Below are 57,671 nucleotides of genomic sequence, written 5' to 3' on the forward strand. Positions count from 1 at the left end.
GGATATCGGAGTGGTTGTCATACTGCGTGAAATGCAGTTTGAACATCGTGCCTTTCGCGCGGCCATCCTGCAGGGTGTAGATCGCATCCAGGCTGTAAGAAGACTCTTTCAGACGATAGTTTGGATCGTAGTACGCGTCCGGTGTCGCCATATCCGCAGGTTTTGCGTCCCAGGCGTAAGCGTAAGATGCACCCACCGCCCAGCCAGGCAGGTTCCAGTTTTTCAGGTCATACATTGCGCCGAAGAACAGCGCTTTTTCACCATCGGCGTTGAAGTCAGAGCGGTTATCCCACCAGATATCAAGACGACCGTTAGAGGACGCGTAGGTTGGCGTCATACGCTGCAGGAAATAGCCCTGCTGCCCTTCTGCCTTCACCCATGTTCCCTCCAGACGTAAATCGACCTGGCCCACTTTGTAGCCGAAGGTCAGTGCCTGCAGCCATGCAGTGCCGTCATAGATATCGTTAACGGTGCCATTGCTGGCTTTATCGCGCGTGCCGTAGAACTGGTAGCTGGTGCTCAGCGGGCTGCCCACAACATCAAATTTGTAGCTGGCTTTAGCAAAATACTGATCGATATACCCTTCCGCCTGACCAAATGCAGCTTCCAGGACCAGGTCGTTTTTAAAGTCGTATTTTGCGCCCAGCGAGTGGAGGTAATCGACTTTGGTTTTCTTATCGTTCTGGTAGAACTTGTCCATCTCAATGTGCCACGGTGCTTTGTACTCGTTGGTCCACATATAGGAGAAGCTCAACGCGCCCGCATCGCCGTAGTCAAAGTTAGCCCCGGCTTCCGCGCCCTGGTAGGTACCCGGCATAAAACTCCAGTGCGGCGCTAACAGCGTTTGACCGGTTGGCTGAATATAGCCCCCACGCGCCCACACCGGGCCGTATTTGAATTTCGCTGCTGCCTTGTACAGGCTGACACCGCTTTTATCGCCAGACCAGTCTTCTTTATACGCTTTGTTACTGGAGGAGAAGGCGATTTCATTCGGGTGTCCGCTGTCGCCGTTTTCAGCCATTTCAATGGCGGTGAAGGCAGCAATATCCAGACCGAACATATCCGCGGCATAGCCTGACTGGAAGTCCAGGTTGGCGTTCCAGGTAGAGTGCGAAAGGTTGGTTTTGTATTTGTCTTCAGTGACGTCTTTACGGTCACGCTCACGCTGCCAGTAATAAATACCGCCCGTGAGGGTAGAATCATCGATGAAACCTTCTGCCTTAGCTTCTGGGGTGATCGCCAGGCTCGACATTGCTGTCACACCGGCGATAGCCAGCGCCAGCGCACTACGTTTGCCACTGAACGTACGCATAGATTATTCCTCTTTGACGAATTAAAACGCCTCAACGGCGAAAATATAAAAGACCAAAAGGTCAGGGGTAGTTAGAAATACCCTCGAATTAACTACCGCCTTTAGGTTATTTTTCGCGACGCGAATTATCAATGCTTTTCCGTGGGCAAAAGTCAGGATTATGACGAAGTGCACATAATTCGTAGTGCTTTGTAACATTTACAGGAGAGCGAGAATTGGCGGGGAAATATCAGAAATTTCAGCGGGTAGCGCAGGTATTCGCTGTTTATTTTTCATCCTTTTTGTATTTCGTAAAAATACAAACTTTTTTTAGAAAAATAAGTAGCACCTCATTGACCTGATATTTTAGTGGCTTATCTTTAAGCCCTGGCTTAATACCATGATCATTAAATAAAAAAAACGCCGCAATAAGCGGCGTTTGTTTCTCCTTGACCAGAGCAGCAATATTATTCGCCGATCTTAGCCCAGGTGTCACGCAGGCCGACGGTACGGTTAAATACCGGTTTTTCTGCGGTGCTGTAACGGCTGTCCAGGCAGAAGTAACCTTCACGCTCGAACTGGAACGCTTTACCCGCTTCAGCCGCTTTCAGGGACGGCTCAGCGTAACCCTGCCTGATAACGAGTGATTCCGGGTTAATGGTCGCCAGGAAATCGTCAGCCGCACCTGGGTTAGGCACGCTGAACAGACGGTCATACAGACGGATCTCAACCGGCAGCGCGTGGGAAGCGCTCACCCAGTGAATAACGCCCTTCACCTTACGGCCATCAGCAGGATCTTTACTCAGCGTTTCTGCATCGTAAGAACAGAAAATAGTGGTGATGTTACCTTCTGCATCCTTCTCAACGCGCTCAGCTTTAATCACGTATGCATTACGCAGACGGACTTCTTTGCCCAGCACCAGACGCTTGTACTGCTTGTTCGCTTCTTCGCGGAAGTCAGCACGATCGATCCAGATTTCGCCGCTGAACGGCACGTCGCGGGTACCCATCTCCGGCTTGCTCGGATGGTTAGGCATAGACACCAGCTCGCTCTCTCCCTGCGGGTAGTTTTCGATAACCAGTTTAACCGGGTCGATCACCGCCATCGCGCGCGGGGCGTTTTCGTTCAGGTCTTCACGGATGCAGGATTCCAGAGAAGCGATTTCAATGGTGTTGTCCTGTTTGGTGACACCGATACGTTTGCAGAACTCGCGAATTGACGCAGAGGTGTAGCCACGACGGCGCAGACCGGAGATGGTCGGCATACGCGGATCATCCCAGCCTTCAACGTGCTTGTCGGTGACCAGCAGGTTCAGCTTACGCTTGGACATCACGGTGTATTCCAGGTTCAGACGAGAAAACTCGTACTGACGCGGATGCACAGGAATGGTGATGTTATCCAGCACCCAGTCGTACAGACGGCGGTTGTCCTGGAACTCCAGCGTACACAGAGAGTGCGTAATGCCTTCCAGCGCATCGCTGATGCAGTGGGTGAAGTCGTACATCGGGTAGATGCACCACTTGTTACCGGTCTGGTGGTGTTCCGCAAACTTAATGCGGTACAACACCGGATCGCGCATCACGATGAACGGAGAGGCCATGTCGATTTTGGCACGCAGACACGCTTTGCCTTCTTCGAAGCCACCGGCACGCATTTTTTCAAACAGTGCCAGGTTCTCTTCTACGCTGCGATCGCGGTATGGGCTGTTTTTGCCCGGCGCGGTCAGCGAGCCGCGGTATTCACGGATTTCGTCAGCAGAGAGTTCATCCACATACGCCAGACCTTTGTTGATAAGCTCTACAGCGTAGGCGTACAGCTGATCGAAATAATCAGAGGAGTAGCAGATATCGCCAGACCAGCTGAAGCCCAGCCATTGCACGTCGTTCTTGATGGACTCAACGTATTCGATGTCTTCTTTTACTGGGTTGGTGTCATCGAAACGCAGGTTGCACTGGCCCTGATAATCTTGCGCAATACCAAAGTTCAGGCAGATAGATTTTGCATGCCCAATATGCAGGTAGCCGTTCGGCTCCGGCGGGAAGCGGGTATGAATTGTGGTGTGCTTACCACTGGCCAGATCTTCATCGATGATCTGACGAATAAAGTTACTCGGGCGGGCTTCTGCCTCACTCATCGTGGATTCCTCAAAGCGTAAACAACGTATAACGGCATATGATCTTATAAGCCGGACGTAGTGACAACCCTTAGTTACGGAAAATACGTATCAGATGAAAATAATGGGGGCGTTTGCTGCAAAAAAAAGCGGCGGAGGATATCCCCCGCCGCTTAAGGCATGACTCTACTCAGGAGCGATTACTTGCCTTTAATCTCATACAGTGGCGTTTGGCCCGCAATCACCTGACCTTTCGCCTGGATAACCAGACCGCTGAAGTCGTCGATGTTGCTGCACACGACCGGGCTGATCATCGAGCGCGCGTTGGCGTTCAGGAAGTCCAGATCCATTTCCAGAATCGGCTGGCCTGCCACTACTTCTGCACCCTCTTCCACCAGGCGAGTAAAGCCCTGGCCGTTCAGCGCAACGGTATCGATACCCATGTGGACAACGATCTCCGCGCCTTTTTCCGTTTCGAGGCAGAACGCGTGGTTAGTGTTGAAGATTTTCACGATGGTACCGGCAGCAGGAGACACAACGATTTTGTCCGTTGGCTTCACGGCCACGCCGTCACCGACCGCTTTGCTGGCGAACGCTTCGTCAGGTACTTGCTCAATGGCAACCACGTCACCCGTAACCGGGGAAACCAGCGCTGCCACCGTCACGGCGTTAGGCACGGCCTGCGGCTTCACTACCGGGGCTGCCGTCGATGCAGGCGCGCTGTCGGCTGAGGCCGCCGCTACCGGGCCACGGGCAACCACTTTCTTCATTTCGTCACCGATGGATTCCGCTTTGGCGCCCACGATAACCTGGATAGTTTGTTTGTTCAGTTTAACGACGCCCGATGCGCCAAGGCGTTTACACATTGCATCGCTTACGCGCGCCGAGTCACCTACCGTCAGACGCAGACGGGTAATACAGGCATCAATGGCTTTCAGGTTGTCAGTCCCTCCGACGGCAGCGATATAGCTGGTCGCCAGCTGAGTCAGACCCTCTTCGGTATTGCTGTTGGCTTCGCTGGTCACCACTTCGTCGCTGGTATCTTCACGACCTGGCGTTTTCAGGTTAAACATGCGGATAACCGCAGTGAACAGAAGGAAGTAGACAACGAAGAAGATCAGGCCCATCACCACCAGCATCCAGACGTTACTGCTTGCCGCTGGCAGGTTGTACATCAACACATAGTCGATTGCGCCTGCGGAGAAGGAGAAGCCAGCATGGATGCCCAGCAGAGTCGCCACAAACAGGCTGATACCGGTAAGCACCGCGTGCATCAGATACAGCAGCGGAGCCAGGAACATGAACAGGAATTCCAGCGGTTCGGTTACGCCAGTCAGGAACGCGGTAATCGCAACGGACAGCAGCATACCGCCAACCATTGGGCGACGCGCTTTTGGCGCAGCCAGGTACATTGCCAGCGCAGCGCCCGGCAGACCAAACATCATGATTGGGAAGAAGCCAGACATGAACATACCCGCGGTGCCGTCACCCGCATAGAAGCGGTTGATGTCGCCGTGGAATACCGCACCTGCCGCGTTGGTGAATTCACCAATCTGGAACCAGGCGATGGTGTTCAGTACCTGATGCAAACCGGTTGGGATCAGCAGACGGTTAATGAAGCCGAAGATGCCTGCACCCATTGCACCCGCAGAGACGATCCACTCACCGCCTGCATGGATAGCATGCTGCACCGGTGGCCAAACGTAACCAAAGATGGCGGCCAGAACCAGACAGAAGAAGCCCGTCGCGATCGGCACGAAACGTTTGCCGCCAAAGAAGCTCAGGAAGTCTGGCAGCTTAATATTCGCCCAGCGGTTATAGACCGCGCCACCGACCAGACCGGTAATGATACCCGCCAGCACACCCATGTTAATTTCAGGGTTAATGGTGACCATTGCTTTCGTCAGGATGAAGTAACCCACTGCCCCAGCCAGTGCCGCCGCACCAGCACTGTCTTTGGACCAGCTTGATGCCACACCGATGGCGAAAATCAGCGCCAGGTTGTCAAAAATTGCACCGCCTGCCTGAGCAATAAACGGCACATTAAGAAGATCGGGTTGCCCGAATCGCAGCAGCAGCGCTGCAACCGGTAGCACGGCGATAGGGAGCTGCAAAGCCCTACCGAGGCGCTGGAAAAAACCTAAAATATTCATCCTATTCCCCCTACGAGACCCCTTATTAAGGCTCGTGCATAAACTATGTTTTTATTGTGTCACGAACGATAGATACCGTTGATGATTCACTGGCAGTGTGAGTGTGTGAAAAATTAATTCGTATCGCAAATTAAACACCCGTTTTTTGTGATTTTTGTCACCAAATATCGTAATCACCCCTCCCTTCCACTGGCTAACAGCGAAAACTTATTTTATCATTCAAAAAATCAAGACGGATTGATCCGGCCTGAAAGGTTCCAGGTTACGCTTGAGTATCAGGTTGCACTAATCATCCGCCCACTTTTTTAATTAAACTTTAGAGGTGAACAATGAGACTGATCCCCCTGGCAACAGCTGAACAAGTCGGTAAATGGGCTGCGCGTCATATCGTTAACCGCATTAATGCGTTCAAACCTACCGCCGATCGTCCTTTCGTTCTTGGCCTTCCAACCGGCGGTACCCCGCTGACAGCGTATAAAGCCCTGGTTGAAATGCACAAAGCGGGCCAGGTTAGCTTTAAGCATGTTGTGACCTTCAACATGGACGAATATGTTGGCCTGCCAAAGGAACATCCGGAAAGCTACCATAGCTTCATGCACCGTAATTTCTTTGATCACGTTGATATCCCTGCTGAAAATATTAACCTGCTGAATGGAAACGCGCCTGATATTGACGCAGAATGCCGTCAGTACGAAGAAAAAATCCGTTCTTACGGTAAAATCCACCTGTTCATGGGTGGCGTGGGCAACGATGGTCATATCGCGTTCAACGAACCAGCGTCTTCTCTGGCTTCCCGTACCCGTATTAAGACGCTGACCCATGACACCCGCGTGGCAAACTCCCGTTTCTTTGACGGCGACGTGAACCAGGTTCCAAAATACGCCCTGACCGTTGGCGTAGGCACCCTGCTGGATGCCGAAGAAGTGATGATCCTGGTACTGGGCGGCGTGAAAGCGCAGGCACTCCAGGCTGCCGTTGAAGGCAACGTTAACCACATGTGGACCATCAGCTGCCTGCAGCTGCATCCTAAAGCCGTCGTCGTGTGTGACGAACCGTCCACGATGGAGCTGAAAGTGAAAACACTGAAATACTTCAACGAGTTAGAAGCAGAGAACATCAAAGGTCTGTAATTGAATAACCGCCTCTGTATGCAGGGGCGGTCGCTTTTTTTAAACCGGGGGTCGTTATGTACGCTTTAACCCACGGTCGGATTTATACCGGCCATGAAATTCTGGATGACCACGCGATTGTTATCGCGAATGGCCTGATTGAACGTGTTTGTCCGCTGGCAGAACTGCCGCCGGAGATTGAACAGCGCTCACTCAATGGAGCAGTAATCTCCCCCGGTTTCATCGACGTACAGCTTAACGGCTGCGGCGGTGTGCAGTTCAATGACACCGCGGATGCCGTGACGGTCGAAACGCTGGAGATCATGCAGAAAGCCAACGAGAAATCGGGCTGCACCAGCTATTTGCCAACGCTCATCACCAGCAGTGATGACCTCATGAAGCAGGGTATCCGCGTGATGCGTGAATACCTGGCAAAACACCCTAATCAGGCGCTGGGTCTGCACCTTGAAGGGCCGTGGCTGAACATGGTGAAGAAAGGTACGCATAACCCGGACTACGTCCGCAAACCGGACGCTGAGCTGGTCGACTACATGTGTGCTAACGCCGATGTGATCACCAAAGTGACGCTGGCACCTGAAATGACCGGTACTGACGTTATCAGCAAACTGGCTGCCGCCGGGATCGTGGTGTCAGCGGGTCACTCAAACGCCACGCAGAAAGAAGCGAAAGCCGGTTTCCGCGCAGGTATTACTTTTGCGACGCATCTGTACAACGCAATGCCGTATATTACCGGTCGCGAGCCGGGGCTGGTTGGCGCGATTCTGGATGAACCAGACGTTTACTGTGGCATTATCGCAGACGGCTTGCACGTCGATTTCACCAACATTCGCAACGCAAAACGCCTGAAAGGCGACAAGCTGTGTCTGGTGACAGATGCCACAGCGCCAGCAGGGGCAAATATTGAGCAGTTCATTTTTGCTGGTAAAACAATATACTACCGCAATGGACTCTGTGTGGACGAAAACGGCACGCTGAGCGGTTCCGCCCTGACCATGATTGAAGGGGTACGTAACCTGGTTGAGCATTGCGGCATTGCGCTTGATGAAGTGCTGCGTATGGCGACGCTTTATCCGGCTCGCGCAATGGGCGTGGATAAACAGCTTGGCGGAATTGCACCGGGTATGGTTGCAAACCTGACGGCGTTCACACACGATTATAAAATTATTAAGACCATCGTTAATGGTAACGAGGTCGTCACTGAGTAAGTAAAAGTATGACACCAGGCGGACAAGCTCAAATCGGTAATGTCGATCTCGTTAAACAACTTAACAGCGCGGCGGTTTATCGCCTGATTGACTCACACGGGCCAATCTCTCGAATTCAGATAGCCGAACAAAGCCAGCTTGCTCCCGCCAGCGTAACAAAAATTACGCGTCAGCTTATTGAGCGCGGTCTGATCAAAGAAGTCGATCAGCAGGCCTCCACCGGGGGCCGCCGCGCCATCTCCATCATTACCGAAACCCGCAATTTCCAGGCGATTGGCGTCCGTCTTGGGCGTCACGACACCACCCTTACGCTTTACGATCTGAGCAGTAAAGCCATCGCTGAAGAGCACTATCCGCTTCCGGAGCGCACCCAGGAGACGCTGGAACACGCGCTGCTGAACACCATCGCGCACTTTATTGAGAGCTGCCAGCGTAAGATCCGCGAGCTTATCGCTATCTCAGTGATCCTGCCCGGCCTTGTCGACCCGGAAAGCGGCGTGATTCGTTACATGCCGCATATCCAGGTCGAGAACTGGGGACTGGTCGACGCGCTGGAAAAGCGCTTTAAAGTCACCTGCTTTGTGGGTCACGACATTCGCTCGCTGGCGCTGGCTGAGCACTACTTTGGTGCGAGCCAGGACTGCGAAGACTCTATTCTGGTGCGCGTACACCGGGGGACGGGTGCGGGCATTATCTCGAATGGCCGCATTTTTATCGGTCGCAACGGCAACGTCGGCGAAATTGGTCACATTCAGGTTGAACCGCTCGGCGAGCGCTGCCACTGCGGCAATTTCGGCTGCCTTGAAACGGTTGCCGCCAACGCCGCCATCGAGCACCGCGTTCGCCATCTGCTGGAACAGGGCTATCAAAGCCGCGTAACGCTGAACGACTGTAAGATCGGCGCCATCTGCAAAGCCGCTAATAAAGGCGATGCGCTGGCCTGCGAAGTGATCGAGCAGGTTGGACGCCATCTTGGCAAAACCATCGCCATTGCTATCAACCTGTTTAACCCGCAAAAAGTCGTGATTGCCGGGGAAATCGTCGAAGCCGAAAAAGTCTTACTGCCCGCCATTGAAGGTTGCATCAATACCCAGGCGCTGAAAGCGTTTCGTCAGAATTTACCGGTAGTGCGATCTACATTGGATCACCGCTCCGCAATTGGTGCGTTTGCCCTGGTAAAACGCGCCATGCTCAACGGGATCCTGCTCCAGCATTTGCTGGAAAGTTGATCGGGACTTATAGTAACGCCTTCTTTTTTTGATGCCGGATTGTCCATGACCATTAAGAATGTAATTTGTGATATCGACGGCGTGCTGATGCACGACAACGTTGCCGTGCCGGGTGCTGCGGAGTTTCTTCACCGCATCATCGACAAAGGAATGCCTCTGGTTCTTCTCACGAACTACCCTTCCCAAACCGGTCAGGATCTGGCAAACCGCTTTGCCACGGCGGGCGTCAACGTGCCGGACAGCGTGTTTTATACCTCCGCAATGGCAACCGCTGATTTTCTGAAGCGTCAGGAAGGAAAAAAGGCCTATGTCGTCGGTGAAGGCGCGCTGATCCACGAGCTGTATAAAGCAGGCTTTACCATTACCGATGTGAACCCGGACTTTGTGATTGTCGGCGAAACCCGCTCCTTTAACTGGGAGATGATGCATAAAGCTGCGTATTTTGTCGCCAGCGGCGCGCGCTTTATCGCCACCAACCCGGATACGCACGGCCGTGGTTTTTATCCGGCCTGCGGCGCGCTGTGCGCCGGTATTGAGAAAATCTCCGGTCGCCAGCCGTTTGTGGTCGGTAAACCGAGCCCGTGGATCATTCGTGCCGCGCTGAACAAGATGCAGGCACACTCCGAAGAAACCGTGATTGTCGGCGATAACCTGCGCACCGATATTCTGGCCGGTTTCCAGGCGGGTCTTGAGACCATCCTGGTGCTTTCTGGCGTCTCTCAACTTGATGACATTGACGCGATGCCGTTTCGGCCAAGCTGGATTTACCCCTCCGTCGATGAAATCGACATTATCTGATACCCAACCACGCCTCAGGGCGTGGTTTTTCATTTCTGGCTCGCAAAACCGAAGCACTATCTAATAAAAAACACCTTCCATTAAATAATCCTCAATAAAAGCGCGCCAGACGTACGCTTTTTTCAACATTCTGCAATCACCATTGCGCTATTTGCGTTTTCCCCGGTAAAACGCTTGCGCGCCTTTACCCTTTGCGGCATTTTCATAAGCAAGCAACATTACAAAGCAACAGGGTTAACGGAGAAGGTTATGTGTTCAATTTTTGGCGTACTGGATATTAAAACTGACGCAGGCGAACTGCGTAAAAAAGCACTCGAACTGTCCCGCCTGATGCGCCATCGCGGCCCGGACTGGTCAGGCGTCTACGCCAGCGATAAAGCGATTCTGGCTCACGAACGTCTGTCCATTGTTGACGTCAACGCCGGTGCACAGCCGCTGTATAACGAGAAAAAAACGCACGCGCTGGCGGTAAACGGTGAAATCTACAACCATCAGGCGCTGCGCGCCGAATACGACGATCGCTACGCGTTCCAGACCGGTTCCGACTGTGAAGTGATCCTGGCGCTGTATCAGGAAAAAGGCCCGGAGTTCCTGGACGACCTGCAGGGCATGTTTGCCTTCGCGCTGTACGACAGTGAAAAAGACGCTTATCTGATTGGCCGCGACCACATCGGTATTATCCCGCTGTACATGGGCCACGATGAGCACGGCAACTTCTACGTTGCGTCTGAAATGAAGGCCCTGGTCCCGGTGTGCCGCACCATTAAAGAGTTCCCGGCAGGCAGTTACCTTTGGAGCAAAGACGGTGAGATCCGCCAGTACTACCAGCGCGACTGGTTCGACTACGACGCGGTAAAAGACAACGTGACTGACAAAGCCGAGCTGCGTCAGGCGCTGGAAGATTCCGTAAAAAGCCACCTGATGTCAGACGTGCCTTACGGCGTACTGCTCTCCGGCGGGCTGGACTCTTCTGTGATCTCAGCGATCACCAAAAAATTCGCGGCCCGTCGCGTGGAAGATCAGGAGCGCTCTGAGGCCTGGTGGCCGCAGCTGCATTCCTTCGCTGTAGGCCTGGAAGGGGCTCCTGACCTGAAAGCCGCGCAGGAAGTCGCGAACCACCTCGGCACCGTGCACCATGAAATTCACTTCACCGTGCAGGAAGGTCTGGATGCGATCCGCGATGTGATCTATCACATTGAAACCTATGACGTGACCACCATCCGCGCCTCAACGCCGATGTACCTGATGTCGCGTAAGATCAAAGCGATGGGCATCAAAATGGTGCTCTCAGGTGAAGGTTCTGACGAAGTATTTGGCGGCTACCTGTACTTCCACAAAGCGCCGAACGCCAAAGAGCTGCACGAAGAGACCGTGCGTAAGCTGCAGGCGCTGCATATGTTTGACTGCGCGCGCGCCAACAAAGCGATGTCCGCCTGGGGCGTGGAAGCGCGCGTGCCGTTCCTCGATAAGAAATTCCTCGACGTGGCGATGCGCATCAACCCGCAGGACAAAATGTGCGGCAACGGTAAAATGGAAAAACATATCCTGCGCGAATGTTTTGAATCCTACCTGCCGGCGAGCGTGGCGTGGCGTCAGAAAGAGCAATTCTCTGATGGCGTAGGTTATAGCTGGATCGACACCCTGAAAGAGGTGGCGGCGAAACAGGTTTCTGACCAACAGCTGGAAACCGCAAGCTTCCGCTTCCCGTACAACACGCCGGGCTCGAAAGAGGCGTATCTGTACCGTGAAATTTTCGAAGAGTTGTTCCCGGTACCGAGTGCTGCCGAATGTGTACCGGGTGGTCCTTCCGTTGCCTGCTCGTCTGCCAAAGCGATTGAATGGGATGAATCGTTCAAATCCATGAACGATCCGTCAGGACGTGCGGTCGGCGTTCACCAGTCTGCCTACAAATAATCAATATGAAGACGTCAGGCCCTCCGGGGCCTGATTTTTTTCCCCACTTTTCACCTGCTAAAACCGATTAATAACCAATAATTGCCGAATATTCGGCCACGCTGTTCGCAACCTAACCAAACAGTCACATTCCGGCTATTTTCGTTGAAAAAGGTGTTGACGCTGCAAGGGTCTATACGCATAATGCGCCCCGCAACGCCGATAAGGTAACGCGAAAAAAGATGGCTACGTAGCTCAGTTGGTTAGAGCACATCACTCATAATGATGGGGTCACAGGTTCGAATCCCGTCGTAGCCACCATCTTTTTTGCGGGAGTGGCGAAATTGGTAGACGCACCAGATTTAGGTTCTGGCGCCGCAAGGTGTGCGAGTTCAAGTCTCGCCTCCCGCACCATTCCCAGGATAGCGTTGCACGGATGGGGTATCGCCAAGCGGTAAGGCACCGGTTTTTGATACCGGCATTCCCTGGTTCGAATCCAGGTACCCCAGCCATATTTCTTCGATTTTGCGGTTCTCCGCGGTATTGGGGTATCGCCAAGCGGTAAGGCACCGGTTTTTGATACCGGCATTCCCTGGTTCGAATCCAGGTACCCCAGCCATCGAAGATTGCAGTACTGGCTACGTAGCTCAGTTGGTTAGAGCACATCACTCATAATGATGGGGTCACAGGTTCGAATCCCGTCGTAGCCACCAAATTAGTAATCTGTCGAGTTATTCGATAGACTAGAAAAAATTGTTGGGGTATCGCCAAGCGGTAAGGCTCTGGTTTCTGATACCAGCATTCCGAGGTTCGAATCCTCGTACCCCAGCCAATTTAAAAAAGTCGTTAAGCAGTCTGTTTAACGCAATTGGGGTGTCGCCAAGCGGTAAGGCTCTGGTTTCTGATACCAGCATTCCGGGGTTCGAATCCCTGCACCCCAGCCACTTAAGTAACAAAAAAGCCCGCTCTGCGGGCTTTTTTGTTTTTGTACAGAATTGTGCTGCCTGATGCCCTCTCCCACAGGAAGAGGGAAAAAGGATTAAAGTCCGAGAGCGTATTTCAGCGCCTGGCGCTTCAAACCACCGGCACGCTCTGCCGCCATCAATCCAATGTTACGCAAAATGCGCACCGGCCCCAGGTCGTTACTGAACCCGGCGTAGAACAGATCCATCCCCGACTGCATGATGAAGTTATCCGCCATACGTCGCGTCTGGTAGCGTTTCAGAATCTGATGGCTGGCCCAGGCTTCAGCATGAGTGCGCGCATTACCTAACACGTCCAGTAACGCGTCGACATCACGATATCCCAGATTCACCCCCTGCCCGGCCAGCGGGTGAATGGTGTGCGCCGCATCGCCCACCAGCGCCAGCCCTTCACGGGCATACTGTAAAGCGTGACGGCGCGTGAGCGGGAATGCGCCAGCCGCAACCGGCGTGACGTGACCTACGCGGCTCGGGAAGTGAAGCAGAATTTCACGCTGCAGCTGTTCCATACTCAGCCCCTGCAACTGGCGAATGCGCGCCGGTTTGTCGTACCACACCAGCGAGGCCCAGTTATCAAACAGCGGTAAAAAGGCGTGCGGGCCGTTCGGGGTAAAGTGCTGCCAGGTGCTCTCACCGGGCGCATTTTCACACTGAACGGTGATCAGCATGCAGGATTGCTGATACTGCCAGGCATGAACGCCAATGCCCGCCATCTGTCTGACCTGCGAATTGGCGCCATCCGCCCCCACCACCAGCTTCACGGCCAGCTCATCGCCGTTATCCAGCGTCAGCACATATCCACCCGGTTGATGATGCAACGCCTTGAGGGAATCAGGAACACGCAGCGTGACGTTCGGGTGCGCCTCCAGCGCCTGCCAGAGCGCGAGCTGGAGTACGTTGTTCTCTACCATATAGCCCAGACGCGGCAGCTTCAGCTCGGCGGCATCAAACGCGACGTGGGCATTTTCCCACTCCCAGGTTTCGAGACGGCTGTACGGATGCGCGCGCATCGCCAGCACCGCCTCCCAGACGCCCAGCCCGCGCAGCAGATCGACAGACGCCGCGCTGATCGCGGAAATGCGCACATCCGGTTTGCTGGCGGGATCGAAGGCTGGCGGAGCAGCCTGTTCAATTACCGTTACTTCAAATCCCTGTTGTGCCAGCCCCAGCGCCAGCGCGCCGCCGACCATACCGCCGCCGACAACGGCAACTTCGGTGTGTAGGAGTGTCATGGTCAATTTTCCTTATTGGAGAATCCCTTAAGTTTACCGGATTTTTGTGGTCTTGAGGCCCATAACCTTCACACTGGTCACAACCCCACCAAAGCATTACAATACGCGGCTTGCAATCCTGAGCTGAGCAAGTCGATGACTAAAAAACTCCATATAAAAACCTGGGGCTGTCAGATGAACGAATACGATTCATCTAAGATGGCCGATCTGCTGGATTCAACCCACGGATACCAGCTGACAGAAAACGTGAAAGAAGCGGACGTGCTGCTGCTGAACACCTGTTCGATTCGTGAAAAAGCGCAGGAGAAAGTCTTTCACGTATTAGGCCGCTGGAAGCTTCTCAAGCGTAAAAATCCGGACCTGATCATCGGCGTGGGCGGCTGCGTCGCATCGCAGGAAGGTAAACTGATCCGCCAGAGAGCGCCGTATGTGGATATTGTCTTTGGCCCACAGACCCTGCACCGCCTGCCAGAGATGATCAATAAGGTGCGCGGCAATCGCAGCCCGGTCGTTGACGTCAGCTTCCCGGAGATCGAAAAATTTGACCGTCTGCCAGAGCCGCGCGCTGATGGCCCGACTGCTTTCGTCTCCATCATGGAAGGCTGCAACAAATATTGTACTTACTGCGTGGTGCCTTACACCCGCGGTGAAGAGGTCAGCCGCCCGGCGGATGACATTCTGTTTGAAATCGCGCAGCTTGCCGCACAGGGCGTTCGCGAAGTGAACCTGCTGGGCCAGAACGTTAACGCCTGGCGCGGTGAGAACTACGACGGCACCACCGGCAGCTTTGCTGAACTGCTGCGCCTGGTGGCTGCGATTGACGGCATTGACCGCATTCGCTTTACCACCAGCCACCCGATGGAATTTACCGACGACATTATTGAGGTGTATCGCGATACGCCAGAGCTGGTGAGCTTCCTGCACCTGCCGATTCAGTGTGGCTCTGACCGCGTGCTGAACCTGATGGGCCGTCCACATACGGTGCTGGAGTATAAATCCACCATTCGTAAGCTGCTTGCCGCGCGTCCGGATATCCAGATCAGCTCCGACTTTATCGTTGGCTTCCCTGGCGAAACCACAGATGACTTCGAGCGCACCATGAAGCTCATTGGTGAAGTGAATTTTGACGTCAGCTACAGCTTCATCTTCTCTGCGCGTCCTGGAACACCTGCGGCCGATATGGTTGACGATGTGCCGGAAGAAGAGAAAAAGCAGCGTCTGTATATTCTGCAGGAGCGTATTAACCAGCAGGCCAACGCGTGGAGCCGCCGTATGCTCGGCACCGTTCAGCGCATTCTGGTGGAAGGCACCTCGCGCAAGAGCATTATGGAACTGTCCGGTCGTACCGAGAACAACCGCGTGGTGAACTTTGAAGGCACCCCGGACATGATCGGTAAATTCGTGGACGTCGAGATTGTCGACGTGCTGACCAACTCGCTGCGCGCGAAGCTGGTACGCACCGAAGACGAAATGGGCCTGCGAATTGCTGAATCTCCGGAATCCGTTATCTCTCGCACTCGCAAAGTCAACGATTCAGGCGTGGGCATTTACCAGCCGTAATCCTTCTGGCCTGCCTTTCCGGCAGGCCTTGTATTTCCTCTCGTCGTCCCAATATGCATAGCAATGCTTGCGCCTTTAATCTAAGGCGTGAATACTTTCGGTAATGACAGTTTTATGTCGCCAGGCCTACAAAACACTCAAAGAGGAACGGTTTGAATATAGACACGCGTGAAATTAGCCTTGAGCCCGCAGACAACGCTCGCCTGCTGAGCCTGTGCGGGCCGTTTGATGACAACATCAAACAACTGGAACGACGTCTGGGTATCGAAATCAATCGTCGCGATAACCATTTCAAACTCACCGGACGCCCTATCTGCGTCAACGCGGCTGCGGATATTCTGCGCAGCCTGTATGTCGATACCGCCCCAATGCGTGGCGAGATTCAGGACATCGAACCGGAACAAATTCACCTCGCCATTAAAGAGGCACGCGTGCTTGAGCAAAGCGCGGAAAGCGTGCCGGATTACGGCAAGGCGATCAACATCAAGACTAAACGCGGCGTCATTAAGCCACGTACGCCGAACCAGGCGCAGTATATCGCCAATATCCTCGACCACGACATCACCTTTGGCGTGGGCCCGGCAGGTACGGGTAAAACCTATCTCGCCGTTGCCGCTGCGGTGGATGCGCTGGAGCGTCAGGATATCCGTCGTATTCTGCTAACCCGCCCTGCCGTTGAAGCGGGTGAAAAACTGGGCTTTCTGCCGGGCGATTTAAGTCAGAAAGTGGACCCTTACCTGCGTCCGCTTTATGACGCGCTGTTCGAGATGTTAGGCTTTGAGAAAGTTGAAAAGCTGATTGAGCGTAACGTGATTGAAGTTGCGCCGCTGGCCTACATGCGTGGCCGTACGCTTAACGACGCGTTCATCATTCTCGATGAGAGCCAGAACACCACCATCGAACAGATGAAGATGTTCCTGACGCGTATTGGCTTTAACTCGAAAGCGGTTATCACCGGTGATGTCACCCAGATCGACCTGCCGCGCAGCACCAAATCTGGCCTGCGCCACGCCATTGAAGTCCTGGCTGAGGTCGATGAAATCAGCTTCAACTTCTTCCACAGTGAAGACGTCGTCCGCCACCCGGTGGTCGCACGTATCGTTAACGCCTATGAAGCCTGGGAAGAGGCAGATCAAAAACGCAGGGCCGAACAGGCCGCGGAACGTAAGCGCGAAGCGCAGGAGCAAGAACAGAAATGAGTCAGGTGATCCTCGATTTACAGCTGGCCTGTGAAGACAATTCCGGCATGCCAGATGAGGCACAGTTTCAGAAATGGCTGGATGCGGTTATCCCCCAGTTTCAGGAAGAATCAGAAGTCACGATTCGCCTGGTGGATGAAGCAGAAAGCCATGAGCTTAACCTGACCTACCGCGGGAAAGATAAGCCTACCAACGTGCTCTCTTTCCCGTTCGAAGCGCCACCGGGCATCGAGATGCCGCTGCTTGGCGATCTGATCATCTGCCGTCAGGTGGTTGAACAGGAAGCCAAAGAGCAGCAAAAGCCGCTCGACGCCCACTGGGCGCATATGGTGGTACACGGCAGCCTGCACCTGCTGGGCTACGATCACATTGAAGATGACGAAGCGGAAGAGATGGAGTCCCTCGAGACAGAGATAATGCTTGCTCTGGGCTATGAGGATCCGTACATTGCCGAGAAAGAATAGTCGGTCTAACGCCTGACTCACATGCCGCCGCGTAAGGACATCGCGCGGCGGTAAACATTGAACTCACAAGAGAACCCTTAACAAACGCCATGAGCGACGACAATTCACACAGTAGCGACACGACAAACAGTAAAAAGGGATTTTTCTCCCTCATTCTGAACCAGCTTTTCCACGGCGAACCGAAAAACCGTGATGAACTGCTGGAGCTGATTCGTGATTCCGGGCAGAACGACCTTATCGACGAAGATACGCGCGAAATGCTCGAAGGGGTCATGGACATCGCCGACCAGCGCGTCCGCGACATCATGATCCCCCGCTCGCAGATGATCACCCTGAAACGTAACCAGACGCTGGACGAGTGCCTCGATGTGATCATCGAATCCGCCCACTCGCGTTTCCCGGTCATCAGCGAAGACAAAGATCACATCGAAGGGATTTTGATGGCCAAAGATCTGCTGCCGTTTATGCGCAGCGATGCCGAAGCCTTCAGCATGGAAAAAGTGTTACGCCAGGCCGTGGTTGTGCCGGAAAGTAAACGTGTGGATCGGATGCTGAAAGAGTTTCGCTCTCAGCGTTACCACATGGCGATTGTTATTGATGAATTCGGCGGCGTCTCAGGTCTGGTCACGATCGAAGATATTCTTGAGCTGATCGTAGGAGAAATCGAAGACGAGTATGACGAAGAAGAAGATATCGACTTCCGTCAGCTTAGCCGCCACACATGGACCGTGCGTGCGCTGGCCTCGATTGAAGACTTCAACGACGCCTTCGGCACTCACTTCAGCGATGAAGAGGTCGATACCATTGGCGGACTGGTGATGCAGGCCTTTGGTCATCTTCCGGCGCGCGGAGAGACCGTTGACATCGACGGTTACCAATTCAAAGTCGCCATGGCCGACAGCCGACGTATTATTCAGGTTCACGTCAGAACGCCGGACGACTCACCGGTGCCAAAACTGGAAGATTAATGTAAATGGCATTTGCCCCATTACTTGAACGCCAGCGCGTCCGTTTGCTGCTGGCGCTGTTGCTCGGAGCCAGCGGTACGCTGGCTTTTTCTCCTTATGACATCTGGCCCGCGGCCCTTCTCTCCCTGATGGGACTTCAGGGTTTAACCCTGAATCGGCGTCCGGTACAGGCTGCCGCCATCGGTTACTTCTGGGGGCTGGGGCTGTTTGGCTCAGGCATCAACTGGGTCTACGTCAGCATCGCCCAGTTTGGCGGCATGCCGGGGCCGGTTAACGTCTTCCTCGTTGTGCTGCTCGCCGCCTATCTCTCGCTCTATACCGGACTGTTCGCAGGGATCCTCTCGCGTCTGTGGCCTAAAACCACCTGGCTGCGCGTCGCGATTGCCGCACCGGTTGTCTGGCAAATTACCGAGTTCCTGCGCGGCTGGGTGCTTACCGGCTTCCCGTGGCTGCAGTTCGGCTACAGCCAGATTGACGGCCCGCTGAAAGGGCTGGCACCGGTGATGGGCGTTGAAGCCATTAACTTCCTGTTGATGGTGGTCAGCGGCCTGCTGGTGCTGGCGCTGGTCACGCGCTGCTGGAAACCGCTGGCTGTGGCGCTGGTGCTTTTCGTCCTGCCCTTCCCGCTGCGTTATATCCAGTGGTTCACGCCTGAACCCGAGCGCGCCATGCAGGTCTCCATGGTGCAGGGGAATATCCCACAGTCCATGAAGTGGGACGAAAAAGAGCTGCTGAATACGCTGAAGATCTACGCCAACGCCACCGAAGAGGTGATGGGTAAATCGCAGCTGATTATCTGGCCGGAGTCCGCCATTCCCGATCTGGAAATTAACCAGCAGCCGTTCCTCAACATGATGAACAATCTGCTGGTGGCGCGCGGCAGCACGCTGATTACCGGCATCGTTGATGCACGCCTGAATCAGCAAAACCGCTACGACACCTACAACACCATCATTACGCTCGGCAAAGACAGCGAATACAGCTACAACTCCACCGACCGGTACAATAAGAATCACCTGGTACCGTTTGGTGAATTTGTCCCGCTGGAGTCGATTCTGCGCCCGCTGGCCCCGTTCTTTGACCTGCCGATGTCCTCTTTCAGCCGCGGTCCGTACGTTCAGCCTCAGCTGCACGCGCACGGTCTCGCCCTGACGGCGGCCATCTGCTACGAAATCATTCTCGGGGAACAGGTGCGCGATAACTTCCGCCCGGATACTGACTATCTGCTGACCATCTCCAACGATGCATGGTTTGGTAAGTCAATCGGCCCGTGGCAGCACTTCCAGATGGCGCGCATGCGCTCCCTGGAACTGGCGCGTCCGCTGCTGCGCAGCACCAACAACGGCATCACCGCTGTGATTGGTCCGCAGGGTGACATTCAGGCGATGATCCCGCAGTTCACCCGCGAGGTGCTGACCACTACAGTCACGCCTACCACGGGGCTGACGCCGTACGCGCGTACCGGCAACTGGCCGCTGTGGATTTTGACCACGCTGTTCGGCTTTGCCGTGGTGCTGATGAGTCTGCGTCAGCGTCGTAAATAATTTTACCTTCTGTTGCCGGGTGGCGCTGACGCTTACCAGGCCTACATTTTTGCTCCCGTAGGTCGGGTAAGGCGTAGCCGCCACCCGACAATCCCCTCCAAACTCCCATTCTGGCACGCCTATTGCTTTGTTTATTCGCGCAAACGCAGTTTGGCTTAACGTGCAACCTTGTCGCACCAGCGTAGATCATCGGCAGCACCGAAACGGTGCAACGAAAGATTATTGCCTCTGAATGGTGCGGCGCGCTTCGCAAAAATAAACAATAACGCAGCAAAATCTTTACATTAAGCCAGACTAAATGTTAACAAGCTTGCATAACACTGCACTCGCATAGCGCGAGATATAACAACATCACAATGGGTATCAATGCGTCACTGGCGCTGATAAGAAAGGAGTTGGGTATGCAATTACGTAAACTGGCCACAGCAATGCTGGTTATGGGAATGTCTGCTGGCGTCGTTCACGCTGAAGATGCTCCGGCAGCAGGCAGCACTCTCGACAAGATTGCCAAAAACGGCGTCATCGTGGTCGGCCACCGTGAATCTTCTGTCCCGTTCTCTTACTACGACAACACGCAAAAAGTCGTAGGCTATTCACAGGATTACTCCAACGCCATCGTTGAAGCTGTGAAGAAAAAGCTGAACAAACCTGACCTGCAGGTGAAGCTGATCCCAATCACTTCACAAAACCGTATTCCACTGCTGCAAAACGGCACCTTTGATTTCGAGTGTGGTTCCACCACCAACAACCTTGAGCGTCAGAAACAGGCCGCCTTCTCCGACACCATCTTTGTCGTGGGCACCCGTCTGCTGACCAAGAAAGGCGGCGCAATCAAAGATTTTGCTGACCTGAAAGGCAAAGCGGTCGTTGTGACCTCCGGTACGACTTCCGAAGTGCTGCTGCACAAGCTGAACGACGAGAAGAAAATGGATATGCGCATCATCAGCGCGAAAGACCATGGCGACTCCTTCCGTACCCTGGAAAGCGGTCGTGCCGTCGCGTTTATGATGGATGACGCCCTGCTGGCGGGCGAACGTGCGAAAGCGAAGAAACCAGACAACTGGGAAATCGTGGGCACCGCGCAGTCGAAAGAAGCCTACGGTTGTATGCTGCGTAAAGACGATGCTGACTTCAAAAAGCTGATTGATGACACCATCGCGCAGGCACAGACATCCGGCGACGCGGAAAAATGGTTCGACAAATGGTTCAAGAACCCGATTCCACCAAAGAACCTCAACATGAACTTTGAACTGTCTGACGACATGAAAGCACTGTTCAAATCACCAAACGATAAAGCGCTTAACTAATTAGAACGACAGGGGCGGGATCTCCTGCCCTCTCGATTGTCGGGAAGCATGGACAGACTATACGTTGAGTGGTCGTTCCCCACTCAGCGCGAAAATGAGCTTCTCACCAATCTTCGAGGGTAGCGCTGCTACCCTTTTTTTTCTGGAGTTTATTATGTCAATTGACTGGAACTGGGGCATTTTTCTGCAACAAGCCCCGTTCGGCAACACCACCTATCTTGGCTGGCTGTGGAGCGGCTTTCAGGTCACCGTTGCGCTATCGATAACGGCGTGGATTATCGCGTTTCTTGTCGGTTCGCTGTTCGGTATTCTGCGCACCGTTCCCAATCGCTTTCTTTCAACACTCGGCACCCTGTACGTGGAACTGTTCCGTAACGTTCCGCTAATCGTGCAGTTCTTTACCTGGTATCTGGTCATTCCGGAACTGCTGCCGGAAAATATCGGCATGTGGTTCAAGGCGGAACTGGATCCTAACGTTCAGTTCTTTGTCTCTTCCATGCTGTGCCTGGGGCTGTTCACCGCCGCGCGCGTTTGCGAACAGGTGCGTGCTGCCATCCAGTCACTGCCGCGCGGGCAAAAGAACGCGGCTCTGGCGATGGGCCTGACGCTGCCGCAAGCCTACCGTTACGTTCTGCTGCCTAACGCCTATCGCGTTATCGTTCCACCGATGACGTCAGAGATGATGAACCTGGTGAAAAATTCGGCCATCGCCTCGACGATTGGTCTGGTGGATATGGCGGCTCAGGCGGGTAAGCTGCTGGACTACTCCGCCCACGCGTGGGAATCCTTCACCGCGATTACCCTCGCTTACGTTCTGATTAACGCTTTCATCATGCTGGTGATGAACCTGGTTGAACGCAAAATTCGCCTGCCGGGCAATCTGGGGGGCAAATAATGTACGAATTTGACTGGAGTTCTATCGTTCCATCCATGCCTTACCTGCTGGATGGCCTGGTGATCACCTTAAAGATCACCGTGATCGCCATCATTATCGGTATCGTCTGGGGCACCCTGTTGGCGGTGATGCGCCTGTCGAGCTTTAAACCCCTCGCCTGGTTTGCGACTGCCTACGTTAACGTCTTCCGCTCCATTCCGCTGGTGATGGTGCTGCTGTGGTTTTACCTGATTGTTCCCGGCTTCCTGCAGAACGTACTGGGACTGTCGCCGAAAACCGATATCCGCCTGATCTCCGCCATGGTGGCATTCTCGATGTTTGAGGCCGCTTACTACTCCGAGATTATTCGTGCGGGCATTCAGAGTATCTCCCGCGGGCAGTCCAGCGCCGCACTGGCTTTGGGGATGACCCACTGGCAATCCATGCAGCTCATTATTCTGCCGCAGGCGTTCCGCGCCATGGTTCCGCTCCTGCTGACACAGGGCATCGTGCTGTTCCAGGATACCTCTCTGGTCTACGTCCTGAGCCTGGCAGACTTCTTCCGTACCGCGTCCACCATCGGCGAGCGTGATGGTACGCAGGTTGAGATGGTCCTCTTCGCGGGTGGGGTCTATTTTGTGATTAGTTTAAGCGCGTCGCTGTTGGTCAGCTGGCTGAAGAAAAGGACTGTATAATGATTTCCCTGAAAAATGTTTCGAAATGGTATGGGCACTTTCAGGTGCTGACCGACTGCTCCACCGAAGTGAAAAAAGGCGACGTCGTGGTGGTGTGTGGGCCGTCCGGCTCCGGTAAGTCGACGCTGATCAAAACCGTTAACGGCCTGGAGCCGGTGCAGCAGGGTGAAATTGTCGTCAACGGTACCAAAGTGAACGACAAGAAAACCAATCTTGCTCAGCTTCGCTCACACGTCGGCATGGTGTTCCAGCATTTTGAGCTGTTCCCTCACCTCTCTATCATCGAGAACCTGACGCTGGCACAGGTTAAAGTGCTTAAGCGTGATAAAAAGGCGTCGCGCGAGAAAGGGCTGAAGCTCCTGGAACGCGTGGGTCTCTCGGCACATGCCGATAAGTTCCCGGCACAGCTTTCTGGCGGCCAACAGCAGCGCGTGGCGATCGCCCGCGCGCTGTGTATGGATCCGGTGGCGATGCTGTTTGATGAGCCAACGTCGGCGCTCGATCCTGAGATGATCAACGAAGTGCTGGACGTAATGGTCGAGCTGGCGCACGAAGGGATGACCATGATGGTCGTAACCCACGAAATGGGCTTCGCCCGTAAAGTGGCCAACCGCGTGATCTTTATGGACGAAGGGAAAATTGTGGAAGACTCTCCGAAAGAAGAGTTTTTTGCCAACCCGAAATCCGACCGTGCCAAAGACTTCCTCGCCAAAATCCTGCACTAATCTTCCCGGTGCGCGATCTGCGGATTGCGCACTGCTTCACGCTTTCACACTCTGCTTCTCGTCGGCGTCACATTGCAGCGTTAACCTTGTCACAAAATAACGCTAAGAATGGAGAACCCTATGGCACGGCCGATCATTCTCGATTGCGATCCAGGTCATGATGACGCGATCGCACTCGTCCTTGCACTAGCCTCCCCTGAACTCGACGTAAAAGCCGTCACCTCATCCGCCGGAAACCAGACGCCTGAAAAAACCCTGCGCAACGTGCTGCGCATGCTCACGCTGCTTAAACGCACCGATATTCCGGTTACGGGCGGGGCCGTGAAGCCGCTGATGCGCGAGCTCATTATTGCCGACAACGTTCATGGTGAAAGTGGGCTGGACGGTCCGGCACTGCCGGAGCCGGGCTTCACGCCGCAAAACTGTACCGCCGTGGAGCTGATGGCAAAAGTGCTGCGTGAAAGTGCAGAACCGGTAACGCTGGTGGCTACCGGACCACAAACCAACGTTGCGCTGCTGCTGAACAGCCATCCTGAGCTGCATAATAAAATTGCCCGGATTGTGATTATGGGCGGGGCCATGGGGCTGGGTAACTGGACGCCTGCGGCGGAGTTCAACATCTTTGTCGACCCGGAAGCGGCGGAGATTGTCTTCCAGTCAGGATTACCGATTGTGATGGCGGGGCTGGATGTTACCCACCGCGCGCAGATTATGGCGGACGATATTGAGCGCTTCCGCTCGGTGGGCAACCCGGTTGCGACAACCGTGGCCGAACTGCTCGACTTCTTTATGGAGTATCACAAAGCCGAGAAGTGGGGCTTCCACGGCGCACCGCTGCACGACCCGTGCACCATTTCCTGGCTGTTAAAACCTGAGATGTTTACCACGGTGGACAGATGGGTTGGCGTTGAGACGCAGGGAAAATACACCCAGGGCATGACGGTGGTGGATTATTACTCGCTGACGGGGAATAAACCGAATACAACGGTGATGGTGGATATCGACCGGGAGGCGTTTGTGGATTTGCTGGCGGAGAGACTGGCTTACTATAGTGCGGCCTGATGCCCTCACCCCAACCCTCTCCCACGGGGAGAGGGAGCACCCCACGCTTTACCTAGGGCTCAAACGGCCGACGCTGGAACTGATCGTGCCCGCACTTCGGACACAGCGGCAGCACGTCCGGCGTGTACACCGCAATATGGTGATGACACTTCTCGCAGACCAGGTTCCCCAGCCCCACCACTTCACCGCTCTGGTAGACGCCGTGGTGGTTCAAATCCTGAAACACCTCGCGCCACTCCAGCTGCGTTTTGTCGGTGATATCCGCCAGCTCCTGCCACAGACTCTCTTTAATCACCCGCATAAAGACGCTGTCCGCGACCTCGTCCTGGCTCTCCTCGTAACTGCGCGCGAACTCTTCCAGATCACGCCGCACGGCGCGCGTCACCTCTTCCACTTCGGTTCGCGTTAACTCACCCGTTTGCGCCACCCGGGAGCGAGCCTGTTCGACCAGCGCGTCGATATCGCGCTCGCCGTTGCGCAGCCGTTCCGTCAGTGTCGCTACCAGTTCGCGGTAAAATTGAGCAACCTTGTTCATCATTTTGCCTCCCGGGTAAGTAACTATTTCTAATAATAGACCTTATTTCGCCGCCGCTTTGTCAGGTGAAGCACAGACCCGGTAAATTCCTGCAAAGTGCATTTGTGCGAAAGGCTGTTTTGACGCGGGCGTTTGGGCTATGCTATGCGGATCTGAGATACCACATCCATTGGCTACATTTAGTAGCTGTATTGAAAACAGGACCACTGGCTGCCATGCAAGAGCAATACCGCCCGGAAGAGATAGAATCAAAAGTCCAGCAACACTGGGACGAGAAGCGCACCTTTGAAGTAACCGAAGACGAGAGCAAAGAGAAGTATTACTGCCTGTCGATGCTTCCCTATCCTTCTGGTCGACTACACATGGGCCACGTGCGTAACTACACCATCGGTGATGTGATTGCACGCTACCAGCGCATGCTGGGCAAAAACGTCCTGCAGCCAATCGGCTGGGATGCATTCGGTCTGCCTGCTGAAGGCGCGGCGGTCAAAAACAACACCGCACCGGCGCCGTGGACGTACGACAACATCGCGTACATGAAAAACCAGCTCAAAATGCTGGGCTTTGGCTATGACTGGAGCCGCGAGCTGGCAACCTGCACCCCGGAATATTACCGTTGGGAGCAGAAGTTCTTCACCGAGCTGTATAAAAAAGGCCTGGTGTATAAGAAGACCTCCGCCGTTAACTGGTGTCCGAATGACCAGACCGTTCTGGCGAACGAACAGGTTATCGACGGCTGCTGCTGGCGCTGTGACACTAAAGTTGAGCGTAAAGAGATCCCACAGTGGTTTATCAAAATCACCGCTTACGCCGACGAACTGCTGAACGATCTGGATAAACTGGATCACTGGCCAGATACCGTCAAGACCATGCAGCGCAACTGGATCGGCCGTTCTGAAGGCGTGGAGATTACCTTCAACGTTGAGAACTACGACCAGACCCTGACCGTCTATACTACCCGTCCGGATACCTTCATGGGCGCGACCTACCTGGCCGTAGCCGCAGGTCACCCGCTGGCGCAGAAAGCGGCAGAGAACAACACGGAACTGGCTCGCTTCATCGACGAATGCCGCAACACCAAAGTGGCCGAAGCCGACATGGCGACGATGGAGAAAAAAGGCGTTGATACTGGCTTTAAAGCCATTCACCCACTGACTGGCGAAGCCATCCCTGTCTGGGCCGCGAACTTCGTTCTGATGGAGTACGGCACGGGCGCCGTAATGGCCGTTCCGGGTCACGACCAGCGCGACTACGAATTTGCCACCAAATACGGTCTGACCATCAAACCGGTTATTCTGGCCGCCGATGGTTCTGAACCCGACCTGTCCGAGCAAGCGCTGACCGAAAAAGGCACCCTGTTCAACTCCGGCGAATTCAGCGGCCTGAGCTTTGAAGACGGCTTCAACGCCATTGCCGACAAGCTGGCTTCGCTGGGCGTAGGCGAGCGTAAAGTGAACTTCCGTCTGCGCGACTGGGGGGTTTCCCGTCAGCGTTACTGGGGTGCGCCAATTCCAATGGTGACGCTGGAAGACGGCACCGTCATGCCAACGCCTGAAGATCAGCTGCCGGTGATCCTGCCGGAAGACGTGGTCATGGACGGCATCACCAGCCCGATCAAAGCCGATCCTGAGTGGGCAAAAACCACCGTCAACGGTCAGCCTGCGCTGCGTGAAACCGACACCTTCGATACCTTTATGGAATCCTCCTGGTACTACGCGCGCTACACCTGCCCGCAGTATCAGGACGGTATGCTCGATTCCGATGCGGCAAACTACTGGCTGCCGGTAGACATCTACATCGGTGGTATCGAACACGCCATCATGCACCTGCTCTACTTCCGCTTCTTCCATAAGCTGATGCGCGATGCGGGCATGGTTAACTCTGACGAACCTGCGAAACAGCTGCTGTGTCAGGGCATGGTACTGGCAGATGCGTTCTATTACGTGGGCGCGAACGGCGAACGTAACTGGGTTTCTCCGGTTGATGCGATCGTTGAGCGCGACGAAAAAGGCCGTATCGTGAAGGCGAAAGACGCTGAAGGTCATGAACTGGTTTACACCGGCATGAGCAAGATGTCCAAGTCCAAAAACAACGGTATCGACCCGCAGGTCATGGTTGAGCGTTACGGCGCTGACACCGTGCGTCTGTTCATGATGTTTGCCTCACCGGCCGACATGACCCTCGAATGGCAGGAATCCGGCGTTGAAGGCGCTAACCGCTTCCTGAAACGCGTCTGGAAACTGGTTTACGAGCACACCTCACAGGGTGATGCGCCAGCACTGAACGCTGCGGCACTGACTGAAGATCAGCAGGCGCTGCGTCGCGATGTTCATAAAACCATTGCGAAAGTAACCGATGATATTGGTCGTCGTCAGACCTTCAATACCGCAATTGCGGCTATTATGGAACTGATGAATAAGCTTGCGAAAGCCCCGCAGGATGGCGAGCAGGATCGTGCCATCATGCGTGAAGCGCTGCTGGCGGTTGTTCGCATGCTTAACCCGTTCACACCACACGCCAGCTTCACCCTGTGGCAGGAGCTGAAAGGCGAAGGCGATATCGACAACGCGCCGTGGCCAGTGGCAGACGAATCAGCGATGGTGGAAAACACCACCCTGGTTGTGGTGCAGGTCAACGGCAAAGTGCGCGGTAAAATCACCGTGGCTGTTGATGCAACCGAAGAGCAGGTTCGCGAACGCGCAGGTCAGGAACCGCTGGTTGCAAAATATCTTGAGGGCGTTACCGTACGTAAAGTGATCTACGTACCAGGTAAACTGCTTAATCTGGTCGTTGGCTAAGCGCGGGAGGAAACGTGCGACAACTGGCAACAATACTCTTATCCCTGGCGGTGCTTGTCACCGCAGGTTGCGGGTGGCATCTGCGCAATACCACGGCAGTGCCGCCTCAGATGAAAACGTTGATCTTCGACTCTTCGGATCCGAATGGCCCACTCAGCCGGGCTGTTCGTAACCAGCTCCGTTTGAACGATGTTGAGTTGATCGAGAAAGGCACTTTGCGCCAGGATGTTCCGTCATTCCGCATCCTGACCTCGACGTTGTCTAAAGATACCGCGTCCATCTTCCAGGATGGCCGTACTGCGGAATATCAGATGGTGCTTAACGTGAAAGCGGCCGTATTGATCCCGGGTAAAGATATTTATCCAATCAGTACTAAAGTCTACCGTTCGTTCTTCGATAACCCGCAAACGGCGCTGGCAAAAGATGCCGAGCAGCAGATTATCATCAACGAAATGTATGATAAGGCAGCGGAACAGCTGATCCGTAAACTGCCAAGCATTGCTGCGTCGACGAAACAAGGCTCTGACATTATCGACACACCGGACGCTAACGCGCCGACCATGTCAACGTCGATGGGTAACTGATGATCAGGTTGTATCCTGAACAACTCCGCGCGCAGCTCAATGAAGGGCTGCGCGCGGCGTATCTGCTGCTCGGAAACGATCCGCTATTACTTCAGGAAAGTCTGGATGCCGTTCGTCACGCGGCGGTCGCTCAGGGCTTTGATGAACACCGCACCGTCCAGCTGGACAACAACACCGACTGGAACGCCGTCTTTTCACTTTGCCAGGCAATGAGCCTGTTTGCATCGCGCCAGACAATCCAGATCCTGCTGCCGGAAAATGGCCCTAACGCGGCCATGAATGAGCAACTCGCCACTCTGGTCAGCCTGTTACACAGCGATCTGCTGCTGATTGTGCGCGGCAACAAGCTCACCAAGGCGCAGGAAAACGCAGCGTGGTTTACTCAACTTGCGACCAACGCTGTGCAGGTCACCTGCCAGACACCTGAACAGGCACATCTGCCTAAATGGGTAGCCGCGCGAGCAAAACAGCACAATCTTCAGTTGGATGAGGCGGCAAACCAGCTGCTTTGCTACTGCTATGAAGGTAACCTGCTGGCGCTGGCGCAGGCACTCGACAGGCTTTCTCTGCTTTGGCCTGACGGTAAACTGACGTTACCGCGTGTTGAGCAAGCGGTAAACGATGCAGCCCACTTTACGCCATTTCACTGGGTTGACGCGCTGCTGTCAGCAAAGAGCAAACGCGCACTACATATATTGCAGCAGCTGCGCCTTGAAGGCAGTGAACCTGTCATTTTGCTGCGCACGCTCCAGCGAGAGCTGTTGTTACTGAATACGCTCAAGCGTCAGTCTGCCCATACGCCATTGCGTTCACTGTTTGATAAACACCGTGTATGGCAAAACCGCAGGGCGATGACCACCGAGGCCATCAACCGCCTGAGTCATGAACAGCTGCGCCAGGCTGTACAGCTTTTGATGCGCGCCGAGCTCACGTTGAAACAAGATTACGGTCAGTCGGTCTGGTCGGAGCTGGAAAGCCTTTCACTGCTGCTCTGCCACAAGGCGCTGGCAGACGTATTTATCGATGGATAGCATGCATTCTCTACAAGCGCTGTACGGCGGAACTTTCGACCCGGTGCATTACGGGCATCTTAAGCCGGTTGAAATTCTGGCGAATCTGATCGGCCTGCAGCGCGTAATCATTATGCCCAATAACGTTCCGCCGCACCGTCCTCAGCCAGAGGCCACCAGCGAACAGCGAAAAGAGATGCTCGCGCTGGCGATTGCGGATAAACCCCTTTTCCGTCTTGACGAACGGGAGTTACGTCGCAACACTCCGTCCTGGACGTCCCAGACGCTGCAGGAGTGGCGAGCTGAACAAGGGCCGGATAAACCGCTGGCCTTTATTATCGGTCAGGATTCCCTGCTCAACTTTCCTACCTGGCATCAGTATGAAACCATACTGGAGAACAGCCACCTTCTCGTGTGCCGTCGCCCCGGGTATCCGCTGACCATGCGCGAACCACAGTACCAGCAATGGCTTGAAGCTCATCTCACCGACAACGTGGAAGATCTGCATAATCAGCCAGCCGGGAAGATTTATCTGGCAGAAACGCCGTGGTTTGATATTTCTGCGACGCTCATTCGCGAGCGCCTGCAGCAGGGTTTAGCCTGTGACGATATGCTGCCTTCGTCAGTGCTGGCGTATATCAATCAGCACGGGTTGTATCAGAAAAGCGCAGACGCATAGCCTGAGGCAAGAAAAAGCGGCTGATTGATTATCCTGCCTTGACAGGGTAAGCCATACTGTTATCCTCCGCTGCCAGACTTTCCCGCCGATCATTGCTTTACAGAAATTGTTTTACAAAAATGGCGATGCAATCTCCGGCGGAGGGTGGGATGATACCCGCCTTCAAAAGCCCGGCCGGTGACATTTGTCCCGATACTGGCGTCAGTTCAGGTATACTGTCTGGCTACGAATTTATAGTTACACAATCTCATTCACCCAGGGGGAAAACTTGCAGGGTAAAGCACTCCAGGATTTTGTTATCGACAAAATTGATGACCTCAAAGGTCAGGACATCATCGCTATCGACGTTAAAGGTAAATCCAGCATCACCGACTGCATGATTATCTGCACCGGTACATCTACTCGCCATGTGGTTTCGATTGCCGATCACGTCGTTCAGGAATCACGTGCAGCAGGGCTGTTACCGCTTGGCGTTGAAGGTGAAGCGACCGCCGACTGGGTGGTTGTCGATCTCGGCGATGTGATTGTCCATGTCATGCAGGAAGAGAGTCGTCGCCTGTATGAGCTGGAAAAACTCTGGGGTTAATGCGTGAAGTTGCAGCTGGTCGCTGTCGGCACCAAAATGCCGGACTGGGTACAAACCGGTTTTACTGAGTATCTGCGTCGTTTTCCAAAAGATATGCCGTTCGAACTGGTGGAAATTCCTGCCGGTAAGCGCGGCAAGAACGCGGATATCAAACGTATTCTCGATAAAGAGGGCGAACTGATGCTGGCTGCCGCAGGCAAAAACCGCATCGTTACCCTCGATATTCCAGGTAAACCCTGGGATACGCCGCAGCTGGCGCACGAACTGGAGCGCTGGAAGCAGGACGGTCGTGATGTCAGTCTGTTGATTGGCGGACCTGAAGGGTTATCCCCCGCCTGCAAAGCGGCAGCAGAACAAAGTTGGTCTCTCTCCGCGCTGACGCTCCCCCACCCGCTTGTTAGGGTGCTGGTGGCAGAAAGCCTGTACCGCGCGTGGAGCATTACTACCAACCACCCCTACCACCGCGAGTAATGACTGACCAGGGTAGATTAAGCAGCGGATGAAACTACAGAATTCTTTTCGCGACTATACGGCTGAGTCCGCGCTGTTTGTGCGCCGGGCACTGGTCGCCTTTACGGGGATTTTGCTGCTGACCGGCGTGCTGATCGCCAACCTCTATAATCTGCAAATTGTCCGCTTTACCGACTACCAGACGCGTTCAAACGAGAACCGCATCAAGCTGGTGCCGATCGCGCCAAGCCGCGGCATTATCTACGACCGTAACGGCACGCCGCTGGCCTTAAACCGCACCATCTACCAAATCGAGATGATGCCGGAAAAGGTCGACAACGTGCAGGATACGCTGAACGCGCTGAGAAGCGTGGTCGATCTCAACGATGACGATATCGCCGCCTTTAAAAAAGAGCGTTCCCGTTCTCATCGCTTCACGTCTATTCCGGTCAAAACCAACCTGACAGAAGTGCAGGTGGCCCGTTTTGCCGTGAACCAGTATCGATTCCCCGGCGTGGAAGTGAAAGGCTATAAGCGCCGCTTCTATCCTTACGGCTCTGCGCTGACGCACGTGATTGGCTACGTTTCCAAGATTAACGATAAAGACGTTGACCGCCTTGATAAAGACGGCAAGCTGGCCAACTACGCCGCAACGCATGATATCGGTAAGCTGGGGATTGAGCGTTATTATGAAGATGTGCTGCACGGCGAAACCGGTTATGAAGAGGTTGAAGTTAACAACCGTGGCCGCGTAATTCGCCAGCTGAAAGAGGTGCCGCCGCAGGCGGGCCATGATGTGTATCTGACACTCGACCTTAAGCTGCAGCAGTATATCGAAACCCTGCTGGCTGGCAGCCGTGCCGCCGTTATCGTCACCGACCCGCGCACCGGTGGAATTCTGGCCATGGTCTCCATGCCGAGCTACGACCCTAACCTCTTCGTGGACGGTATCTCCAGCAAAGATTATTCCGGTCTGCTTAACGATCCGAACACCCCGCTGGTGAACCGTGCGACACAGGGTGTTTACCCGCCTGCGTCAACGGTAAAACCTTACGTTGCGGTTTCTGCACTGAGTGCGGGCGTAATCAATCGCAATACCAGCCTGTTTGACCCCGGCTGGTGGCAGCTACCAGGCTCTGAAAAACGTTACCGCGACTGGAAGAAATGGGGTCACGGTCATCTGAACGTGACCAAATCACTGGAAGAGTCTGCGGATACCTTCTTCTACCAGGTCGCCTATGACATGGGTATTGATCGTCTGTCGACGTGGATGAGTAAATTCGGCTACGGACACTATACCGGTATCGATCTTGCGGAAGAACGTTCTGGCAATATGCCCACCCGCGAATGGAAACTGAAGCGTTTTAAGAAGCCGTGGTATCAGGGTGATACCATTCCGGTCGGGATCGGCCAGGGTTACTGGACAGCCACCCCGCTGCAGATGAACAAAGCGATGATGATCCTCATTAACGACGGCGTAGTGAAGGTTCCTCATCTGCTGCAAAGTACGGTTGAGAATGGCAAGAAAGTCCCGTGGATCCAGCCGCATGAGGCACCGGTGGGCGATATCCATTCCGGCTTCTGGGAAATCGCCAAAGACGGTATGTACGGCGTGGCAAACCGTCCAAACGGGACGGCGCATAAATACTTCGCTGGCGCACCCTACAAAGTGGCTGCTAAATCGGGTACCGCGCAGGTCTTCGGCCTGAAGGCAAACGAAACCTATAACGCGCACAAAATTGCTGAACGTCTGCGTGACCACAAGCTCATGACGGCGTTTGCCCCTTATGATAACCCGCAGGTTGCAGTGGCGATGATTCTCGAAAACGGCGGTGCAGGTCCGGCTGTAGGTACCATCATGCGTCAAATCCTCGACCACATTATGCTGGGTGATAACAACACCGAACTGCCGGCAGAAAATCCGGCAGCCGCTGCGGCGGAGGACCAATAATCATGACGGATAATCCGAATAAAAAATCGCTGTGGGACAAGATCCACATTGACCCTGCCATGCTATTGATTCTGCTGGCTTTGCTGGTATACAGCGCCCTGGTTATCTGGAGCGCCAGCGGTCAGGACATCGGCATGATGGAGCGCAAAATTGGCCAAATCGCGATGGGCCTGGTCATCATGGTGGTGATGGCGCAGATCCCACCCCGCGTGTACGAAGGCTGGGCGCCCTACCTCTATATTTTCTGTATCATCCTGCTTGTTGCGGTTGATGCCTTTGGTGCGATATCCAAGGGCGCACAGCGCTGGCTGGATCTGGGGATCGTCCGCTTCCAGCCGTCGGAAATCGCGAAAATTGCCGTACCGCTGATGGTCGCGCGCTTTATTAACCGCGACGTCTGCCCGCCTTCGCTAAAAAATACCGCGATCGCGCTGGTGCTGATTTTCCTGCCGACCTTGCTGGTTGCAGCACAGCCTGACCTCGGCACCTCGATTCTTATCGCACTGTCCGGCCTGTTTGTCCTGTTCCTGTCAGGCCTGAGCTGGCGTCTGATCGGTATCGCGGTGGTGCTGGTTGCCGCCTTTATCCCCATCCTCTGGTTCTTCCTGATGCATGATTACCAGCGCCAGCGCGTGATGATGCTCCTCGATCCGGAAACCGATCCGCTGGGTGCGGGCTATCATATTATTCAGTCGAAGATTGCGATTGGCTCCGGTGGCCTGCGCGGGAAAGGCTGGCTGCACGGTACACAGTCGCAACTGGAGTTCTTACCGGAACGCCACACCGACTTTATCTTTGCCGTACTGGCGGAAGAGTTAGGGCTGGTTGGCATCTTAATTCTGCTTGCGCTCTACGTGCTGCTGATCATGCGAGGTCTGTGGATTGCCGCACGAGCGCAAACCACCTTTGGTCGCGTGATGGCAGGCGGATTGATGTTGATTTTATTCGTTTATGTCTTCGTAAATATTGGTATGGTGAGTGGTATTCTGCCAGTTGTAGGCGTACCGCTGCCGCTGGTGAGTTACGGGGGCTCGGCACTGATCGTGTTGATGGCCGGGTTTGGTATCGTCATGTCGATCCATACCCACAGAAAAATGTTGTCCAAAAGCGTATAAAAATAAGGGGATCGCAATGCGTAAGCAGTGGCTGGGGATCTGCATCGCAGCAAGTTTACTTGCAGCCTGCACAAGTGATGATGGTCAGCAACAGGCAACCGTCGCGCCGCCGCAGCCTGCGGTCTGTAACGGCCCGATTGTTGAAATTAGCGGTGCCGATCCGATCTATGAACCGCTGAACGCAACGGCGAATCAGGATTATCAGCGCGACGGCAAAAGCTTCAAAATTGTTCAGGATCCTTCCCGTTTCAGCCAGGCTGGCTTTGCCGCCATTTATGATGCCGAGCCGGGTAGTAACCTGACCGCATCAGGCGAAACCTTCGATCCGATGCAAATCACGGCGGCGCATCCTACGCTGCCGATCCCAAGCTATGCTCGCGTCACCAACCTGGCGAACGGCCGTATGATCGTCGTGCGTATCAACGATCGTGGCCCATACGGGAATGACCGCGTGATCTCGCTGTCCCGCGCAGCGGCTGACCGTCTGAACACCTCGAACAACACCAAAGTGCGTATCGATCCGATTATCGTCGCGCAGGATGGTACCCTTTCAGGTCCAGGCACCGCCTGTACGACTGTCGCGAAACAAACCTATGCCCTGCCGGCTCGCCCTGACCTCAGTGGCGGAATGGGAGGCGCGTCTACCCCTGCAGAGCCAGCTCAACCACAGGGCGAAGTCCGCGCCATCAGTAACGATACGTTACAAAGCGATGACAGTACCGGTGCCCCGGTGAAAAGCAGCGGTTTCCTCGGTGCGCCGACAACTTTATCCTCTGGCGTTCTTGAAGGCAGTGAACCCACGCCAGCCCCGGTTGTCGCAGCCCCAATCACGCAACCTGCTCCCGTGACCGCACCAGCGACCGCGCAAAGTACTCCCGCCCCTGCGGCCGCAAGCGGCAGTTACGTGGTTCAGGTCGGCGCCGTCAGCGATCGGGCACGTGCGCAACAGTATCAGCAGCGCTTAACCCAGCAGTTTGATGTCCCGGGCCGCGTTGAGCAAAACGGCGCGGTCTGGCGTATTCAGATGGGACCGTTTGCCAGCAAATCTCAGGCAGCTTCCCTGCAACAGCGTTTGCAAAGTGAAGCGCAGCTCCAGTCATTTATCACTGTTGCGAAGTAATGAATCGGCGGTATCCGAAATGTCAATTTGTGTAAAACACATTCACAATCTCATGATGAAAGTCGGATGCCTGCCTGTATAGCATTTGCTATAGTAAGGCACTTTTTTTAATTCCATCACGGATGTCGTAGTTCTGACCATGAAGACCACTTTTTCTGCTCGTTTTGTGCAGCGCATGGCGCTGACCGCGGCCCTTTGCGCAGCTGCTCTCTCTGCAGCTCACGCGGATGACCTGAACATCAAGACCATGATCCCTGGCGTTCCGCAAATCGACGCGGAATCCTACATCCTGATCGATTACAACTCTGGCAAAGTTCTGGCAGAACAGAATGCCGATGCCCGTCGCGATCCGGCCAGCCTGACTAAAATGATGACCAGCTACGTTATCGGCCAGGCCATGAAGGCAGGTAAATTCAAAGAAACCGACCTGGTTACCATCGGTAACGATGCCTGGGCGACCGGTAACCCGGTGTTCAAAGGATCATCGTTGATGTTCCTCAAACCTGGCATGCAGGTTCCCGTCTCCCAGCTGATCCGCGGTATCAACCTGCAGTCTGGTAACGACGCCTGCGTCGCCATGGCAGATTTCGCAGCAGGCAGCCAGGACGCGTTTGTTGGCCTGATGAACAGCTATGTTTCCGCACTGGGTCTGAAAAACAGTCACTTCCAGACCGTACACGGCCTGGACGCAGACGGTCAGTACAGCTCTGCACGTGACATGGCCCTGATTGGCCAGGCGCTGATCCGTGATGTCCCGAACGAATACACCATCTATAAAGAAAAAGAGTTCACCTTCAACGGTATCCGTCAGACCAACCGTAACGGCCTGCTGTGGGATAACAGCCTGAACGTTGACGGCATCAAGACTGGCCATACCGATAAAGCGGGTTACAACCTGGTGGCCTCTGCGACTGAAGGCCAGATGCGCCTGATTTCCGCCGTGATGGGCGGTCGCACCTTCAAAGGCCGTGAAACCGAAAGCAAAAAACTGCTGACCTGGGGCTTCCGTTTCTTCGAAACCGTCAATCCGCTGAAAGCGGGTAAAGAGTTCGCCTCAGAGCCAGTCTGGTTCGGTGATAATGACCGTGCTTCCCTGGGTGTGGATAAAGATCTGTATCTGACCATTCCTCGTGGCCGCATGAAAGATCTGAAAGCGAGCTACGTGCTCAACACCACCGAACTGCACGCCCCACTGCAGAAGAACCAGGTTGTGGGCACCATCAACTTCCAGCTTGACGGCAAAACCATCGATCAGCGTCCGCTCGTGGTGCTGGATGAAATTCCTGAAGGCAATTTCTTCAGCAAAATCATTGATTACATTAAATTGATGTTCCACCACTGGTTTGGCTAAAAACTGAACACTTGAAAGTGTGATTTTGATCCCCATATACTAAGTATCCTGATAACTCCCACCCGACGTGGGAGTTATTATTTTTTGACGTTACGCCGGAGCTGACATGAAAACCAAACTTAACGAACTGCTTGAATTCCCTACCTCATTTACTTACAAAGTAATGGGTCTGGCGAAGCCTGAGCTGGTTGATCAGGTGGTTGAAGTGGTACAGCGCCATGCGCCGGGTGACTACTCTCCGTCAGTAAAACCAAGCAGCAAGGGCAACTACCACTCGGTTTCTATTACCATCACTGCGACTCACATTGAGCAGGTTGAGACGCTGTACGAAGAACTCGGCAATATCGAAATCGTTCGTATGGTGCTGTAGTCCCTCTGCGGTTACCCGGTTTGCCGGGTAACCCCTCTCCCTGCTGTGATATACTTTCCGCACCCTTTTCTCCCCGTCTTCGGAGACGTCGTTTTGTACCAGGATAACATTCTTGTCCGCCATCTCGGGCTTCAACCTTACGAGCCTGTCTCCCAGGCTATGCATGACTTCACTGATTCACGCGATGAAACCACACCCGATGAAATCTGGTTAGTTGAACACCTTCCTGTGTTTACCCAGGGGCAGGCAGGAAAAGCCGAACATCTGTTGATGACAGGCGATATCCCGGTGATCCAAAGCGATCGCGGTGGGCAGGTCACCTATCATGGTCCGGGTCAGCAGGTGATGTACGTATTGCTCAACCTGAAGCGCAGAAAGTTGGGTGTCCGTGAACTTGTCACCCTGCTGGAGCAAACTGTCGTAAACACCCTCGCAGAATACGGCATTGATGCCCATCCGCGTGCGGATGCGCCGGGCGTATATGTGGGAGAGATGAAGATCTGTTCGCTGGGTCTGCGCATTCGTAAAGGCTGTTCATTCCATGGGCTGGCGCTTAATATCAATATGGATCTCGCCCCCTTCCTGCGCATCAATCCGTGCGGCTATGCGGGTATGGAGATGACGCAAATGTGCCAGTGGGTAGCCACCGCCACCCCGGATATTATTCGTCCTGTACTTTTGAAGAACTTTTTAGCACTGCTTAACAATCCTCCTCACGAATATATCCCTGCTTAATATATGCTTGCTAGTGGCTCGATTATTTGACGGGCCACGGCTATTTCCCGCATTTACGCTTTACAACAATCAGCAGATTCTATATTTTCGAAGCGCCCGCATATTAGCGATACATATTATTCATCAATTTGATAGTGCCGCCTGCGGATCCCATATTACTTGCGTGACAATCACCCAACTGTCTGTTTTCGTTAAACATGTGAAACACTTTACGAATCTCTGCAAGCATAATAAATAAATTCAACTATCATTCATATTGTGAATGGATACGGAGTGAAAGCGTGGAGTCTACTAATTTACCAGCCAAACGCCTGAATGAACCCGGCGGTGAAGATAAGCCACAAATTTTTCGGACTTTACGTAATATTGATCTCAACTTGTTGACTATTTTTGAGGCAGTTTATGTCCATAAGGGTATCGTTAACGCTGCGAAAATTCTTAATCTGACCCCCTCAGCAATTAGCCAGTCAATTCAAAAGCTGCGCGCTATTTTCCCGGATCCGTTATTTATACGTAAGGGCCAGGGCGTAACCCCTACGGCTTATGCCACACATCTGCATGAATACATTAGCCAGGGACTGGAATCGATTCTCGGCGCGCTGGACCTCACGGGCAGCTACGATAAACACAGAACCATCACTATTGGCACCTCCCCCTCACTGGGCGTGCTGGTGATGCCTGCTATCTACAAGACAATAAAGCAACATGCGCCGCAGCTGTTGATCCGCAACGTCACCGTGAATGATCCTGAAACCCAGCTGGCGCAGTTCCAGACCGACCTGATCATTGACAGCAATAATTTCAGTGCAAGGGCTTTAGGCCAGCATGTCCTGTACGCCGACAGCCTGATCCTGGTATGCCGTCAGCATCATCCCGCGTTCAATGCGCCTTTGACGCTAGAAAACCTGCGTGCCTACGAGCATTCCTCTTTTATGGCAGAAGGCCAGGGATCCAACCCGCTACGGCAGCGCATTGATGAACTCTTCCCGGAGCGCCAGGTGAGCTTCAGCAGTTACAATATGTTTACCGTTGCATCCCTGATTGGCAGTAGCGACATGCTGTGCGTCATGCCTCTGCGCCTCTTTAACCTGTTGCGCAAATGCTGGCCGCTAGAGAGCATTCCTCTCGATCAGTTAAATGACGAAACGCTTGAAATTTCGCTGCATTACAACAAGCTAAGCCTGCGCGATCCGGTACTGGAAAACGTCATCAACGTTATCCGCCAGGCCTTCTGAACCCGCCTGGCAGCACAAGCCCCTGCTGTATGCGGGGCAAAACGCACAAAACAACAACTATTTTACAAATTGGCGACCTGGCAGGCTGCTTTACCGACCGTTTCAATGATATACTGCCTGTCGTTCGTTCAAAAATAGTTGATAAATACAACATTCCCTTGAATTGAAACGCTTTCCTTCGATATTCGCAACTGGAACACGCACGCTATGAGTAAACCCATTGTGATGGAACGCGGTGTTAAATACCGCGATGCCGATAAAATGGCCCTTATCCCGGTTAAAAACGTGGCTACAGAGCGCGAAGCGCTGTTAAGAAAACCGGAGTGGATGAAAATCAAACTGCCGGCGGACTCTTCGCGTATCCAGGGGATCAAAGCGGCGATGCGCAAAAATGGCCTTCACTCCGTGTGTGAAGAAGCCTCCTGCCCTAACCTTGCTGAATGTTTCAATCACGGTACCGCGACATTTATGATTTTGGGTGCTATCTGTACCCGCCGCTGCCCGTTCTGCGACGTTGCTCATGGCCGCCCAGTTGCGCCAGATGTGAACGAGCCGCAGAAACTGGCGCAAACCATCGCCGACATGGCGTTGCGTTATGTCGTTATCACCTCGGTTGACCGTGATGACCTGCGTGATGGTGGTGCACAGCACTTTGCAGACTGCATTACTGCCATCCGTGAGAAAAGCCCAAGCATCAAGATTGAGACGCTGGTTCCCGATTTCCGTGGACGTATGGACCGCGCGCTGGATATCCTGACCGCCACCCCACCAGACGTATTCAACCACAACCTGGAAAACGTGCCGCGTATTTACCGTCAGGTGCGTCCAGGCGCAGACTACAACTGGTCTCTGAAGTTGCTGGAGCGTTTTAAAGAAGCGCATCCGCATATTCCGACCAAGTCCGGCCTGATGGTGGGTCTCGGTGAAACCAATGCCGAAATCATCGAAGTGATGCGCGATCTGCGCCGCCACGGTGTCACTATGCTGACGCTGGGGCAGTATCTGCAGCCAAGCCGTCACCACCTGCCGGTACAGCGCTATGTTAGCCCTGATGAGTTCGACGAGATGAAAGCCGAAGCCATGGCGATGGGCTTTACCCATGCAGCGTGTGGCCCGTTTGTTCGCTCTTCCTACCACGCCGATATGCAGGCGAAAGGCGAAGAAGTAAAATAAACCTGTAATATTTTTTTACAGAAACACAAAAAAACCGGCCTCATGAGCCGGTTTTTTTATGCAAGCCTTGCAGGATTGCCATTACTCTTTGTGCGAAAGCTTCTCTGCAGGAACACTATCTTCGGCGCTTTTCTTCGCGGCCGCGTCATCGTCATTCATCGCTTTCTTAAAGCCTTTAATGGCAGCACCCAGGTCTCCACCCAACGTGCGTAACTTCTTGGTACCAAACAGCAGGACGACCAGTGCGGCAACCACCAGCAGTTTGGTAATACTAATCTCACCCATAGATACCTTCTTTACATAAAACAGGCTGCATTAAGCGCCAAAAACCCGATCGTATTAACGGACATTTGACGCGCGCACACAATAGCAATCTGTAACAAGGTGAATCAAGCATTGTTGAAAAAAACATCACAATAATTGCGGTGGCGCAAACCGTCGATTGCGAAGAACGGGTAACTGCCGACGTGCAAGCGCAATTCGCTCTGATAGTATCTCCGTCATTAAAAGCGCTGGCGCTTCGGCTGCTGAGGCGATGGTCACGCCCAACGGATCGATAACCCTGCTCTGTCCAATATTCTTATTCCCACACTCTCCTGAAGCGACCACGTAGCAGGTGGTATCAAGCGCCCTTGCGGCCAACAGCGTCGCCCAGTGGTGCTCTTTTAAGGGCCCTTTAACCCAGGCCGCTGGCAATACCAGGACGTCGGCACCCTGTAAAGCCAGATTCAGTGCCATTTCTGGAAAACGCAGATCGTAGCAGGTCATTAATCCCACGTTAAATCCATCGACATCCAGCAGGGGTGAAACGCTGTCGCCAGGATCGACAAGTCGCGACTCCTGAATGTTGAACGCATCATAGAGATGAAGCTTAGCGTAGCGTGCAATAATCTCGCCGCCACGGATAGCTACAAGCGTATTCACTGCCCGGCCCGGCGCAGAAGGTACATGCACCGTTAAAATGGTCGTCATGAGATTGCCAGCGCTCTCTGCCAGCAGCTGCTGTAAAAACGCTCCGTCCAGCGACTGCGCCGACTTAACCGACATATCAGGATCGTTATCATCCCGTGCCAGCAGCGCTTCGGGAAGCACCAGCAAGGACGCCCCCTTCTGTCGCGCCTGGGCCATCAGGGAGACGCATGTTCCCGCATTCTCATTCCAGTCCGGCGTTACCGCAAACTGCCCTACTGCAACATACATATTTGTCCCCCGGTCAAAAACAGCGTTACACTCGACGTACTTACACATCCAATAGCAGGTATTGACAGTGTTACAACTACTTATAGCCGTTTTTATTGGCGGAGGCACGGGTAGCGTTGCGCGGTGGTTTTTGAGTATGCGGTTTAACCCTCTTCATCAGGCCATTCCCATGGGAACCCTGGCAGCAAACCTGATTGGTGCCTTTATTATCGGTATGGGGCTAGCCTGGTTTAACCGCATGACACATATCGACCCGGTGTGGAAGGTATTGATTACCACCGGCTTCTGCGGCGGTTTAACGACGTTCTCCACCTTCTCTGCTGAAGTGGTGTTCCTGTTTCAGGAAGGTCGCATTGGCTGGGCATTAACGAACATCGCCATCAATATGCTCGGTTCATTTGCGATGACCGGGATCGCATTTTGGCTCTTTTCTTCCGCCAGCGCGCATTAATCGTCCGACGTTAATGTTGGCTTAATTTTTCTCTGCCACTCTGGACGTAATACGGAGCGAGGGTGACAGTATGAAAGAACAGTTGATGAGCGCAGGAATGGTTTTGCTGAGCGTGGCAATCGTCGCCAGCTTCCTGAAAATGTATCTGATTGGTTGATTCAGAACGAAAAAAACCCGCTCAGAGAGCGGGTTTTGAAATTCTTGCTGACGCGTCTGAATTACAGAGCGATTACGTTAGCAGCAGAAGGGCCTTTGGCACCGTTAGTGATTTCAAACTCAACGCGCTGACCTTCAGCCAGGGTTTTGAAACCATTAGACTGGATTGCAGAGAAGTGTACGAACACATCTTTGCTGCCATCTTCAGGAGTAATGAAACCGAATCCTTTGGACTCATTAAACCACTTAACGTTACCTTTAATCTTAGACATCAAAATTACCTTTACATTAAAAAACGACACAAATGCTGTGTCGGGTATCAGTACATCAATTGTGGAACCTTTTGTCCAGCGGATCTTTGCTAAAAAGTGACAAAAGTCGCGTTAATTTTCGCTGACGGATTTTTATCCTTTACGATTCAACGAGAGTGCACTTTTTCGCCAGTTTGTTATGTTTTGTCAGTTAAAACTGAAAACGCATCCAGGCAAAGTAAACGTTTCCGTTGTTATAGGTTCCCGGGATGTAGGTCATCTGGAACGTCGCGGGACCATAGCCAATGGATGCCAACGGCAGCAAGACCGGGACCGGAATGTATTTCCAGTTATCACGCGCCGTAAAGCCTGCCGTGTAGCCCAGGCCAAGATGGAAGTTGTCATCCGCTAATGGACGCCACGTTTTCTCCCAGCCGTAACCGCCAATCGGCTCCCACTTGTTGTAGGAGTCCTTAAACGCCATCAGGTACAGTCCGTGCCAGTTTCCTTTATCGTCCCAACGGGACTGACCAAAACCCGCTCCCCAGGGACGTTCGTTGTAGCGGTCCGTTTTTTCTTTGTCATAGGCAAAACGTGCATGCCACGTTATCGCCGGAATATAGAGATCGTAATGTTCTGGCTCCTTCCAGGTTTGCGCGACGTTATCCGTAAACGTTGAGAACCAACCTTTATCCGCCGCGTTATCCTCTGCCCTGGCGACAGAAGAGAAAGTTAACTGCCCAAAAATAAACAATAAAATCAGGAAAAATTTATTACGTACCATCACAATGCAATTACCATTCTTAGTATTCAAGGCAAAGTTTACCATAGAATAGTTGAATGAATCCTTAACAACATCAGCGTTATTCCTAATTAATGGCCCTAAATCCGAGAATATTCTTAGAAAAAGGATGAGAAGATGCACTCCAGCCCTGCCGGGCTCTGCCGCCGCCCTCAGCACTCGTCAGTAAGCCCGCCAACCGTTCTCACCTTTGTCCATATTCGTAGCACTTCTACCTCATAACTACTATATTCAGCCACAAAACCTGAAGGCCAATGACGCTATATTAAAGACAATTAATTCGCACAATAAAATATAACTTTCAATACAACCCACAAAGTCTTTTTAAATTTGCATAGCATGTGAAAGATATTTATACGTTGCGCCAAAATAATACTATCCCCGTAGAAGAAAAAATGATTTTGAGCCAAACGCATCATATGGCTTATGGCAAAAGGCTGCCAGGTGCACAGAAGAGACAGGCTTCAGCGCCCCGCACGTTCCCGACCAGCCGTGCGCTAAATGACATATAATGGTGTATCCGGCGGTCAATACCCATATGACATAAATGCCGGAGTGATGGCAAAAATAGCGTCAATGCCTTCTTTAGTAGTCTTTTTATTGATTTTAATCAGCAAGGACTGAGCAATAATTCGGCACATTCTCATCCTTCTTTTTTATTGATTATTTGTGCTCTCGGGTAGCAAGGAGACAGGGGAAATCATGCTTACGTTTATCGAACTCCTTATCGGAGTCGTCGTCATTGTCGGTGTAGCCCGCTACATCATTAAAGGGTACTCAGCCACAGGCGTGTTATTCGTCGGCGGCTTAACCCTGCTGATTGTTAGCGCGCTAATGGGTCATCAGGTGTTACCTGCCAGCGCAGCCAGCACCGGCTACACGGCCACCGACATTGTTGAATATATAAAAATTCTGCTCATGAGCCGCGGTGGCGACCTGGGCATGATGATTATGATGCTGTGCGGTTTTGCCGCCTATATGACCCATATCGGCGCAAACGATATGGTGGTCAAACTGGCGTCGAAACCACTGCAGTACATCAACTCCCCCTATTTGCTCATGGTCGCGGCCTATTTCCTCGCCTGCCTGATGTCCCTTGCGGTTTCGTCTGCAACCGGCCTTGGCGTACTGTTAATGGCAACCCTGTTCCCGGTTATGGTCAACGTCGGTATCAGCCGTGGCGCGGCCGCGGCAATTTGTGCCTCTCCGGCAGCCATTATTCTCTCCCCAACCTCCGGCGACGTTGTGCTGGCGGCAAAGGCGGCGGAGATGTCACTCATCGATTTCGCCTTTAAGACCACGCTGCCCATCTCCATTGTTGCCATCGTGGGTATGGGCATCGCCCACTTCTTCTGGCAGCGCTATCTCGATAAGAAAGAGAACATCAGCCATGAAATGCTGGACGTGAGTGAAATCACCACCACTGCGCCCGCGTTTTACGCCATTCTGCCGTTCACCCCGATTATCGGGGTACTGATTTTTGACGGCAAATGGGGTCCACAGCTGCACATCATCACCATTCTGGTGATCTGTATGCTGCTGGCAGCCTTGCTGGAATTTGTGCGCGGCTTCAACACTCAGAAGGTGTTCTCAGGACTGGAAGTGGCCTATCGCGGGATGGCGGATGCGTTTGCTGGCGTCGTGATGCTGCTGGTTGCCGCGGGCGTGTTTGCCCAGGGTCTCAGCACCATCGGCTTTATTCAGAGCCTGATCTCCATCGCCACCTCGTTCGGCTCTGCCAGCATTATCCTGATGCTGGTCCTGGTGATCCTCACCATGCTGGCGGCAATGACCACGGGTTCCGGTAACGCACCGTTTTATGCCTTCGTTGAGATGATCCCGAAACTGGCTCACTCCTCTGGCATTAACCCGGCTTACCTTTCTATCCCGATGCTTCAGGCCTCAAACCTGGGCCGTACCATCTCTCCAGTATCGGGTGTGGTGGTTGCCGTCGCCGGTATGGCAAAAATCTCGCCGTTTGAGGTCGTGAAACGGACGTCAGTACCCGTGCTGGTTGGCCTGATCATCGTGATCATCGCCACTGAAGTGCTGGTTCCCGGCGCCGCCTAAGCGAAATTCCTGATAACCAAAAAGCGCCTGCGGGCGCTTTTTGTGCTTTAATAATTTCCAGAAATTAATTGCACTCAATCGATCAGGAAATCAAATGTTCAGTAAGGATATCGCTATCCCATCTGGCGCTATGGCGCTTGCCCTTTGTGTCCTCTCCGCACAAGCAGAACCCCTCAAGGCAACGCAATATAGCGATTTCGATCGCTACGTTCTGGCGCTCTCCTGGCAAACCGGATTCTGTCAGAGCATGGTCGAACGCAATCGCAATGAACCCGATGAATGTCGCCTGCAAAAAGAGAGCGCCAGCAAAACTGATTTCCTGACCGTGCACGGCTTATGGCCTGGCCTGCCAAAATCCATCGCGTCACGCGGGGTAGATGAACGCCGCTGGATGCGCTTTGGCTGTGCCACCCGCCCCGTCCCGAACATGCCTGAAGCAAAAGCAAGCCGTAAATGTTCTGCCGCAGAAACCGGGCTGTCACTTTCAGGCGCCGCAAAGCTTAACAGCGTGATGCCCGGCGCGGGCGGGAACTCCTGCCTGGAACGTTACGAATATGCCAAACATGGCGTCTGCTTTGGTTTTGATCCCGACGCTTACTTCGGCACCATGGTGCGTTTAAATCAGGATGTTAAAACCAGCGCAGTCGGTAAATTTCTGGCGGATAACTACGGCAAGACCGTCAGCCGCCGTGACTTTGATAATGCCGTCGCGAAAAGCTGGGGCAAACAGAACGTCAAAGCCATTAAGCTTACCTGTAACGGCAATCCGGCTTATCTGACCGAGATGCAGATCTCCCTGAAAGCCGACACCATTAATGCCCCTCTCTCGTCGGCCTCTTTTGCGCCGCAACCGCATCCAGGCAACTGCGGCAAACAGTTCGTGATTGATAAAGCAGGTTACTGACCCGCGCCCGGACGCACCATATCGAACCGGTGTTCATCGCTGATGCCGTAATACGCCGTCGGCCCACCCGCACGCAGGATGGGCTGCGCTTTTGCGGTCTGATAAATCCCCTCTTCCAGCAGCGTATCAGCAATATGAATACCGACCACTTCTCCCAATACCAGCCAGGTGTCCACCGGCGTACCGTCTGCGCCGGTCAGCTGGATGCACTGCGACAGGCGGCACTCAAAATTTACCGGGCTTTCTGCCACGCGCGGCGCTTTCACCAGCTGGCTGGCGACGGGCGTGAGTCCGGCAAAGGAAAACTCATCTTCATCATGGGGGAGCATGGCCGAGGTTTTGTTCATCGCAGCAGCCAGATCGCGCGTGGCCAGGTTCCAGACAAACTCGCCCGTTTCGTGAATATTGCGCACGCTGTCTTTCCAGCCGTTGCTGGAAAAACCAATGATCGGTGGCCGATAGTTGAAACAGTTAAAGAAGCTGTACGGCGCGAGGTTAAGCAGGCCGTTCGTGTCGCAGGACGAGATCCAGCCAATCGGGCGCGGGCCAATAATGGCGTTCAGCGGATCGTGCGGCAGGCCGTGACCCTGAGACGGTTGGTAGAAGTACATCGTTCTCTCTCATTTATGGGGCGCAACGCCCAGGTTCAGGAGACTCAGCGTAACGTATTCCGCCCGTAATGAAGACTGAATAAATTTCAGCGAAAATTCATATGGACCATGAATGTGACCTTCATCACTTCAAACTTGCACGCTCAGCCAGTATCATCGGGAGAGTTAAACCCTCGCTGCCAGACGGCGAGGGTTTTCTTTTGGATTGGTTTCTGCGTTACACGCAGTATTAACGACATGGAGTAAAAAATGTCCAGACCCACAATTATCATTAATGAGCTCGACGCAGAACGTATTGACCGTCTTCTGGAGAAACCCGAATTCGCTTCTCTCCCGGTAGCCGATGCGCTGAACGAGGAGCTTGACCGGGCGCAGATGTGCACGCCTGAGACCATGCCTCAGGATGTGGTTACCATGAACAGCCAGGTGAAATTTCGTAACCTGACGACGGGCGAAGAGTTGACCCGCACGCTGGTCTATCCGACGCAAATGACCGACAGCAGCACACAGCTTTCCGTACTGGCACCTGTGGGTGCGGCCCTGCTTGGGTTGCGCACAGGTGATACCATTCACTGGGAACTACCGGGTGGCGCGTCGACGCATCTGGAAGTGCTTGAGCTGCTCTACCAGCCAGAAGCCGCAGGCGATTACCTCCGTTAATCCCGCGCTTTCTGCCCAGCAAAGAGGATGCGCTTGCATCCTCTTTTCGTCATTTCACCCGATTGTCCTATATCGCTCAAAATCACCTTAATCCACGCTTAATCTGTTTTGTTGCCGCGGGGACGGTTATGAGTGAGATACTGGCTATCACACTTATTTTTCTCATTTTTTTGGCGATTATCGTCATGGCCGTGCTGTATCTTGAGCGCCACTGGTAAACGACTACGCTCACACTACCCCGCCGGGGAAAGCGTTAACCAGCCCCTTAACCTGCTGCTCCGCCGCCTCGGGGCTTTCCGCGCCAGGAACCAGAATGACTTTGCGACATGCCTCTTCCCGTTTCTCAAAAATCTTGTACGCACGTTCAGCGTCGGCCAGAGGCAAATAATGCGTGACGATCTCCTCCGGCGTCAGCAGCCCTTTTTCAATCAGCGGCAGCAGTTCGCCCAGCCAGGCATGAACGTGTGTCTGCCCCATCTTAAAGCTGATCCCTTTATCAAATGCGTCGCCAAATAAGAACCCATGAATAAACCCGGCATAGACGCCCGGCACGCTCACCACCCCACCGCGTCGCACGGCCGCGATACACTGGCGTAGCGCTTTGCCGCTGCTTCCTTCAATCTTGAGATTACTGAGGAGGGTTTCCGTGGTGCTGCCCTTGGCTTCAAACCCGACCGCGTCAATCACCGCATCCACGCCGCGCTGCCCCGCCGTCTGCTCAATGATTTTTTCCGCCGCGTCGTTATCATCGTCAAAGTTAATGGGAATGGCACCGTAACGTTCCTGAGCAAACTGAAGCCGGTACGGATGATGGTCAATGACAAAAATCTGTTCAGCCCCTAACAGTCGCGCGCAGGCGATGGTCAGCAAACCGACTGGCCCCGCGCCGAAAACTGCCACGCTCGAGCCTTTTGTAATCTGCGCGTTTTTTGCTGCCTGCCAGGCTGTGGGCAAAATATCTGAGAGGAACAGCGCTTTGTCATCTGACAACAGTTGCGGCACCTTGAACGGTCCGACATTGCCTTTCGGCACGCGAACGTATTCCGCCTGTCCTCCCGGCACGCCGCCGTAAAGGTGGCTGTAACCAAACAGTGCGGCAGGGGCTGGTATTTGCTTTTTGTTCAGCGCCGCGCCCTGCCCGGCGTTGGTTTTCTCGCAGGCCGCATACTGTTGCAGACGGCAAAAAAAGCAGTCGCCACAGGCAATCACGAAGGGGATCACGACCCGCTCACCCTTCTGCACGTTCTTCACATCCCTGCCGGTTTCGACCACTTCACCCATAAACTCATGACCAAAAATGTCGCCATGCTCGACCTTCGGGATCTTACCGCGGTAGAGATGCAGATCGGATCCACAAATCGCCGTCGCCGTGACGCGCAGGATGATATCGTCAGGTTGTTCAATGACGGGATCGGGAACATTATCCACGCGAACATGGTGTGGACCGTGGTACGTGAGTGCTTTCATGCGACCTCCGAAAGGATGTGAGTAAGCTTCTAAAAGGGTAGCGTCCTCTGAAGGTCAGCTCTGAAATCAGGCCGTTTTGAGATTTATCCTGGCGGAATAGAAAAGTGCTGTTCAGATTACAGAAAGCGATAATATTTTATGTTTGAATGAATTCAGCGTTTATAAACAAGGAGAAACGGGTATGTATCAGACAATCATTATGCCGGTTGATGTTTTTGAGATGGAGTTGAGCGACAAGGCCGTTCGCCACGCGGAGTTCCTTGCGCAGCAGGACGGCATTATTCATCTTCTTCATGTATTACCGGGTTCGGCCAGCCTGAGCCTGCATCGTTTTGCCGCCGACGTGCGCCGCTTCGAAGAGCACCTTCAGCACGAAGCCGAAACCCGACTGCAAACCATGGTTGAGCACTTCAGCATTGACCCATCGCGCATCAAAACCCACGTCCGTTTTGGCAGCGTGCGTGATGCCGTAAACGAACTGGCCGGTGAGTTGAAAGCCGACGTGGTGGTGATTGGCTCGCGTAATCCGTCGATCACCACTCACCTGCTGGGGTCGAATGCCTCCAGCGTGATCCGCCACACCCACATTCCGGTGATGGTGGTTCGGTAAAAAAACAGAGGCCACCTTTCGGTGGCCTCTTGCTATTGCAGGTGTCGTCTTACTTTCTTTTATTATGCGGTTTTGGTGCGAATCAGGTAATCAAACGAACTCAGTGACGCCTTCGCACCTTCGCCGGTAGCGATGATAATCTGCTTATACGGCACGGTGGTACAGTCACCCGCCGCAAACACGCCCTTCACGCTGGTTTCGCATTTCGCATCGATGATGATCTCGCCCATGCGATTGCGCTCAATCGCGCCTTCCAGCCAGGTGGTGTTTGGTAACAGGCCAATCTGCACGAAGATCCCCGAAAGCTGAACGCTGTGAACATCGCCGCTCACGCGGTCGCGGTATTCCAGCCCCGTCACTTTGCTGCCGTCGCCCTTCACTTCCGTGGTCTGCGCGTTCAGCACGATGTCGACGTTTTTCAGGCTGCGTACTTTGTCCTGCAGAACCTGATCGGCCTTCATCTCTGGAGCGAACTCCAGAAGCGTAACGTGTTCAACAATCCCCGCCAGGTCGATTGCCGCTTCCACGCCGGAGTTACCGCCGCCGATCACCGCCACGCGTTTACCTTTAAACAGCGGGCCGTCGCAGTGCGGACAGTAGGTTACGCCTTTAGTACGATACTGATCTTCACCCGGCACGTTCATGTTGCGCCATTTCGCGCCGGTCGCAATGATGATGCTGCGCGCTTTCAGCACCGCGCCGGACGCGGTTTCAATCTGGTGTAAACCACCCTCGACCGCTGCCGGAACCAGCTTGCTGGCGCTCTGGCTGTCGATCACGTCCACGTCGTAGTCGCTGACGTGCGCTTTCAGTGCCCCTGCCAGTTTCTGACCTTCCGTTTTTGGCACGGAAATGTAGTTTTCAATATCCACGGTATCGAGCACCTGACCGCCAAAACGTTCGCCCATCAGGCCGGTGCGGATCCCTTTACGTGCGGAGTACACCGCCGCCGCTGCGCCCGCCGGGCCGGAACCGACGATCAGCACGTCGTAGGCATCGCGTTTGTTCAGCTCTTCTGCCGCACGTTTTTCTGCGCCGGTGTCCACTTTGGCCACGATTTCCGTCAGGGTCATACGGCCCTGGCCAAACTCCTGACCGTTCATGTAGACCGCCGGAACGCCCATCACGTTGCGATCGGTGATTTCATTCTGGAAGGTACCGCCGTCAATCGCCGTGTGCTTAATGCGCGGGTTCAGGACTGACATCAGGTTCAGCGCCTGCACCACGTCCGGGCAGTTGTGGCAGGAGAGCGAGTAATAGGTTTCAAACTCGAAATCACCGTCGATATCGCGGATCTGCTCCAGCAGCGCCTGCGCTTCTTTTGACGGATGACCACCGGTCCACAGCAGCGCCAGCACCAGTGAGGTAAATTCGTGACCCAGCGGAGATCCGGCAAAGCGCGGTCCCTGGTCGGAGCCTGGGTTGGTAATCAGGAAAGAGGGCTTACGAACGGCCAGCGCGTTGTCTTCTTTGAAAGTTACTTTCGGCGACAGTTCGGCGATCTCCGCCAGCAGTTCCTTGATCTCTGCCGATTTGGCGCTGTCATCCAGCGTGGCAATCAGCTCAACGGGTTTGGTCAGTTTCTCAAGGTAGGCCTTGAGCTGGGTTTTCATGTTTGTGTCGAGCATTGTTCTTCCCTCTCTTAAGACGTCATCATGCAAGCTGCCTTATACGGGCGGCCTGAATGCAACTTGCATCATGGTGCTGGAATGAAATGGGCGCGGGGGCGCCCATTGATTGCCGGGTGGCACTTCGTTTACCCGGCCTACGATACTGTAGGCCTGTGCAAGCGCAGCGCCGCCAGGCTTTACAGACTTAGATTTTGCCGACCAGGTCCAGGGATGGAGCCAGCGTCGCTTCGCCTTCTTTCCATTTCGCCGGGCACACTTCGCCTGGGTGAGAAGCCACGTACTGAGCAGCTTTCACTTTACGCAGCAGGTCAGAAGCATCACGGCCGATACCTTCAGCGGTAACTTCGATAGCCTGGATAATGCCCTGCGGGTCAACAACGAAGGTGGCACGGTCAGCCAGGCCTTCATCTTCACGCATGTTGTCGAAGTTACGGGTCAGGGCGCCAGTCGGGTCGCCGATCATCGCGTATTTGATTTTCGCGATGGTTTCAGAGCTGCTGTGCCATGCTTTGTGGGTGAAGTGGGTATCGGTAGACACTGAGTAAACGTCTACGCCCAGCTTCTGCAGTTCGTCGTAATGGTCCGCTACGTCACCCAGTTCAGTCGGGCAAACGAAGGTAAAGTCAGCCGGATAGAAGAAGAAGACACTCCAGCGGCCTTCGGTATCTTTCTCGGTAACTTCGATGAACTCACCGTTTTTGAACGCCTGGTTTTTGAAAGGTTTAATTTTGGTATTAATCAAAGACATCTGTACTTCCTCCGTGTTTTCGTTGAGATGTAAGGTAACCAACTTTATTCATCGGGGCTAATGCGTATGCTTTATCAAATCAATCAGCCAAACCTTACAACCTCGACAAGACAACAAGGTGAACCTTTTACAGGAAAGCCTGAAAGTAAAAAGGCCGCCTCAACGGGCGGCCCTGATACCTGAATTCCCCGCAGGTACATTCAGTGCCAGCCGAAACTGGCGTTGCGTTGCGCTCTACAACCTAGAGTATCAAGGCGGTAACAGCGCTTTGATTACACCATCCGTCCCGGCGTTGAGCAATCCATAAGAGTGGCATTCCTGCCTATGACTGTGATAGGCAAAATCGAAAATAATTTCGGAAGGTTATAGATTTAATTTCATTATGAATTTCCCGCCATATATAAATGTCGTTTGTCATTCAAAAAAGCCAATCAGACTTTAAAGATAAAATTATCTTAATCGCTCTTGAAGTTCTATTTCATTAATCTGACGCCGTGATATATTAAGATGATTTTAAAATAAAATTAAGTCAGTGAACCACAAAGATTGTAAATGGTTAACTTCAATCTATAGTTATCAGTAATGTGATAACTTCAGCAAACCCGGCATCCGCAGGACTAAAAATGGCAAATCTCTATGAGCTTAAAAAATTCGATCTCAATCTGTTAGTCATTTTCGAATGTATTTACCAACATCTCAGTATCAGTAAGGCCGCCGAGACGCTCTATATCACGCCTTCTGCCGTGAGCCAGTCGCTGCAACGCCTGCGCAACCAGCTCAATGACCCCCTCTTTATCCGTTCCGGCAAGGGGATTACACCGACCACGGTAGGCATCAACCTGCACCACCATCTTGAACAGAATCTCAACCAGATTGAGCAAACGATCAACCTGATGCATCACTCTGGGGTCAAGAAAAACTTCGTCATTTACTGCTCTCAAATGGTGTCGCCCGGTTATATGCTCGAACCAATGAAGCTGTTAATGTCTGAGGAAGATTACGAGGTAGAACAACGTGATATGCTTATCTCTCCGGAATCAGCGGAGGACCTGCTTGCGTACCGTAAAGCGGACCTGATCTTTACGATTGCACCGGTGAAAAACCACTCTGTTGTGTGTACCCTCTTTACGACGGTGCCTATCGTGCTGATCTGCCGAGAAGACCATCCGAGGATCGGCGAGCAGGCCAGTACCGAGGCGTTATACCGCGAGAAGTACACCTTTTATCGGAGTGCTCACCCGGGCGTTAAAGAGTTTCAGAATCGCGCCAATGGGGTTTTCCCGGAACGAAACATTGCTTTTCGCACGGACTCCGTCAGTTCGCTTATCTCCATGGTTAGCTCATCCGAGCTCTTAGGCTTCATTCCCGTATCCATCTATGAAACATATAAAGAGGCGTTGAAACTAAAAAGGGTTGAGACCCCGTTTACACTGCCCGAAATACATATTTATATGCTCTACAGTCGTTCATCACTGAACAGCAGCGTTTTTTCAACATTCATTGAAAAAATGCATAAGCTCTGTATTGCTGCGCCCTCTGATTAAGAATCATTTCCAGGATGGGAAATAAAAAAATCACACATTGAAAAAATGATTTCGTGAAAGTAAGGGAAATTACTTTCATAATAAGCTTGAATTTCATTTAGGCATTTACCACGCAGGATGCGATGAACCATGTCGATCTATAAAATCCCACTACGGGAAAATGTTCTTGAAGCCGCTGTAGAACGCATAGACTGGACGCTTAACAATTTTCCAAGGGTGTGCGTCTCCTTTTCTGGCGGAAAAGATTCTACCGTGATGCTACATCTTGTCGCCCGGCAGGCACGGCGGCTAAAACGAAAAATAGATATCTTATTTATGGACTGGGAAGCGCAGTTCTCATTAACCATTAAGCATATTGAAACAGTACGAGCGCTTTATCAGGACGTCATTAATCAGTTCTGGTGGGTCGCGCTACCGATAACCACCCAGAACTCCCTGTCTCAGTTTCAACCTGAATGGCAATGCTGGGCGCCCGACACTCACTGGGTTCGTCAACCGCCAGAAGATGCCATTACCGATCCACACTATTTCGATTTTTATCAGCAGGGTATGACGTTCGAAGCCTTCGTCCGCGATTTTGCGGAATGGTACGCACAAAAACGCCCTGCAGCAGTCATGGTTGGGATCCGCGCCGATGAATCCTATAACCGCTTTCTGGCCATCGCTTCAGCGCGTAAACAACGGTTCTCTGATGACAAACCCTGGACGACGGTCGCACCGGGTGGGCACGCCTGGTATATCTACCCGCTTTATGACTGGAAAACGGCCGATATCTGGACCTGGTTTGCAAAAACCGGCTGCTGCTACAACCCACTTTACGACCTGATGTACCAGGCCGGCGTGCCCCCGCGCTACATGCGTATCTGCGAACCTTTTGGTCCCGAGCAGCGTCAGGGACTCTGGCTCTACCATGTGGTCGAACCCGATCGCTGGGCCGCCATGTGCGAACGCGTCAGCGGGGTACGCAGCGGGGGAATTTACGCAGGTCACGACAACCACTTTTATGGTCACCGCAAAATACTCAAACCCGAACATCTTTGCTGGCGCGAATACGCCATGCTGCTGCTCGACAGCATGCCACAAAATACCGCTGAGCATTACCGCAATAAAATCGCGGTGTATCTGCACTGGTATCAAAAGCGAGGCATGGCCGCTATTCCCGACACCCAGGACGGGGATATCGGTGCCAAAGACATACCCTCATGGCGACGTATTTGTAAGGTTTTACTTAATAACGATTACTGGTGCCGGGCACTTTCCTTCAGCCCAAATAAACCCAAACATTATCAGCGCTACAGCGACAGAATGAAGGCGAAACGCAAGGAGTGGGGCATTTTATGCGACAGCGAATAATCAACGAAATAGATATCTACCTGCAGTCACTTCCCGAAGAGGATCGAATAAACGCCATTAACGCCCTGCGAGTCGCGATACACAAAAACAGCCCGTTTAGCGAGCAACCTATAGACTGCGTGCTCTGGGTGAAACAGGACGATATCACCGCCAACGACTACAACCCCAATAACGTTGCGCCACCGGAAAAACGGTTACTAAGCAAATCCCTTGAACTTGATGGATTCACGCAACCTATCGTTGTGACGCAAAATGCATCTCAGCACTACGAAATTGTCGATGGTTTTCATCGCCATGAGATTGGCACCAACCGGGCGTCGTTAAAGCGCCAGCTCAAAGGGTACTTGCCCGTCACCTGCCTGCGCGAAGATCGGCAGGACAAACATAACCGCATGGCGGCGACCATTCGCCATAACCGCGCGCGCGGGCGGCACCAGATCAACGCCATGTCAGAGATTGTTCGTGAACTGGTTCAGCTTGGCTGGAACGACGAGAGGATTGGCAAGGAGCTGGGGATGGATAACGATGAAGTGTTGCGCCTCAAGCAAATCAACGGCCTGCTGGAACTCTTCGCAGACCGTCGTTACTCAGAAGCCTGGACGGTAAAATAATCAGAGCGCGTTAAGGCGCTCTGCCGCCGCAAGCAGCGTCGATTCCTGCTTCGCAAAACAAAGACGGATCAGCTTATGCGGGAAGGGATCGGCGCAGAACACCGACAGCGGAATGGCGGCCACGCCCACCTCTTTTGTTAACCACTGGCAAAAGCTAACGTCGTCAAGATCGGAAATCGCGCTGTAGTCCGCGAGCAGGAAGTAGGTCCCTTCCGAGGGTAAAATTTCCAGACGGCTTTGACTCAGCGCCGCCACAAACAGATCCCGACGTTCACGATAGAAGTGCGGCAACTCGCGGTAATGCCCGGGTTCAGCGCGCAGCATATCCGCCAGCGCCAGCTGAGCAGGCGTATTCACGGCAAATGTCAGGTACTGGTGCACCTTGCGCAGCTCCGCGCTAATGGCGGCCGGTGCCACGCTATATCCCACTTTCCAGCCGGTCATATGATAGGTTTTACCAAATGACGACACGGAGATTGCCCGCTCGCGAAGCTGCGGATGCGCCAGCACGCTGGCGTGCCCTTCCTCTGCAAAGCAGATGTGCTCGTAGACTTCATCGCTCAGTACGTAAATCTCACGTTCGGCAATGGCCTGCCACAGCGCGGCGAAATCGGCCTTTTGCCACACCGTCGCCGACGGGTTGTGCGGCGTATTCAGGATCACCAGACGGGTTTTATCGCTCAGCAGCGCGGCAAACGCCTGCCAGTCAGGGCGGAAATGCGGTGGCTGGAGCGCCACGCGTTTCACCACGCCGCCGGAAAGCTCGATGGCTGGCGCGTAGCTGTCGTAGCTCGGATCAAAACAAATGACTTCATCGCCCGCACGCACCAGCGCGGTAATCGCCGCATACAGCGCTTCGGTCGCCCCGGCCGTCACCGTGATGTCGCTGTTCGCATCGGGCTTATAGCCATACAGCTCAGCCGTTTTATCCGCAATGGCATCCCGCAGCGCCTGCACGCCGGTCATCGGCGCGTACTGGTTCGCCCCCTGCGCCACGTGGTAGGCCAGACGTTCCTGCAGATAGGTCGGGCCGTCGAAATCCGGGAACCCCTGCGAAAGGTTAATGGCGTTGTGCTGCTGTGCCAGGGCGCTCATCTGCGTAAAGATGGTGGTCCCGAGATTGGGAAGTTTACTCTGCGGAATCAATGCGTTATTGCTCATCGTGTCGTGCCTGCTTGTAATACTTATGTTGCTGCCACTATAACACGATGTTAGTCTTTGGCAATCAAGACGCTTAGACGTCTATACCCTAAATAATTCGAGTTGCAGGAAGGCGGCAAGGGAACGAATCCCCGGGAGCGTACATAAGTACGTGACTGGGGTGAGTGAGTGCAGCCAACGCACCTGCAATTTGAAGTATGACGGGTATAAACCATATGAATATTCCTGGCCGCGAGGGTAAAAGGAAATGACAGACAACCTGCAACTCACACATCTGGTCGACGCCTGCCGCTGGATTGGCGCCAAAGGCTGGGCACCCGCCACCGGCGGCAACATGTCGATGCGTCAGGACGAACGCCTGTGCTGGCTCAGCGAATCCGGCAAAGACAAAGGCAGTCTGACGACGGAGGATTTTCTGCAGGTGGAGATCGCCACCAACCGTGCGCCGTCTGGCCGTAAACCGTCGGCAGAGACCGGGCTGCATACCCTCATCTATCGCCTGTTTCCCGAGGCCAACGCTGTCCTGCATGTACATACCGTCAACGCTACGGTTCTGTCGCGTCTGGTCAAAGAAGCCGAGCTCAACATCAGCGGCTTTGAGATGCAAAAATCCCTCACCGGACAGACCACGCATCTGGATACGGTTTCCATCCCGGTATTTGATAACGACCAGGACATCGATGCCCTCGCCTCGCGCATCGCCCATTACGCGCAGGAACGCCCGCTTAATTATGGTTTTCTTCTGCGCGGTCATGGCTTAACCTGCTGGGGACGCGACGTGGCCGAAGCCCGCCGTCATCTGGAAGGACTGGAATTCCTGTTTGAATGTGAAATGCGTTTACGACAACTGGAGAGAGTATGATTCGCGCAATTGTGACGGATATTGAAGGCACCACCAGCGATATCCGTTTTGTCCATGATGTTTTGTTCCCCTATGCGCGTGAGCGGCTGGCGGCCTTCGTCACCACGCAGCAGTACGCCGAGCCGGTCACATCCATTCTGGACAACCTGCGCGATGAAATCGGTCACCCGCACGCCAGCGTCAGCGAGCTTATCGACGCCCTGTTTGCCTTTATGGACGAAGATCGCAAATCCACGGCGCTCAAAGCCCTGCAGGGAATTATCTGGCATGACGGCTACGTGAACGGCGACTTTACCGGCCATCTCTATCCGGACGTGCTGCCTGCGCTGGAAAAATGGAAAGCGCAAGGCATTGATCTCTATGTTTATTCCTCTGGCTCCGTCGCCGCGCAGAAACTGTTATTTGGCTACAGCGACGAAGGTGATATTACTCATCTGTTCAGCGGCTATTTTGATACCCAC

At 53.6% G+C, this 57,671-nt stretch carries 54 protein-coding genes and 7 tRNA genes (2 of these 61 cut by a window edge); 47 read left to right on the forward strand and 14 right to left on the reverse strand.

What is annotated here, in order from left to right:
• From chiP to nagE, 3 genes are all read right to left on the reverse strand, one after another.
• Positions 1-1,312 carry the 5' portion of a chitoporin ChiP gene (gene chiP / locus AC2T6E_RS06910; protein ID WP_486691023.1) on the reverse strand. 86 nt of this gene lie to the left of the window's left edge, so 1,312 of the gene's 1,398 nt are visible here — the first part of the coding sequence; it begins with the start codon at positions 1,310-1,312; the stop codon falls past the left edge of the window.
• A 446-nt stretch (positions 1,313-1,758) separates the two neighbouring features.
• Positions 1,759-3,426 carry a glutamine--tRNA ligase gene (glnS, locus tag AC2T6E_RS06915; protein WP_010428641.1) on the reverse strand — a complete coding sequence of 556 codons (1,668 nt, stop codon included), beginning with the start codon at positions 3,424-3,426 and terminating at the stop codon, positions 1,759-1,761.
• Positions 3,427-3,605: 179 nt separating this feature from the next.
• On the reverse strand, positions 3,606-5,558 hold the full coding sequence (gene nagE / locus AC2T6E_RS06920) for a PTS N-acetyl glucosamine transporter subunit IIABC (RefSeq protein ID WP_431642511.1): 1,953 nt from the start codon (positions 5,556-5,558) through the stop codon (positions 3,606-3,608).
• 329 nt (positions 5,559-5,887) lie between these two features.
• Between nagE and nagB the strand changes: the two genes are divergently transcribed.
• The 12 genes from nagB (at position 5,888) to AC2T6E_RS06980 (ending at position 12,757) form a co-directional block, all read left to right on the forward strand.
• Positions 5,888-6,688, forward strand: coding sequence for a glucosamine-6-phosphate deaminase (gene nagB, locus AC2T6E_RS06925; RefSeq protein ID WP_010428635.1), 801 nt, complete (start codon positions 5,888-5,890; stop codon positions 6,686-6,688).
• A 56-nt stretch (positions 6,689-6,744) separates the two neighbouring features.
• On the forward strand, positions 6,745-7,893 hold the full coding sequence (nagA, locus tag AC2T6E_RS06930; protein ID WP_108415857.1) for an N-acetylglucosamine-6-phosphate deacetylase: 1,149 nt from the start codon (positions 6,745-6,747) through the stop codon (positions 7,891-7,893).
• An 8-nt stretch (positions 7,894-7,901) separates the two neighbouring features.
• The gene (nagC, locus tag AC2T6E_RS06935) at positions 7,902-9,122 is read left to right on the forward strand and encodes a DNA-binding transcriptional regulator NagC (RefSeq protein ID WP_010428629.1); all 1,221 of its coding nucleotides are present in this window, start codon (positions 7,902-7,904) and stop codon (positions 9,120-9,122) included.
• Positions 9,123-9,167: 45 nt separating this feature from the next.
• Positions 9,168-9,920: a ribonucleotide monophosphatase NagD gene (gene nagD, locus AC2T6E_RS06940; RefSeq protein WP_010428628.1), complete on the forward strand. Its 753-nt coding sequence runs from the start codon at positions 9,168-9,170 to the stop codon at positions 9,918-9,920.
• A 249-nt stretch (positions 9,921-10,169) separates the two neighbouring features.
• Entirely contained in the window at positions 10,170-11,834 is a 1,665-nt protein-coding gene (asnB, locus tag AC2T6E_RS06945) for an asparagine synthase B (RefSeq protein WP_427353429.1), read from the forward strand.
• A 223-nt stretch (positions 11,835-12,057) separates the two neighbouring features.
• A tRNA-Met gene (locus AC2T6E_RS06950) sits at positions 12,058-12,134 on the forward strand.
• 8 nt (positions 12,135-12,142) lie between these two features.
• Positions 12,143-12,227 (forward strand) — tRNA-Leu (locus AC2T6E_RS06955).
• Positions 12,228-12,250: 23 nt separating this feature from the next.
• A tRNA-Gln gene (locus AC2T6E_RS06960) sits at positions 12,251-12,325 on the forward strand.
• Between the two features lie 32 nt (positions 12,326-12,357).
• Positions 12,358-12,432: transfer RNA gene (locus AC2T6E_RS06965), tRNA-Gln, on the forward strand.
• Positions 12,433-12,449: 17 nt separating this feature from the next.
• A tRNA-Met gene (locus AC2T6E_RS06970) sits at positions 12,450-12,526 on the forward strand.
• A gap of 44 nt (positions 12,527-12,570) precedes the next feature.
• Positions 12,571-12,645: transfer RNA gene (locus AC2T6E_RS06975), tRNA-Gln, on the forward strand.
• A gap of 37 nt (positions 12,646-12,682) precedes the next feature.
• A tRNA-Gln gene (locus tag AC2T6E_RS06980) sits at positions 12,683-12,757 on the forward strand.
• A gap of 95 nt (positions 12,758-12,852) precedes the next feature.
• Here AC2T6E_RS06980 and ubiF read toward each other — a convergent pair.
• Entirely contained in the window at positions 12,853-14,028 is a 1,176-nt protein-coding gene (gene ubiF, locus AC2T6E_RS06985; protein ID WP_108415856.1) for a 3-demethoxyubiquinol 3-hydroxylase, read from the reverse strand.
• A 135-nt stretch (positions 14,029-14,163) separates the two neighbouring features.
• On the opposite strand from ubiF, the gene miaB reads away from it, so the two are divergent.
• From miaB to rihA, 10 genes are all read left to right on the forward strand, one after another.
• Entirely contained in the window at positions 14,164-15,588 is a 1,425-nt protein-coding gene (gene miaB, locus AC2T6E_RS06990) for a tRNA (N6-isopentenyl adenosine(37)-C2)-methylthiotransferase MiaB (RefSeq protein WP_010428619.1), read from the forward strand.
• 152 nt (positions 15,589-15,740) lie between these two features.
• Positions 15,741-16,787 (forward strand): PhoH family protein, encoded by a 1,047-nt coding sequence (locus AC2T6E_RS06995; RefSeq protein ID WP_010428617.1) that lies wholly within the window; start codon positions 15,741-15,743, stop codon positions 16,785-16,787.
• Positions 16,784-17,251 carry an rRNA maturation RNase YbeY gene (gene ybeY, locus AC2T6E_RS07000; protein ID WP_010428616.1) on the forward strand — a complete coding sequence of 156 codons (468 nt, stop codon included), beginning with the start codon at positions 16,784-16,786 and terminating at the stop codon, positions 17,249-17,251. The genes AC2T6E_RS06995 and ybeY overlap by 4 nt, the downstream gene beginning before the upstream one ends.
• An 89-nt stretch (positions 17,252-17,340) precedes the next feature.
• A complete protein-coding gene (corC, locus tag AC2T6E_RS07005; protein ID WP_010428614.1) occupies positions 17,341-18,219 on the forward strand; it encodes a CNNM family magnesium/cobalt transport protein CorC in 879 nt (292 codons plus the stop codon).
• A gap of 5 nt (positions 18,220-18,224) precedes the next feature.
• Positions 18,225-19,763, forward strand: a complete 1,539-nt coding sequence (gene lnt, locus AC2T6E_RS07010; protein ID WP_454539168.1) for an apolipoprotein N-acyltransferase — start codon at positions 18,225-18,227, stop codon at positions 19,761-19,763.
• A 401-nt stretch (positions 19,764-20,164) separates the two neighbouring features.
• Positions 20,165-21,070: an amino acid ABC transporter substrate-binding protein gene (locus AC2T6E_RS07015; protein ID WP_010428610.1), complete on the forward strand. Its 906-nt coding sequence runs from the start codon at positions 20,165-20,167 to the stop codon at positions 21,068-21,070.
• Positions 21,071-21,224: 154 nt separating this feature from the next.
• Positions 21,225-21,965: a glutamate/aspartate ABC transporter permease GltJ gene (gene gltJ, locus AC2T6E_RS07020; protein ID WP_010428609.1), complete on the forward strand. Its 741-nt coding sequence runs from the start codon at positions 21,225-21,227 to the stop codon at positions 21,963-21,965.
• Positions 21,965-22,639 (forward strand): glutamate/aspartate ABC transporter permease GltK, encoded by a 675-nt coding sequence (gene gltK, locus AC2T6E_RS07025; RefSeq protein WP_042718003.1) that lies wholly within the window; start codon positions 21,965-21,967, stop codon positions 22,637-22,639. The genes gltJ and gltK overlap by 1 nt, the downstream gene beginning before the upstream one ends.
• Positions 22,639-23,364: an amino acid ABC transporter ATP-binding protein gene (locus AC2T6E_RS07030; protein WP_010428605.1), complete on the forward strand. Its 726-nt coding sequence runs from the start codon at positions 22,639-22,641 to the stop codon at positions 23,362-23,364. Before gltK ends, AC2T6E_RS07030 begins: the two co-directional genes overlap by 1 nt.
• 120 nt (positions 23,365-23,484) lie before the next feature.
• Positions 23,485-24,426 (forward strand): pyrimidine-specific ribonucleoside hydrolase RihA, encoded by a 942-nt coding sequence (gene rihA, locus AC2T6E_RS07035; RefSeq protein WP_486691032.1) that lies wholly within the window; start codon positions 23,485-23,487, stop codon positions 24,424-24,426.
• 52 nt (positions 24,427-24,478) lie between these two features.
• Here the strand turns inward: rihA and AC2T6E_RS07040 are convergent, their stop codons facing one another.
• Complete coding sequence (locus AC2T6E_RS07040; protein ID WP_089599024.1) at positions 24,479-24,961, reverse strand: zinc ribbon-containing protein; 483 nt, start codon at positions 24,959-24,961, stop codon at positions 24,479-24,481.
• A 215-nt stretch (positions 24,962-25,176) separates the two neighbouring features.
• Between AC2T6E_RS07040 and leuS the strand changes: the two genes are divergently transcribed.
• From leuS to lipA, 14 genes are all read left to right on the forward strand, one after another.
• A complete protein-coding gene (leuS, locus tag AC2T6E_RS07045; protein ID WP_486691034.1) occupies positions 25,177-27,759 on the forward strand; it encodes a leucine--tRNA ligase in 2,583 nt (860 codons plus the stop codon).
• 14 nt (positions 27,760-27,773) lie between these two features.
• Positions 27,774-28,343, forward strand: a complete 570-nt coding sequence (lptE, locus tag AC2T6E_RS07050) for an LPS assembly lipoprotein LptE (protein ID WP_041951371.1) — start codon at positions 27,774-27,776, stop codon at positions 28,341-28,343.
• Positions 28,343-29,374, forward strand: a complete 1,032-nt coding sequence (gene holA, locus AC2T6E_RS07055; RefSeq protein WP_486691037.1) for a DNA polymerase III subunit delta — start codon at positions 28,343-28,345, stop codon at positions 29,372-29,374. The genes lptE and holA overlap by 1 nt, the downstream gene beginning before the upstream one ends.
• Complete coding sequence (nadD, locus tag AC2T6E_RS07060; RefSeq protein ID WP_089598887.1) at positions 29,367-30,032, forward strand: nicotinate-nucleotide adenylyltransferase; 666 nt, start codon at positions 29,367-29,369, stop codon at positions 30,030-30,032. The genes holA and nadD overlap by 8 nt, the downstream gene beginning before the upstream one ends.
• 268 nt (positions 30,033-30,300) lie before the next feature.
• Complete coding sequence (rsfS, locus tag AC2T6E_RS07065; RefSeq protein ID WP_003858696.1) at positions 30,301-30,618, forward strand: ribosome silencing factor; 318 nt, start codon at positions 30,301-30,303, stop codon at positions 30,616-30,618.
• 3 nt (positions 30,619-30,621) lie between these two features.
• Positions 30,622-31,089, forward strand: a complete 468-nt coding sequence (gene rlmH, locus AC2T6E_RS07070) for a 23S rRNA (pseudouridine(1915)-N(3))-methyltransferase RlmH (RefSeq protein WP_003858701.1) — start codon at positions 30,622-30,624, stop codon at positions 31,087-31,089.
• A gap of 28 nt (positions 31,090-31,117) precedes the next feature.
• Positions 31,118-33,019 carry a peptidoglycan DD-transpeptidase MrdA gene (mrdA, locus tag AC2T6E_RS07075; RefSeq protein ID WP_089598886.1) on the forward strand — a complete coding sequence of 634 codons (1,902 nt, stop codon included), beginning with the start codon at positions 31,118-31,120 and terminating at the stop codon, positions 33,017-33,019.
• Positions 33,020-33,021: 2 nt separating this feature from the next.
• Positions 33,022-34,134: a peptidoglycan glycosyltransferase MrdB gene (gene mrdB, locus AC2T6E_RS07080; RefSeq protein ID WP_042715186.1), complete on the forward strand. Its 1,113-nt coding sequence runs from the start codon at positions 33,022-33,024 to the stop codon at positions 34,132-34,134.
• Between the two features lie 16 nt (positions 34,135-34,150).
• Positions 34,151-35,254: an endolytic peptidoglycan transglycosylase RlpA gene (gene rlpA, locus AC2T6E_RS07085; RefSeq protein WP_108415850.1), complete on the forward strand. Its 1,104-nt coding sequence runs from the start codon at positions 34,151-34,153 to the stop codon at positions 35,252-35,254.
• Between the two features lie 139 nt (positions 35,255-35,393).
• On the forward strand, positions 35,394-36,605 hold the full coding sequence (gene dacA / locus AC2T6E_RS07090) for a D-alanyl-D-alanine carboxypeptidase DacA (protein ID WP_042715190.1): 1,212 nt from the start codon (positions 35,394-35,396) through the stop codon (positions 36,603-36,605).
• Positions 36,606-36,711: 106 nt separating this feature from the next.
• Positions 36,712-36,975: a DUF493 family protein YbeD gene (ybeD, locus tag AC2T6E_RS07095; RefSeq protein WP_006177135.1), complete on the forward strand. Its 264-nt coding sequence runs from the start codon at positions 36,712-36,714 to the stop codon at positions 36,973-36,975.
• Positions 36,976-37,068: 93 nt separating this feature from the next.
• Positions 37,069-37,710, forward strand: a complete 642-nt coding sequence (gene lipB / locus AC2T6E_RS07100; protein WP_010428573.1) for a lipoyl(octanoyl) transferase LipB — start codon at positions 37,069-37,071, stop codon at positions 37,708-37,710.
• 281 nt (positions 37,711-37,991) lie between these two features.
• Positions 37,992-38,945 (forward strand): YbeF family transcriptional regulator, encoded by a 954-nt coding sequence (locus AC2T6E_RS07105; RefSeq protein WP_010428572.1) that lies wholly within the window; start codon positions 37,992-37,994, stop codon positions 38,943-38,945.
• Positions 38,946-39,152: 207 nt separating this feature from the next.
• Positions 39,153-40,118, forward strand: a complete 966-nt coding sequence (lipA, locus tag AC2T6E_RS07110; RefSeq protein ID WP_010428570.1) for a lipoyl synthase — start codon at positions 39,153-39,155, stop codon at positions 40,116-40,118.
• Between the two features lie 81 nt (positions 40,119-40,199).
• Here the strand turns inward: lipA and tatE are convergent, their stop codons facing one another.
• Complete coding sequence (gene tatE / locus AC2T6E_RS07115) at positions 40,200-40,403, reverse strand: twin-arginine translocase subunit TatE (RefSeq protein ID WP_010428567.1); 204 nt, start codon at positions 40,401-40,403, stop codon at positions 40,200-40,202.
• A gap of 126 nt (positions 40,404-40,529) precedes the next feature.
• Positions 40,530-41,318 (reverse strand): deaminated glutathione amidase, encoded by a 789-nt coding sequence (locus AC2T6E_RS07120; RefSeq protein ID WP_120159138.1) that lies wholly within the window; start codon positions 41,316-41,318, stop codon positions 40,530-40,532.
• A 67-nt stretch (positions 41,319-41,385) separates the two neighbouring features.
• On the opposite strand from AC2T6E_RS07120, the gene crcB reads away from it, so the two are divergent.
• The gene (gene crcB, locus AC2T6E_RS07125; protein WP_100165302.1) at positions 41,386-41,769 is read left to right on the forward strand and encodes a fluoride efflux transporter CrcB; all 384 of its coding nucleotides are present in this window, start codon (positions 41,386-41,388) and stop codon (positions 41,767-41,769) included.
• A gap of 218 nt (positions 41,770-41,987) precedes the next feature.
• Here the strand turns inward: crcB and cspE are convergent, their stop codons facing one another.
• Entirely contained in the window at positions 41,988-42,197 is a 210-nt protein-coding gene (gene cspE, locus AC2T6E_RS07130; RefSeq protein ID WP_002439184.1) for a transcription antiterminator/RNA stability regulator CspE, read from the reverse strand.
• A 190-nt stretch (positions 42,198-42,387) separates the two neighbouring features.
• Positions 42,388-43,005 (reverse strand): lipid IV(A) palmitoyltransferase PagP, encoded by a 618-nt coding sequence (gene pagP / locus AC2T6E_RS07135; protein WP_371317569.1) that lies wholly within the window; start codon positions 43,003-43,005, stop codon positions 42,388-42,390.
• A 675-nt stretch (positions 43,006-43,680) separates the two neighbouring features.
• Between pagP and dcuC the strand changes: the two genes are divergently transcribed.
• Positions 43,681-45,048 (forward strand): anaerobic C4-dicarboxylate transporter DcuC, encoded by a 1,368-nt coding sequence (gene dcuC, locus AC2T6E_RS07140; protein WP_089598881.1) that lies wholly within the window; start codon positions 43,681-43,683, stop codon positions 45,046-45,048.
• Between the two features lie 130 nt (positions 45,049-45,178).
• Positions 45,179-45,952 carry a ribonuclease I gene (rna, locus tag AC2T6E_RS07145; protein WP_379970916.1) on the forward strand — a complete coding sequence of 258 codons (774 nt, stop codon included), beginning with the start codon at positions 45,179-45,181 and terminating at the stop codon, positions 45,950-45,952.
• Here rna and AC2T6E_RS07150 read toward each other — a convergent pair.
• A complete protein-coding gene (locus tag AC2T6E_RS07150) occupies positions 45,946-46,563 on the reverse strand; it encodes a flavin reductase family protein (RefSeq protein WP_120159136.1) in 618 nt (205 codons plus the stop codon). The two genes, rna and AC2T6E_RS07150, sit on opposite strands and share 7 nt — an antisense overlap.
• A 249-nt stretch (positions 46,564-46,812) precedes the next feature.
• Here AC2T6E_RS07150 and rnk point away from each other — a divergent pair, with 249 nt between their 5' ends.
• Together rnk and yldA are read left to right on the forward strand one after the other, a co-directional pair.
• Positions 46,813-47,223 (forward strand): nucleoside diphosphate kinase regulator, encoded by a 411-nt coding sequence (rnk, locus tag AC2T6E_RS07155; protein WP_010428502.1) that lies wholly within the window; start codon positions 46,813-46,815, stop codon positions 47,221-47,223.
• Positions 47,224-47,351: 128 nt separating this feature from the next.
• Positions 47,352-47,441, forward strand: coding sequence for a small membrane protein YldA (gene yldA / locus AC2T6E_RS07160; RefSeq protein WP_283095801.1), 90 nt, complete (start codon positions 47,352-47,354; stop codon positions 47,439-47,441).
• Between the two features lie 10 nt (positions 47,442-47,451).
• On the opposite strand, the gene AC2T6E_RS07165 is transcribed toward yldA, so the two are convergent.
• Positions 47,452-48,690 carry a zinc-dependent alcohol dehydrogenase gene (locus tag AC2T6E_RS07165; protein WP_148401332.1) on the reverse strand — a complete coding sequence of 413 codons (1,239 nt, stop codon included), beginning with the start codon at positions 48,688-48,690 and terminating at the stop codon, positions 47,452-47,454.
• A 181-nt stretch (positions 48,691-48,871) separates the two neighbouring features.
• Between AC2T6E_RS07165 and uspG the strand changes: the two genes are divergently transcribed.
• The gene (gene uspG, locus AC2T6E_RS07170; RefSeq protein WP_042715222.1) at positions 48,872-49,300 is read left to right on the forward strand and encodes a universal stress protein UspG; all 429 of its coding nucleotides are present in this window, start codon (positions 48,872-48,874) and stop codon (positions 49,298-49,300) included.
• A 62-nt stretch (positions 49,301-49,362) separates the two neighbouring features.
• Here uspG and ahpF read toward each other — a convergent pair whose 3' ends face one another.
• Positions 49,363-50,928 carry an alkyl hydroperoxide reductase subunit F gene (gene ahpF, locus AC2T6E_RS07175; RefSeq protein WP_109081159.1) on the reverse strand — a complete coding sequence of 522 codons (1,566 nt, stop codon included), beginning with the start codon at positions 50,926-50,928 and terminating at the stop codon, positions 49,363-49,365.
• 187 nt (positions 50,929-51,115) lie between these two features.
• Positions 51,116-51,679: an alkyl hydroperoxide reductase subunit C gene (gene ahpC / locus AC2T6E_RS07180; RefSeq protein WP_008501015.1), complete on the reverse strand. Its 564-nt coding sequence runs from the start codon at positions 51,677-51,679 to the stop codon at positions 51,116-51,118.
• Between the two features lie 623 nt (positions 51,680-52,302).
• Here ahpC and citR point away from each other — a divergent pair.
• The 3 genes from citR (at position 52,303) to AC2T6E_RS07195 (ending at position 55,187) form a co-directional block, all read left to right on the forward strand.
• Complete coding sequence (citR, locus tag AC2T6E_RS07185; protein ID WP_108415845.1) at positions 52,303-53,223, forward strand: DNA-binding transcriptional repressor CitR; 921 nt, start codon at positions 52,303-52,305, stop codon at positions 53,221-53,223.
• A gap of 129 nt (positions 53,224-53,352) precedes the next feature.
• Positions 53,353-54,576, forward strand: coding sequence for a phosphoadenosine phosphosulfate reductase (locus tag AC2T6E_RS07190; protein ID WP_486691048.1), 1,224 nt, complete (start codon positions 53,353-53,355; stop codon positions 54,574-54,576).
• A complete protein-coding gene (locus AC2T6E_RS07195) occupies positions 54,561-55,187 on the forward strand; it encodes an IbrB-like domain-containing protein (RefSeq protein ID WP_486691050.1) in 627 nt (208 codons plus the stop codon). Before AC2T6E_RS07190 ends, AC2T6E_RS07195 begins: the two co-directional genes overlap by 16 nt.
• Here AC2T6E_RS07195 and AC2T6E_RS07200 read toward each other — a convergent pair whose 3' ends face one another.
• Positions 55,188-56,348 (reverse strand): pyridoxal phosphate-dependent aminotransferase, encoded by a 1,161-nt coding sequence (locus AC2T6E_RS07200; protein WP_486691052.1) that lies wholly within the window; start codon positions 56,346-56,348, stop codon positions 55,188-55,190.
• A gap of 247 nt (positions 56,349-56,595) precedes the next feature.
• On the opposite strand from AC2T6E_RS07200, the gene AC2T6E_RS07205 reads away from it, so the two are divergent.
• Both AC2T6E_RS07205 and mtnC read left to right on the forward strand, forming a co-directional pair.
• Positions 56,596-57,210: a methylthioribulose 1-phosphate dehydratase gene (locus tag AC2T6E_RS07205; protein WP_486691054.1), complete on the forward strand. Its 615-nt coding sequence runs from the start codon at positions 56,596-56,598 to the stop codon at positions 57,208-57,210.
• Positions 57,207-57,671, forward strand: the 5' portion of a protein-coding gene (mtnC, locus tag AC2T6E_RS07210; protein WP_320741733.1) for an acireductone synthase. It continues 225 nt past the right edge of the window; 465 of the gene's 690 nt are visible here — the first part of the coding sequence; the start codon lies at positions 57,207-57,209; its stop codon lies beyond the right edge, outside the window. The genes AC2T6E_RS07205 and mtnC overlap by 4 nt, the downstream gene beginning before the upstream one ends.

The organism is Enterobacter sp. B79-1, assembly GCF_057444735.1.

Coding starts and splice junctions, on each gene's coding strand:
- glnS (WP_010428641.1), bottom strand. CDS start 3,426: ATGAGTGAGGCAGAAGCCCGCCCGAGTAACTTTATTCGTCAGATCATC.
- nagE (WP_431642511.1), bottom strand. CDS start 5,558: ATGAATATTTTAGGTTTTTTCCAGCGCCTCGGTAGGGCTTTGCAGCTC.
- nagB (WP_010428635.1), top strand. CDS start 5,888: ATGAGACTGATCCCCCTGGCAACAGCTGAACAAGTCGGTAAATGGGCT.
- nagA (WP_108415857.1), top strand. CDS start 6,745: ATGTACGCTTTAACCCACGGTCGGATTTATACCGGCCATGAAATTCTG.
- nagC (WP_010428629.1), top strand. CDS start 7,902: ATGACACCAGGCGGACAAGCTCAAATCGGTAATGTCGATCTCGTTAAA.
- nagD (WP_010428628.1), top strand. CDS start 9,168: ATGACCATTAAGAATGTAATTTGTGATATCGACGGCGTGCTGATGCAC.
- asnB (WP_427353429.1), top strand. CDS start 10,170: ATGTGTTCAATTTTTGGCGTACTGGATATTAAAACTGACGCAGGCGAA.
- ubiF (WP_108415856.1), bottom strand. CDS start 14,028: ATGACACTCCTACACACCGAAGTTGCCGTTGTCGGCGGCGGTATGGTC.
- miaB (WP_010428619.1), top strand. CDS start 14,164: ATGACTAAAAAACTCCATATAAAAACCTGGGGCTGTCAGATGAACGAA.
- ybeY (WP_010428616.1), top strand. CDS start 16,784: ATGAGTCAGGTGATCCTCGATTTACAGCTGGCCTGTGAAGACAATTCC.
- corC (WP_010428614.1), top strand. CDS start 17,341: ATGAGCGACGACAATTCACACAGTAGCGACACGACAAACAGTAAAAAG.
- lnt (WP_454539168.1), top strand. CDS start 18,225: ATGGCATTTGCCCCATTACTTGAACGCCAGCGCGTCCGTTTGCTGCTG.
- AC2T6E_RS07015 (WP_010428610.1), top strand. CDS start 20,165: ATGCAATTACGTAAACTGGCCACAGCAATGCTGGTTATGGGAATGTCT.
- gltJ (WP_010428609.1), top strand. CDS start 21,225: ATGTCAATTGACTGGAACTGGGGCATTTTTCTGCAACAAGCCCCGTTC.
- gltK (WP_042718003.1), top strand. CDS start 21,965: ATGTACGAATTTGACTGGAGTTCTATCGTTCCATCCATGCCTTACCTG.
- AC2T6E_RS07030 (WP_010428605.1), top strand. CDS start 22,639: ATGATTTCCCTGAAAAATGTTTCGAAATGGTATGGGCACTTTCAGGTG.
- rihA (WP_486691032.1), top strand. CDS start 23,485: ATGGCACGGCCGATCATTCTCGATTGCGATCCAGGTCATGATGACGCG.
- AC2T6E_RS07040 (WP_089599024.1), bottom strand. CDS start 24,961: ATGAACAAGGTTGCTCAATTTTACCGCGAACTGGTAGCGACACTGACG.
- leuS (WP_486691034.1), top strand. CDS start 25,177: ATGCAAGAGCAATACCGCCCGGAAGAGATAGAATCAAAAGTCCAGCAA.
- holA (WP_486691037.1), top strand. CDS start 28,343: ATGATCAGGTTGTATCCTGAACAACTCCGCGCGCAGCTCAATGAAGGG.
- nadD (WP_089598887.1), top strand. CDS start 29,367: ATGGATAGCATGCATTCTCTACAAGCGCTGTACGGCGGAACTTTCGAC.
- mrdA (WP_089598886.1), top strand. CDS start 31,118: ATGAAACTACAGAATTCTTTTCGCGACTATACGGCTGAGTCCGCGCTG.
- mrdB (WP_042715186.1), top strand. CDS start 33,022: ATGACGGATAATCCGAATAAAAAATCGCTGTGGGACAAGATCCACATT.
- rlpA (WP_108415850.1), top strand. CDS start 34,151: ATGCGTAAGCAGTGGCTGGGGATCTGCATCGCAGCAAGTTTACTTGCA.
- dacA (WP_042715190.1), top strand. CDS start 35,394: ATGAAGACCACTTTTTCTGCTCGTTTTGTGCAGCGCATGGCGCTGACC.
- ybeD (WP_006177135.1), top strand. CDS start 36,712: ATGAAAACCAAACTTAACGAACTGCTTGAATTCCCTACCTCATTTACT.
- lipA (WP_010428570.1), top strand. CDS start 39,153: ATGAGTAAACCCATTGTGATGGAACGCGGTGTTAAATACCGCGATGCC.
- tatE (WP_010428567.1), bottom strand. CDS start 40,403: ATGGGTGAGATTAGTATTACCAAACTGCTGGTGGTTGCCGCACTGGTC.
- AC2T6E_RS07120 (WP_120159138.1), bottom strand. CDS start 41,318: ATGTATGTTGCAGTAGGGCAGTTTGCGGTAACGCCGGACTGGAATGAG.
- cspE (WP_002439184.1), bottom strand. CDS start 42,197: ATGTCTAAGATTAAAGGTAACGTTAAGTGGTTTAATGAGTCCAAAGGA.
- pagP (WP_371317569.1), bottom strand. CDS start 43,005: ATGGTAAACTTTGCCTTGAATACTAAGAATGGTAATTGCATTGTGATG.
- dcuC (WP_089598881.1), top strand. CDS start 43,681: ATGCTTACGTTTATCGAACTCCTTATCGGAGTCGTCGTCATTGTCGGT.
- rna (WP_379970916.1), top strand. CDS start 45,179: ATGGCGCTTGCCCTTTGTGTCCTCTCCGCACAAGCAGAACCCCTCAAG.
- AC2T6E_RS07150 (WP_120159136.1), bottom strand. CDS start 46,563: ATGTACTTCTACCAACCGTCTCAGGGTCACGGCCTGCCGCACGATCCG.
- rnk (WP_010428502.1), top strand. CDS start 46,813: ATGTCCAGACCCACAATTATCATTAATGAGCTCGACGCAGAACGTATT.
- yldA (WP_283095801.1), top strand. CDS start 47,352: ATGAGTGAGATACTGGCTATCACACTTATTTTTCTCATTTTTTTGGCG.
- AC2T6E_RS07165 (WP_148401332.1), bottom strand. CDS start 48,690: ATGAAAGCACTCACGTACCACGGTCCACACCATGTTCGCGTGGATAAT.
- uspG (WP_042715222.1), top strand. CDS start 48,872: ATGTATCAGACAATCATTATGCCGGTTGATGTTTTTGAGATGGAGTTG.
- ahpF (WP_109081159.1), bottom strand. CDS start 50,928: ATGCTCGACACAAACATGAAAACCCAGCTCAAGGCCTACCTTGAGAAA.
- ahpC (WP_008501015.1), bottom strand. CDS start 51,679: ATGTCTTTGATTAATACCAAAATTAAACCTTTCAAAAACCAGGCGTTC.
- citR (WP_108415845.1), top strand. CDS start 52,303: ATGGCAAATCTCTATGAGCTTAAAAAATTCGATCTCAATCTGTTAGTC.
- AC2T6E_RS07190 (WP_486691048.1), top strand. CDS start 53,353: ATGTCGATCTATAAAATCCCACTACGGGAAAATGTTCTTGAAGCCGCT.
- AC2T6E_RS07195 (WP_486691050.1), top strand. CDS start 54,561: ATGCGACAGCGAATAATCAACGAAATAGATATCTACCTGCAGTCACTT.
- AC2T6E_RS07200 (WP_486691052.1), bottom strand. CDS start 56,348: ATGAGCAATAACGCATTGATTCCGCAGAGTAAACTTCCCAATCTCGGG.
- AC2T6E_RS07205 (WP_486691054.1), top strand. CDS start 56,596: ATGACAGACAACCTGCAACTCACACATCTGGTCGACGCCTGCCGCTGG.